Below are 55,688 nucleotides of genomic sequence, written 5' to 3'. Positions count from 1 at the left end.
TGCTCAACGAGGACGAGGACAAGGCCCGCGACGAGCCGCCACCCCCGCCCTGGATGCAGAGTTGACACTGCGGCATCGGCTCGCTTGACCGGGGCCGATCCGCGCAGGACCATTGCGCCCTCGGATCACCGCGTTTGCAGGGGAGAACACGCATGCAAGGGCAACTCGAAGTCGTCGAATACCTGAAGGATCTGCTGCGCGGCGAGCTGGCCGCTCGCGACCAGTACTTCCTGCATTCGCGGATGTACGCGGACTGGGGCTTCACCAAGCTCTTCGAGCGCATCAACCACGAGATGGAGGAGGAGACCGAGCACGCCGATGCCCTGCTCAAGCGCATCCTCTTCCTCGAAAGCACCCCGGACATGACGCCCAAGGCCATCCACCCCGGTGCCACCGTGCCGGAGATGCTGCGCTCGGACCTCAATCTCGAATACGAAGTACGTGCCGCGCTGAGCAAGGGCATCACCCTGTGCGAGAAGCACAAGGACTATGTCAGCCGCGACATCCTCGCCCTGCAGTTGCAGGACACCGAGGAAGACCACGCCTACTGGCTGGAACAGCAACTGGGCCTGATCGACCGCGTGGGCCTGGAGAACTACCTGCAATCCCAGGCCTGATCGCGCCCGCACCGGCTCACGCCGAGCCCCCGGAGGGGTGCCTACCCAGGTAGGCGCGCCTCCGGGGGCTTTTTCATGGGCGCATCCCTGTACTCCGCCATTTGCGGGCATCTGTATCCATACAGGTGTCCGATGACCTGCTAGCGTTGCCTGCTCGCCCTACGAGTGCACGCCATGCCCTTGCCACACATCCTCCTCGCCCTGCTGGTCACCCTGGTCTGGGGCGTCAACTTCGTCGTCATCAAGCTCGGCCTCGCGGAATTCCCGCCGCTGCTGTTCTGCGCCCTGCGCTTCGCCCTGGCGGCGACGCCGCTGCTGTTCCTGCGCGGGCCGATGCCGGCGCCGCTGTGGCGGATCGTGCAGATCGGCCTGCTGCTGGGGGTGTTCAAGTTCGGCGTGCTGTTCATCGGCATGAAGATCGGCATGCCGGCGGGGCTGACCTCGCTCGTGCTGCAGAGCCAGGTGTTCTTCACCATCCTCATCGCCGCCCTGCTGCTGGGCGAGCGCCCCAGCCGGCGCGGCGTGCTGGGCCTGGCGCTGGCGGCGTCCGGCCTGGTGCTGATCGGCCTGGAGCGGCCCATGGGTGACAGCCTGCTGGCCTTCGCGCTGGTGCTGGTGGCGGCCCTCGCCTGGGCCTTCGCCAACATCGCCACCAAGCGCGCGGGCGCCAGCGACATGCTGCGGCTGATCTGCTGGGTGAGCCTGGTGCCGCCCTTGCCGCTGCTGGCGCTGTCCTGGGTGTTCGAGGGGCCGCAGGCGATGGCCGCGGCGTTCGAGCACGCGACCCTGGTGGGCTACGGTTCGCTGCTGTTCGTGGCCTTCGGCGCCACCACCCTGGGCTTCGCCATCTGGAGCTTCCTCCTCAGTCGTCACCCGGCGAGCCTGGTCACCCCCTTCGCCCTGGCGGTGCCGATCTCCGGGCTGCTGTCCGGCTGGTTGCTGCTGGACGAGGCGCTGAGCCCGGCGGGCTGGCTGGCTTGCGTCATCGTCTTCGTCGGCCTGGCGATCACCGTGCTGCCCAAGGGGCTGTTCGGCCGCCTGCTCAGTGGCAGCAGCCACCCGACTCCAGGTCCTTGAGGATCGGGCAGTCGGGGCGGTGATCGCCCTGGCAGTGATCCACCAGTTCCTGCAGGGTGTCGCGCAGCCCCGCCAGCTCGGCGATCTTGCGGTTAAGTTCTTCGATATGGTCGCGGGCCAGTGCCTTGACGTCGGCGCTGGCGCGGCCCCGGTCCTGCCATAGCTGCAGCAGCTTGCCGACCTCCTCCAGGGAGAAGCCCAGGTCCCGCGAGCGGCGGATGAACGCCAGGCTGTGCAGGTCCTGCTGGCTGTACTGGCGGTAGCCGCTGTCGCTGCGACCGGCCTCCGGCAGCAGGCCGATGGATTCGTAGTAGCGGATCATCTTCGCGGTGAGCCCGCTCTTCTTCGCGGCCTGGCCGATGTTCATGGGGTGCTCCTCGTGGTTGGGCCCGTGCAGCTGTTCAGTGGGTCCCCGCGTTCGCGGGGATGACGGGAGGCGGCGGGCTGTCCATCGGCACCGTCACCCTCGCGAACGCGGGGGGACCACTCGAAGACAGCCTCCCGTTTCAGTCTCGCCTGGTTTTCTCCCCGGCCGGTTTCCAGGTCTTCAGCAGCAGGGCGTTGCTCACCACGCTGACGCTGGAGAGCGCCATCGCCGCGCCGGCGACCACCGGGTTGAGCAGGCCGGCGGCGGCGAGCGGGATGCCCACCAGGTTGTAGATGAAGGCCCAGAACAGGTTCTGGCGGATCTTGCCATAGGTGCGCCGGGCGATCTCCAGGGCGGCGGGGACCAGGCGCGGGTCGCCGCGCATCAGGGTGATGCCGGCCGCGTGCATGGCCACGTCGGTCCCCCCGCCCATGGCGATGCCGACATCGGCGGCGGCCAGGGCGGGGGCGTCGTTGATGCCGTCGCCGACCATCGCCACCACCGCGCCGCCGGCCTTGAGCCGGGCCACCTCGGCGGCCTTGTCCGCCGGCAGCACTTCGGCGTGCACGTCGTCGATGCCCAGCGCCTCGGCCACCACCCGGGCGCTGCCACGGTTGTCGCCGGTGATCAGGTGGCTGGCGATGTGGCGCTCGCGCAGGGCCTGGAGGGCCTCGCGGGCACCGTCCTTGAGGCTGTCGCCGAAGGCGAAGAGCCCGAGCACCCGGGCCTGGGGTTGCAGCGCCAGCAGCCAGGACAGGGTACGGCCCTGGGCTTCCCAGGCCGTGGCCGATTCCAGCAGTGCGCCGCCATCGAGCCCCTGTTCGTCCAGCAGCCGACGGTTGCCCAGTGCCAGCAGGCGGTCCTCGACCACGCCCTGGATGCCGCGCCCGGTCAGGGACTGGCTGTCGTGCACCTCCGGCACCGTCAGCCCGCGCTCGTCGCAGGCATCGAGCACCGCCTTGGCCAGCGGGTGTTCGCTACCGCGTTGCAGGGCACCGGCCCATTGCAGCAGGGCGGCTTCGTCGCCATCGGCGGCGGCCAGGTTGGTGATGCGCGGGGTGCCGGAGGTGAGGGTGCCGGTCTTGTCGAAGGCCACGGCTGTGACCGCGTGGGCCACCTCCAGGGCCTCGGCGTCCTTGATCAGGATGCCGTGGCGGGCCGCCACGCCGGTGCCGGCCATGATCGCCGTCGGCGTGGCCAGGCCGAGGGCGCAGGGGCAGGCGATCACCAGCACGGCGACGGCGTTGATCAGCGCGGTTTCCAGAGGCGCGCCGGCCAGCAGCCAGCCGCCGAGGGTGGCCAGGGCGATCAGCAGCACTGCCGGGACGAACACCTGGCTGACCCGGTCCACCAGCTTCTGGATCGGCGCCTTGGCCGCCTGGGCGTCTTCCACCAGGCGAATGATGCGTGCCAGCACGGTTTCGCCGCCGATAGCGCTGGTGCGTACCCGCAGGCGGCCTTCGCCGTTGATGGCTCCGCCAGTGACGCTGTCGCCGGGGCGCTTGGGCACCGGCAGGCTCTCGCCGCTGATCAGCGCCTCGTCGGCGTGGCTCTGGCCTTCCAGCACCTCGCCGTCCACCGGGAAGCGCTCGCCCGGCTTCACCAGCACCTCGTCGCCCAGGCGCAGTTCGGCGATGGCCACTTCTTCCTCACGGCCGTCGCGCAGGCGGATGGCCCGTTCCGGGCGCAGCGCTTCGAGGGCGCGGATGGCGGCGCTGGTCTGGCGCTTGGCGCGGCTTTCCAGGTACTTGCCCAGCAGCACCAGGGCGATGACCACGGCAGAGGCTTCGAAGTACAGGTGCGGCATGTGGCCGGGGTGGGCGGTGGCCCACTGGTAGAGGCTCAGGCCGTAGCCGGCGCTGGTGCCGATGGCCACCAGCAGGTCCATGTTGCCGGCGCCGGCGCGCACGGCCTTCCAGGCGGCGCGGTAGAAGCGCGCGCCGAGGATGAATTGCACCGGCGTGGCCAGGGCGAACTGCGCCCAGGCCGGCAGCATCCAGTGCAGGCCGAAGGGTGCCACCAGCATCGGCAGCACCAGGGGCAGCGCCAGGGCGAGGGCGACGAGCAGCGCCCAGCGTTCGCGACGCAGGCGGCTGGCGTTGTCATCGCTGCGCGGCGCATCCGTATCCAGGGCGCGGGCGTGGTAGCCGGCGCGTTCGACGGCCTGCAGCAGCGTGCTGCGTTCCACCTCGCCGAGCAGCAGCAGGTGGGCGCGCTCGGTGGCGAGGTTCACCGCCACCTCGCCGACGCCCGGCACCTTGGCCAGGGCGCGCTCGACACGGCCCACGCAACTGGCGCAGGTCATGCCGTCGATGGCCAGTTCCAGGCGCTGGCCCGGCACGTCGTAGCCGGCGGCCTCCACCGCCGCGCGCAGGGCCGGCAGGCTGTCGCCCGGCGCTTGCACGCGGGCCCGCTCGGTGGCGAGGTTGACGCTGGCGCTCTCTACACCCGGCACCTTGGCCAGGGCGCGCTCCACACGCCCGGCGCAGCTGGCGCAGGTCATCCCGGCAATCGGCAGGTCGAACGAAACGGATGGGCTCATGGGGCAATTCCTCCTGGGTTGCCCACAGGATCGACCTTGACACGAGGGCAAGGTCAAGCGGCGAGTTGTCGCAGCGCTCCCTCTGTAGGGGCGAATTCATTGGCTCTGTCTGCGTTAGCTGTTGTGGTTTTAAAGCAAGCGCTCAAGCGCGGCCATTTCCGGGCGTCCAAGAGTTCGTACCACCTCCACCGCATGGGTTTCGCTTCGCTCTACACCATCCTACGAAAGCCCGTGCGCACCACATGGCGATGCGCTGGACGAAGAAAGTTGGAGCAGCCGCCAACGCCCCTCCAGGAGGCCGAACGCAGTCGTTGCGCCGGGGGACGAGCGGCATGGATGCCGCGAGAGGCGCGCCAGGCCATGGATGGCCCATCGCGCCGGCCCCCAGAGCAACGATGGAGTGAGGGAACCCCGGCGAAGCCGGGGCCGGATGATGGGGCAAGTTTTTTGGTTCCTTTTCAACGATTGGAAAAGGGACTCGCCCGGGGGGGCGAAACCAGAATCATCACCAGAGCTCGGCAATCAGCTGGGCTCAATTCTTCTAGCAACACTTAACGCAGACAGAGCCAATTCATTCGCCCGGCGATCTCCCCATGAGCACAGGCTTTTTGGTGGAAGCGGATTCACCCGCAATGGCCCGGCACCGCCGCATCAGGTAGCCCGGGCTTCAGCCCGGGACCGGGGCCTGGTTCAGGGATTGGCCAGCGCCGGGGTCAGGTACAGGCCGGCGGTGTTCATCGCCAGGCGGTATCTGCGCACTTCGCCGGCTTCCAGGCTGATGGACTGCAGGCGCTGCTGCTCGATGCCGGGCTTGCAGCGGCCGGGGCCGAGCAGGCCGAGGCGGATGGCGACCGGGCCTGGCGGCAGGTTGAAGGCGATGCTTTCGCCCTGCACCAGGCGCGCGGCGAGCTGGTCCTGCAGGTAGAGGCCGACGTCGCAGCTGGTGGGCAGTTCGACGCGTTCGCGGCTGACGATCAGCACGCCGTAGTCGATGGGGGATTGGGCCTGGGCAGAGCCGGTGAGGGCGAGCAGGGCGATCAGGCAGAGGCGGGTGGGGGACATGGCGGCGACTCCGGGACGGCATGCATCGAGTGTAGGGGATCGCCGCACGCTTGACCTTGCCACGGTGGCAAGCCCGAGACTGGTTCCAGTCCCATCGAGCAAGGAGTCGATCATGCAGATTCTCAAGGTAAGCGGCATGTCCTGCGGCCACTGCGTCCGCGCCATCACCCGGTCGGTGCAGAGCCGCGACCCGGCGGCCGAGGTCCAGGTCGACCTGGGCGCGGGCGAGGTGCGCGTGGCCAGCCGGCTGCCCCTGGACGAGGTGCTGGCGGCCATCCGCGAGGAAGGCTACGCGGCCGAAGCGGCCTGAGGACCGGTCAGGCGTCCTGGTCCCAGTCGCGGAACAACCCGCGGAACAGGGTGCCCACCAGCACGCCGGCCTCGCGCTGCGGGTCGAAAAGCTCGGGGTCGCGCGTCCAGTCGGTGAACAACCCGATCATCTGCGCGTGCAAGGCGCGCGATGCCAGGCGCGGGGTGAGCCCGTCCAGCAGGCGCTCGACGCAGCCCGGGCGGGCGAACAGCGCCTCGCACAGGTCGATGAACTGGTTGACGAAGGCGTTATGGCGATCCTCCGCCTCGCGCAGTTCCTCGGTGAACTCGCAGCGGTGCAGGAGGATGGTGAAGATGCGATGGCGCTGCTGGTCGAGCGCCAGGCTGGTGATGGCCTCGACGCACAGTTCCAGCAACGACTGCAGCAGGTCGCGACCTTCGGCGCCGTGCAGGCGCTGGGCCATCTGCTCCGGCGGCAGGCGCACCTGGTTGAGCATCTCGTGGAACAGGTGGGCCTTGTTCTGGAAGTGCCAGTAGACGGCGCCACGGGTGACGCCCGCCGCCCGGGCGATCTGCTCGAGGGACGTGTGGGCGACGCCGTTCTCGAGGAACAGGACCTCGGCGGCGGCCAGGATATCGGTGCGGGTCTTTTCCGCTTCTTCTTTGGTTCTGCGCATAGCAGTTGGACGAATACTGTCTAGGCTTCTTGCTCGGGGGCCAGAGTTTACCGATTTTGCAGTCGGATACTGCTTTTACCAACGTGAATGCATGTATCCAGCCTTGACCTGATTCCTGTTTTTGCCAACCAGGCGCTGTCATGGAATGGAGACGCACGATGCCGCTATTACCCTCTTTCGCCTTTTCCCTGCGGCTTTGCGCGTTCGCCCTGGCCTCGCTGAGCCTGGTCGCCAAGGCGGCCGAGGCTCCGGCCAAGGCGGCCCCGCCGCCCCCGGAAGTGCTGGTGGAAACGGTGAAGGCGGCGCCCCTGCCGATGACCCTGGAATACGCCGGGCGTACCGCCGGCTACCGCGAGGTGGAGGTCCGTGCCCAGGTCAGCGGCATCCTCCAGGAACGCACCTACCAGGAAGGCAGCAAGGTGCAGAAGGGCCAGGTGCTGTTCCGCATCGACCCGCGCACCTACCAGGCCGCCCTGGCCAGCGCCAAGGGCGCGCTGGCCCAGGAGCAGGCGCGCTACCGCCAGACCGAGCGTGACCTCAAGCGCATCCGCGAGCTGCAGAAGAAGGGCTTCGCCAGCGAGAGCGAGCTGGACAACGCCGTCTCCAACTTCGAGCAGAGCAAGGCCAACGTGCAGGCCGCCGAGGCCAACGTACAGGCCAAGCAGATCGACCTCGACTACACCACGGTGGAGGCGCCCATCACCGGCATGACCAGCAAGGAGACCCGCTCCGAAGGCAGCCTGGTGGTGGCCGGCGACCCCAATTCCAGCCTGCTGACCCAGCTCACCCAGCTCGACCCCATCTACGTCAACTTCGGCTACCCGGACACCGAGGCCGAGCGCATCCGCGAGGACGTGCAGACCGGCAAGCTGACCCTGCCCGAGGGCGGCAAGATGGCCGCCGTGCTCAAGTTCGGCGACGGCTCCACCTACCCGCTGGAGGGGCGCGTCGATTTCACCGACAGCTTCGTCAACACCGGCACCGGCACCGTCAGCGCCCGCGCCGTGGTGCCCAACCCCGAGCAGAAGCTGTTGCCGGGGCAGTTCGTGCGGGTGCTGGTCAAGGGCCTGAGCCGGCCCAGGGCGATCACCGTGCCCGAGCGAGCCCTGGCCCAGGGGCCGCGCGGCACCTTCGTCTACGTGGTGGACAAGGACGGTGTCGCACGGGTGCGCGAGGTGAAGACCGGCGACACCTCCGAGGGGCGTTGGGTCATAGAGTCCGGCGTCGCCGAAGGCGACCGGGTCATCGTCGAGGGCTTGCCGAAGGTGCGGCCCGACTCGCCCGTCAAGGCCGTCGAAGCGCAGGACAAGCCCGCCGACCAGCCGAAACAGTCCTGAGGAGCGTCCGCCGTGATCTCACGCTTCTTCATCGACCGCCCGGTGTTCGCCGCAGTCATCTCCATCGTCATCATCCTGGGCGGCCTCGCGGCCATGCGTGCGCTGCCCATCGCCCAGTACCCGGAGATCCTGCCGCCCCAGGTGTCGGTCTCCGCCAGCTACCCGGGCGCCAGCTCCCAGGTCATCGCCGAGACCGTGGCGGCGCCGCTGGAGCAGGAGATCAACGGGGTCCAGGGCATGATCTACCAGCTGTCCAACTCCGACAGCAACGGCGCCATGAGCCTGACCGTGTACTTCCAGGTGGGCACCGATCCGGACCAGGCCACCATCGACGTCAACAACAAGGTGCAGGCCGCGCTTGCCAAGCTGCCCGAGGAAGTACGCCGGCAGGGCGTGAAGGTGGAGAAGAAATCCTCCGACATCCTCCAGGTGGTGACGCTGTTCTCCCCGGACGACTCCCGCGACCCGATCTACATCAGCAACTACGCGCTGATCAACGTGATCGACGAGCTCAAGCGCATCCCCGGCGTGGGCGATGCCAGCCAGTTCGGCTCCAAGGACTACTCCATGCGTATCTGGCTGCGGCCGGACAAGCTGGCGCAGTACGACCTGACCCCCACCGACGTGGTCAAGGCCATTCAGGAGCAGAACTCCCAGTTCGCCGCCGGCAGCTTCGGCAAGCAGCCCCTGAACCAGCCCCAGGACTTCACCTACACCGTCACCACCAAGGGCCGCTTCACCGAGCCGAAGGAGTTCGAGAGCGTCATCCTGCGTACCGACTCCACCGGTGCCAGCCTGCTGCTCAAGGACGTGGCGCGGGTGGAACTGGGCGCCCAGGACTATTCGCTGATGACCTCGCTGAATGGCCAGCAGAACGCCGCCTTCGGCATCTACCTGCAACCCGGTGCCAACGCCCTGGACACCGCCGAGGCGGTGGAGAACACCATGAAGCGCCTGGAGAAGCGCTTCCCCGACGGCATCGCCTACAAGATCCCCTACGACACCACCAAGTTCGTCAAGGTCTCCATCGAGGAGGTGATCCATACCTTCGTCGAGGCCCTGGTGCTGGTGATGCTGGTGGTCTTCATCTTCCTGCAGAACTGGCGTGCCACGCTGATTCCGGTGCTGGCCATCCCGGTGTCGCTGATCGGCACCTTCGCCGGCATGTACATGCTCGGGTTCTCGATCAACCTGCTGACCCTGTTCGGCATGGTGCTGGCCATCGGCATCGTGGTGGACGATGCCATCGTGGTGCTGGAGAACGTCGAGCGGGTGATGCGCACCGAGAAGCTCGGCCCGCGCGAGGCCTCGATCAAGGCCATGGAGGAGGTCACCGGTCCCATCGTCGCCATCGTGCTGGTGCTGTGCGCGGTGTTCATCCCGGTGGGTTTCCTCGGCGGCCTGGCGGGGCAGATGTACAAGCAGTTCGCGATCACCATCGCGGTGTCGGTGGTGATCTCCGGCATCGTCGCGCTGACCCTGTCGCCGGCGCTCTGCGCCCTGCTGCTCAAGCCCACCCACGAGGAGCCGGCGGCGCCGTTCCGCTGGTTCAACCGCTTCTTCGATCGCGCCACCGACGGCTACACCGCCGGCGTGCGCTTCTTCCTCAAGCGCAGCGTCATCGGCCTGCTGCTGTTCGGCGGGATGATCGCGCTGATGGTCATGCTGTTCGGCCGGGTGCCCGGCTCGCTGGTGCCGGATGAGGACCAGGGTTACGTGATCAACGCCTACTTCCTGCCGCCGGCCGCCTCCCTGACCCGCACCGAGGAGGTCACCAGCGCGGTGACCCAGCAGTTGATGAAGCACCCGGCGGTGCAGGACGTGGTCACCTTCGCCGGCTTCGACGTGCTCACCTTCGGCACCCGCAGCAACGCCGGGGTGTCCTTCGTGCCATTGAAGGACTGGAAGGAGCGCACCACCGACGAGCTGGATGCGCGCAACCTGCCGCCGGCCTTCATGGCCATGGGCGCCGGGCAGAAAGACGGCGTGGTGATGACCTTCAACCCGCCGCCGATCACCGGCATGAGCACCACCGGCGGCTTCGAGGCGTACATCCAGGACCGCTCCGGCGGCAGCGTCGCGCAGCTGGAGGAGACGGTCACCAAGTTCATCGGCGCCATCTCCAAGCGCCCGGAGCTGGTGGGGGTCAACACCACCTTCAACGCCAACGTGCCGCAGTACTACGTCGACCTGGACCGCACCAAGGCCCGCGCGCTGGGGGTGGCGGTGAACGATGTGTTCACCGCCATGCAGTCCACCTTCGGCAGCTACTACGTCAACGACTTCACCCTCTACGGGCGCACCTGGCAGGTGAGCCTGCAGGCCGAATCCGAGTTCCGCCGCAAGCCCGAGGACCTGAGCCAGGTGTACGTGCGCTCGGCCTCCGGCGACCTGGTGCCGCTGTCGTCCCTGGTGCGTGTGCAGCGCATCCTCGGGCCGGACTCCTATGCACGCTTCAACGTCTACCCGGCGGCCAAGATCCTCGGCGGCCCGGCGCCGGGCTACAGCTCCGGCCAGGCCCTGGCGGCGATGCAGGAGGTGGCGGACGAGGTGCTGGGCGAGGACTACAGCATCGGCTGGATCGGCTCGGCCTACCAGGAACTGGCCACCCAGGGCTCGGGCAGCAAGGCCTTCATCTTCGGCCTGGTGCTGGTGTTCCTCATCCTCGCCGCCCAGTACGAGCGCTGGACCCTGCCCATCGCCGTGGTCACCGCCGTGCCTTTCGCGGTGTTCGGCGCCATCCTCGCGGTGTGGCTGCGCGGTCTGTCCAACGACGTGTACTTCCAGGTCGGGCTGGTGACCCTGATCGGCCTGGCGGCGAAGAACGCCATCCTCATCATCGAGTTCGCGGTGCTCTGCCGCGAAGAGGGCATGGGCATCTTCGAGTCGGCGCTGGAGGCGGCCAAGCTGCGCTTCCGACCCATCGTCATGACCTCGCTGGCCTTCATCCTCGGGTGCGTGCCGCTGGCCATCAGCAGCGGCGCCGGCTCGGCGAGCCGACATTCGATCGGTACCGGCGTGATTGGCGGTATGCTTGCCGCCACGTTGCTGGCAACCTTCCTCATCCCGATGTTCTATCTGCTGGTGGAATCCGCCGCCGACAGGTTGGGGCGCAAGAAGAAGGCACCGGTCGCCGAGTGACGCCCGGCGCCATTCCCGCCAGCGCGGGACGCCCTTGAACATCGAACCGCATGCCCGCTTCACGGTCTTTTTTGCAGTCCACGGCGCCGCCTTCGGGGCGGCGCCCTGTTTTCAGGTGAACCATGAATTTCCGCATCCTGCTGATCCTCGGGTCGCTCAGTGCCTTCGGCCCGATGGCCATCGATTTCTACCTGCCGAGCTTCCCGGCGCTGGCCCTGGCCTTCTCCACCGACGTGGAGCACGTGCAGCTGAGCCTGGCGTCCTACTTCATCGGCCTGGCCATCGGGCAGTTGCTCTACGGCCCCATCGCCGACCGCTTCGGCCGGCGCCTGCCGCTGCTGGTGGGGGTGAGCCTGTTCACCCTGGCGTCGGTGGCCTGCGCGATGGCGCCGAGCCTGGAGTGGCTGATCGGCGCGCGCTTCGTCCAGGCCCTGGGCGGTTGCGCGGGCATGGTGGTCTCAAGGGCGGTGGTGCGCGATCTCTGCGACCCCATCGCCTCGGCCAAGGTGTTCTCGCAGCTGATGCTGGTGATGGGCCTGGCGCCCATCCTCGCGCCCCTGGGCGGCGGGTTGCTGCTGGACCTGTTCGGCTGGCCGTCGATCTTCTTCGGGCTGACCCTGTTCAGCGCCCTGGTGCTCACCGGCGTCTACCTGTGGCTGCCGGAGACCCTGACCACTGGCGACGAGCGCCCGCCGCTACGCGGTGCCCTGGGCCAGTACAAGCGGTTGCTGGGGGACGGGGTGTTCATCGGCTATGCCCTGACCGGCGGCCTGTCGATGGCCGGGATGTTCGCCTACATCGCCGGCTCGCCCTTCGTCTTCATCGAACTCTACGGCGTGCCGGCGGAGCACTACGGCTGGCTGTTCGGCGGCAACGCCCTGGGCTTCATCCTGGTGGCCCAGGTCAACGCCTGGCTGATGCGCTTCGGCGGGCCGGCCTACTGGATGCGGCGGGTGGTGTGGTTCTACCTGGGGTGCGCACTGGCGCTGCTGGCGGTGGCCAACGCGCATACCGAGGCGCTGTGGCCATTGCTGGTGCCGCTGTTCGGCTGCATCGCCAGCCTGGGCATCATCATTCCCAACGCCTCGGCCAGCGCCATGGCCGGCCAGGGCCGCCATGCCGGCAGTGCGTCGGCGCTGATGGGCAGCCTGCAGTTCAGCGTGGCGGCGGGCGCCGCCGCGCTGGTCGGGGTGTTGCACGATGGCTCGGCGATGCCGATGGCGATGGTGATCTGCCTGTGCGGCGCCGGAGCCGTGTGTGCGTCGCTGGTCACCTGGCGGCTGACCCGGGGCCAGCCGTCGGTGCTCGGCTAGCTCGCGGCCCGTCGTGCCGGTTCCGGCAGGACATGAGGCGCCTTGAGCCGCGCCTCCAGGGTGGCGACGAAGCGCCGGGCCTCGGCCTCGCTGCGGAAACTCACCGCGTGCTGGTCCATGCAGACCTGCCAGCTGTTGCCCTGGGTGGTACGGAGCGGTCGGACGATGATTTTCATGGTGCCCTCTCCCTGAGAAAGTGAGCCCCCAGTGTAGACCCGGTTAGATGACAGAAAATGATCCGGGTCAAGTGGCCGACTGGTGGTGCCTTGCCCGTCGACGGAGGGCGCTGGGCCCACAAAGTGCACCCTGCCAGCACGGGGTTCGCCTCGCTCTCTCCCACGTGGGCTCGGCGTATTCGTAGGATGGGTAGAGCCCGGCGAAACCCATCGGTGCAGAGCTTCAGGCAAAACGATATGCCATTCCCGGCCTCGCTTGGTGGAGGTAAAAAGCGACCTCCACCCTACGCAGTGGTCATGTCCGCGCATGGGGTCGCCGTCGTGGGAATTCATTCGCGCTGGGGCGCCCGGGAGGACACCCCAGCGACGGACGAATCTCAGAACCCTTCGAGCACGATCTTGCCCTTGGCCTTGCCGCTTTCCAGCAGCGCATGGGCGCGCTTGAGGTTGGCGGCGTCGATGCGGCCGAAGTGTTCGCCGACGGTGGTCTTCAGCACGCCGGCGTCGATCAGTTCGCTGACGCGGTCCAGCAGCTTGTGCTGCTCGATCATGTCGCAGGTCTCGAACATCGAGCGGGTGTACATGAACTCCCAGTGCAGCGAGATGCTCTTGCGCTTGAGCTTGAGCACGTCGAGGCCGGCCGGGTCGTCGATCAGGGCGAGCTTGCCCTGGGGCGCGAGGGCTTCCACCAGTTGCTCCAGGTGCTGGTCGGTCTGGGTCAGGCTGGCGACGTGGGTGACGCTGTCGATGCCGATGCGCTTGAGTTCGGCCGCCAGCGGCTGGCTGTGGTCGATGACGTGGTGGGCGCCCAGCTCGCGGACCCAGGCCTGGGTTTCCGGGCGCGAGGCGGTGCCGATCACGGTCAGGCCGGTGAGCTGGCGGGCCAGTTGCACGAGGATGGAGCCCACGCCGCCGGCCGCGCCGACGATGAGCAGGCTCTGGCCCTGGTCGGCCTTGCCTTCGGCGATGCCCAGGCGGTCGAACAGCAGCTCCCAGGCGGTGATGGCGGTCAGCGGCAGGGCGGCGGACTGGGCGAAGTCCAGGCTCTGCGGGCGCTTGCCGACGATGCGCTCGTCAACGAGGTGCAGCTCGGCGTTGCCGCCCGGGCGGGTCAGGGCGCCGGCGTAGAACACCTCGTCGCCCGGCTGGAACAGGGTCACGTCGCTGCCCACGGCCTTGACCACGCCGGCCACGTCCCAGCCCAGCACCTTGGCCTGGCCGTTCTCCGGCTGCACGTTGCGGCGGATCTTGGTGTCCACCGGGTTCACCGAGATGGCGCGGACTTCCACCAGCAGGTCACGGGGCCCCGGGGTGGGGGCGGGCAGTTCGACGTCCTGCAGCGAGTCGGCGTGGTCGATGGGCAGGGACTGGTAATAGGCGATGGCTTTCATCGGGGGCTCCTGGGCTCAGGCGAGGCGATCGAGAAGGGTGAGGGTGACGCCGTTGAGGCGGCTGCCATGGGCGTCGCCGAAGTGGCGGTAGTGGGCGGTGGCCTTGTGCGCCTCGAGGGCGGCTGCGTCGCGCCAGGTCTCCAGCATGACGAAGCGCAGGGTGTCGGCGCGGTCGCGGTGCAGGTCGTATTGCAGGCAGCCGGGTTCGCTGCGGCTGGCGGCGACCAGCTCGCGCAGGGCGGCTTCCACCGCCTCGGCCTGGCCGGGCTGGGCGTCGATGTGGGCGATCAGGTGCAGCGGCGTGGTCATGGTGGTTCTCCGGGAAAGATGGCGCATAGGTTGGGCTATTTCGCGGCGCAGAAAAATCAGCTAGAAGGCGACAGTCTTTCAAAGGAATTTTGAAAATGCTGCGCCTCGACGACCTCACCGTCTTCGTCCGTACCGCCGACCGTGGCAGCCTCTCGGCCGCCGCGCGCGAGCTGGAGATCTCCCCGGCGGTGGCCAGCGCGGCGCTCAAGCGCCTGGAGCAGCGTCTCGATGCGCGGCTGTTCGCGCGCTCCACTCGCAGCCTGCGCCTGACCGCCGAGGGCGAGCAGTACCTGGCGCATGCCCGTGCCGCGTTGCAGAGCCTGGACGAAGGCCGCCGGCAGCTGGCCGGCGGCAAGAGCGATATCGGCGGCCTGCTGCAGCTGTCGGCACCCTCGGACTTCGGCCGCAACGTGTTGCTGCCCTGGCTGGACGAGTTCCAGGCCGAGCACCCGCGCCTCGCCGTCCGTCTGTTCCTCAGTGACCAGGTGGCCGACCTGTTCCGCCAGCCGGTGGACATCGCCATCCGCTCCGGCGAGCCGGAGGACTCGAGCCTGGTGGCGCTGCCCCTGGCTCCCGGCAACCGACGCGTGCTCTGCGGCGCACCGAGCTACTTCGCCCGGCATGGCCAACCGCGCACGCCGGAGGAGCTGCACCGGCACAACTGCCTGCTCTATGTGCTGGGTGGCCGCGTGCACGACCAGTGGACATTCCACGAGGGCCGGCGCAGCCAGACCGTCACCGTGGCCGGCGACCGGGTCTGCGATGACGCCGACGTGGTGCGCCGCTGGGCGGTGGCCGGGCAGGGGCTGGTGTACAAGTCCTGGCTGGACGTCGCCGCCGATGTACGGGCCGGGCGCCTGCAGCTGGCGCTGGAGGATCACCTGGGCGAGCCCACGCCGCTGAACCTGATCTGCCCCCATCGCGCCCAGTTGAGCAAGCCGGTGAACCTGCTGCGCGAGTTCCTTCGCCAGCGTTGCGGCGAGCTGCTGGTCGGCGCGCCCTGGGAGGGCGTGGCCCGGCTAGTGCGCTGAGCGTCACAGCCAGCTGTTGTGCGGGCCGCGTCATTCGCTATTGTTGCTAGGGCGAGCCCACCTATCCGCCGTCCAGCCCTGGAGATGAGCCGTGATCCCCAGTCGTCCAGCCCCTTGCCCGTGTCGACGCGCATGGTCGTGAACGCCCTGCCGCCCGCTCCGGCGCGCCTCGGCCCGACCCTGGCGCTGGTCTTCTTCGGCTACCTGGTGCTCGCCCTGGGCGCCGTCTGGCTGGCGCGCCAGCCGGGCACCATCGCCACCCTCTGGTACGCCAACGCCTTCGGCATCACCTTCCTCTGGAACCAGCCGCTGCGTCGCTGGCCGGCGCTGCTCGGCGTGATGCTGGTGGCCAACATGTTGGCCGGGCAGGTGATGGGCGACACCCTCGCGATGTCCGCCAGCTTCCTGCCGGCCAACATGCTGGAGATGACCCTCGCCGCCTTCCTGCTGCGCCGCACCGGCGTGGCGCTGAACATGAGCCGCAGCCCGTCGGCCTTTCTCCGCTTCATCCTGCTTGGGGCCATGGTGCCGCCGCTGGTCAGCTCCACCCTGGGTGCGCTGATCGTGCAGAGCATCGGTTACGCCGGCTTCGGCCGGGTCTGGCTGTCCTGGTACGAAGGCGCGGTGCTCGGCACCCTGTCGATCCTGCCGCTGACGGTGCAGTTGCAGCAGCATGGCCTGCAGTCCCTGCGCTCGCCGAAGCGCCCCCACGAACTGCTCTTCTATGTGCCGCTGGTGCTGCTGGTGACCCTTGTGGCCTTGCGCCTGCTGCCTTCGCCCTTCGTCTACCTGTCGTTGCCGCTGCTGCTGGCGGCGGTGCGGCTGCCCTTCGCCGGCACCGCCCTGCTGGTGACCCTGACGTCCTTCAGCGGCGGCCTGATGGTCGCCATGGGCGGGCTGCAGCTGCCGCCGGTAACGCCGTTGTGGCAGGAAATCACGCTCTACCTGCCGCTGCTGCTGTCGTTGCTGCCACCGTTGCTGCTGGCCGCCGCCGTGGAGCAGGGCCGGCGACGCCAGCGCGAACTGGCCGCCAGCGAAGCGCGCTTTCGCGACGCCATGGAGCACTCGGCCATCGGCATGGCCCTGGTAGGGCTGGATGGTCGCTTGCAGCGCGTCAACCGCGCCCTGTGCGAGATGCTCGGCTACTCGCCGGACGAGCTGAGCGCGAAGAGCTTCCAGGGCATCACCCATGCCGAGGACCTCTCCGGCGACCTGGAGCTGGTACAGGACGCACTCGCCGGCCGTCGCGACAACTATCGGCTGGAGAAGCGCTACCTGCGCCGCGACGGCTCCGCGGTCTGGGCGCTGCTGGCGGTGTCGCTGGTGCGCGATGCGGAAGGGCGGCCGCTGTACTTCATCGCGCAGATCGAGGACATCGACCGGCGCAAGCGCGCCGAAGCCGAGCTGGCCGAGCTGGCCGAGCGTTACTCCCTCGCCACCGGCGCCAGCGGCGTGGGCGTCTGGGAGTGGGACCTGGTCAGCGACGACATGATCTGGGACGACAGCCTGTTCCGCCTCTACGGCATGCAGCCCCTGGGGCGCCCGGTGAGCTACGCGGAGTGGTCGCGCTTCGTCCACCCGGCCGACGCCGAAGCCCTGCACCGCGAACTGCAGCGGGTGCGCGAAGGCCTGGCGCGGCTGGATGTCGAGTTCCGCATCTTCCTGCCCAACGGTGAGGCGCGTGCCTTGCGCGGGCACGGTAGCCTGGCCCTCGACGCCGAGGGCAAGCCGACCCGGATGATCGGCACCAACTGGGACGTGACCCAGCTGCGCGAGCTCACCGAGCGGCTGAACGATGAGCGCGAGCGCCTGCAGGTGACCCTCAACTGCATCGGCGACGGGGTGATCACCACGGACCTGGATGGCCGCGTGCGCTTCCTCAACCCGGTGGCCGAGCGCCTCAGTGGCTGGAGCACGGCCGCGGCGCGCAACCAGGAGATCGAACGGGTGCTGCCGCTGGAGAGCGAGGACGGCCGGCCAGTGCCGAGCCCGGTGCGCCTGTGCCTGGAGCGCGGCACGGAGGAAAGCATCCCCGGGCTCTCGTCCCTGCGGCATGCCGCCGGCGGCCTGATCGCCCTGCGGGGCCAGGCGGCGCCGGTACGCAGCGCCGAGGGCGAGCTGCTCGGCAGCGTGCTGGTGTTCACCGACGTCAGCGAGGCGCGGGCGATGCAGAAGCACCTGCGCTACGCCGCCAGCCACGACGCCCTGACCGGGCTGCTCAATCGCTCGGCCTTCGAGGACGCGCTGGCGGAAAGCTGCCGCGAGGTGGAGCAGAACGCCGGGCACAGCGTGCTGTTCTTCATTGACCTGGACCTCTTCAAGCAGGTCAACGACAGCGCGGGCCATGCCGCCGGCGACGAACTGCTGCGGCGCATCTCGCGGCTGATGCAGGAGCAGGTGCGCAGCGGCGATCGGGTGGCGCGCCTGGGTGGCGACGAGTTCGCCATGATCCTGCGCAGCTGCCCCCTGGCCCAGGCGGAAATCCTCGCCGATCGGCTGATCGAGCAGGTACGCGGCCTGCGCTTCGAGTGGGAAGGCCGCACCTTCCAGGTCGGCGCCAGCATCGGCCTGGCCCCCTTGCATGCTGGCAACAGCGAGCCGGCCGAGCTGCTGCGCCAGGCCGACATCGCCTGCTACCGGGCCAAGCATGGCGGGCGCGGGCGCATGGCGGTGTATGTCGAGGCACTGGAGCACGGCTGAGAAAGCCGCCGACGAAACCACCGCGCGGATGCTTTTTTTGACGTGCGGGTCAAGTTAGAATGCGCGCCGTCGTGGCCATGGGGCTGCGACATGGGTTCCCTCACCCCATCGGCAAAAAGGACGTGAACCACCATGCCCGCAGCTCTTCCCAAGGTCTGGCGCCCCGCGCTGACCGGTCTCATCGCGTTCCACATCCTGATCATCATCGCCAGCAACTACCTGGTGCAGTTGCCCATGACCCTGTTCGGCTGGCAGACCACCTGGGGCGCCTTCAGCTTCCCTTTCATCTTCCTCGCCACCGACCTGACCGTGCGCCTGCTCGGCAAGCAGGCGGCGCGCCAGGTGATCGCCCGGGTCATGCTGCCGGCGCTGGCGGCTTCCTACGTCGTCTCGGTGCTGTTCCAGGACGCGGCGTTCCAAGGCTTCGCCGCCCTTGGCGAGTTCAACCTGTTCGTCGCGCGCATCTCCCTGGCCAGTTTCCTCGCCTATGTGCTGGGGCAGATCCTCGACATCCAGGTCTTCGATCGCCTGCGCAAGATGCGCCAGTGGTGGATCGCCCCGGTGGTCTCCACCATCGCCGGCAACCTGCTGGACACCTTCACCTTCTTCTCGGTGGCCTTCTGGCGAAGCGACAACCCCTTCATGGCCGAGCACTGGGTGGAGATCGCCACGGTGGACTACGGCGTGAAACTCGGCGTGAGCCTGGTGCTGTTCGTGCCGTTGTACGGCGTGCTGCTCAACGGCATCCTCCGTGCCATCACGCCGCGCAGCGAACGCGCCGCCTGACCCCCGGCATCAAGGCCTCGACGCCCCGTAGCCCCGTAGGATGGGTAGAGCGAAGCGAAACCCATCGATGCCCGGTCCATACAGGCAAGGCTTCGGTGTCCACCCGCAAAAAGGGCCGCTTAGCGGCCCTTTCCGGTTACTTCACCAGGCGTGCATCCAGGCTGTTCTGCGCCAGGCGCCGGGCCTGTTCCTCGCTCATGCCCAGGTGTTCGTGCAGGGCGAAGAAGTTCTCGGTGACGTAGCCGCCGAAGTAGGCCGGGTCGTCGGAGTTCACCGTCACCTTCACGCCACGTTCGAGCATGTCGAGGATGTTGTGCTGGCTCATGTGGTCGAACACGCACAGCTTGGTGTTGGACAGCGGGCAGACGGTCAGCGGGATCTGCTCGTCGATGATGCGCTGCATCAGGCGCTCGTCCTCGATGGCGCGCACGCCGTGGTCGATGCGCTCGATCTTCAGCAGGTCCAGGGCCTCCCAGATGTATTCCGGCGGGCCTTCCTCGCCGGCGTGGGCGACGGTGAGGAAGCCTTCGGCGCGGGCGCGGTCGAACACGCGCTGGAACTTGCTCGGCGGGTGGCCCATCTCGGAGCTGTCCAGGCCCACGGCGACGAAGGCGTCGCGGAAGGGCAGCGCCTGGTCGAGGGTCTTCTGCGCCTCGTCCTCGGAGAGGTGACGCAGGAAGCTGAGGATCAGCCCGGAGCTGATGCCGAGCTGCTTGCGGCCATCGTCCAGGGCGTGGCGGATGCCATCGAGCACCACCTCGAAGGGAATGCCGCGATCGGTGTGGGTCTGCGGGTCGAAGAAGGGCTCGGTGTGGATCACGTTCTGCGCCTTGCAGCGCTGCAGGTAGGCCCAGGTCAGGTCGTAGAAGTCCTGCTCGGTGCGCAGCACGTCGGCACCGGCGTAGTAGAGGTCGAGGAATTCCTGCAGGTTGCCGAAGTCGTAGGCGCGGCGCAGGGTTTCGACGTCGTGCCAGGGCAGGGTGACCTTGTTGCGTTCGGCCAGCGCGAACAGCAACTCGGGCTCGAGCGAACCTTCCAGGTGCAGGTGCAGTTCGGCTTTGGGCAAGGCATTGAGCCAGTCGTACATGGTGGTTTCTCGTTATCAGGCAAGGTCGACGGCAAGTTTAACTTCCCGGACAGGATTTCGCCGAGCGAGCGCCTGTACGGCAGGGGCGCTCGTGTTCATCGGGCGTCGCTCAGGCCGTCTCCTCCCGCCGGTAGGCGTAGGTGTCGGCGAAGCGCGAGAGCAGGTACTCGGCGCTGCTCACCGGCGGGTATTTCGGCGGGTTGTCGGCGCTGGAGCAGTTGGGCAGGCAGCTGATCTCCGTATCCGGGTGCGGTTCGGCGAAGAAGGGCATGGAGTAGCGGTGCACGCCCAGGGGGCTGATGACCCGGTGCGGCGTGGATTTGTACCGGTCGTTGCTCCAGCGCGCCATCATGTCGCCGATGTTGACCACGAAGCTGCCGGCGATGGGCGGTGCGTCGATCCACTGGCCGCGCACGTCCTGCACCTGCAGGCCGCCGGCGTCGTCCTGGTAGAGCAGGGTGACGCAGCCGTAGTCGGTGTGCGCACCGGCGCCCTGTTGCTCGGCGGAGCTGGCGGTGTGGCGCGGCGGGTAGTGGATCATGCGGAACACGCTAATGGGGTCGGCGAAGCGCGCATCGAAGAAGTCGCGCTCGATGCCCAGGGCCAGGGCGATGGCCCGCAGCAGGGTCTGCGCCAGCGCCTGCATGTCGGCGTAGTGCTGTTCCATCAGTTCCACCCAGCCGGGCAGCCCCGGGTGGCGGTTGGGCCCGCGCAGGGGCTTGCCGGCCAGCACCTCGGGGTGGTCGGCGGCCATGTGGAAGCCCATGTCGAAGGTTTCCTTCAGGTCGCTCGGCTTGCTCGGGTCGAGCTGCTCGGTGGCGATGGCGCCGTAGCCGCGATGGTGCGCGGTGCGGGTGATGTCGATCTGCAGCTTCTCGGCATCGGGCAGGGCGAAGAAGGTCTTGGCCGCGCGGGTCAACGCCTCGATGCGCTCGGGCGCGATGCCGTGCCCGGTGATGTAGAAGAAGCCCCAGTCGCGGCAGGCGGCGTCGATCTGCGCCGCGACCTGCTGCCAGGCCTGTTGGTCGTCGCCGTAGAGCGCGGCGATGTCGATGAGGGGAAGCTGGTTCATCGGGTGATCCTTGGAGCACAGGGTTCAATACCCTCTCCCCTGGCGCCAGGGGAGAGGGCGTCGCTTACTTCGGCAGTTCCGCCTTGATGCCTTCGACGTAGTAGTTCATGCCCGCCAGGTCGGCGTTGGTGGCGACCACGCCGTCGGCCAGCTTGAGGGCGCCGCCCTGGTCCTTGATCGGGCCGGTGAAGGGGTGGAACTCGCCGCTCTTGATGCTGGCGATGATTTTCTCTGCCTCGGCCTTCACGTCGGCCGGCACCAGGTCGCTGATGGGCAGCTGGATGGTGTCTTCGGCCAGGCCGCCCCAGTAGTCCTGGGATTTCCAGGTGCCGGCCATCACGCCTTCGGCGGCCTGGATGTAGTGCGGGCCCCAGTTGTTGACGATGGAGGTGAGCACGGCCTTGGGCCCGAAGTGCGCCATGTCCGAGGCGTAGCCAACGGAGTACACGCCACGGCGTTCGGCGGCCTGGATCGGCGCCGGGCTGTCGGTGTGCTGGAAGACCACGTCGACACCCTGGTCGATCAGCGCGTTGGCGGCGTCGGCTTCCTTGCCCGGGTCGAACCAGGAGTTGACCCAGACCACCTTGATCTCGGCCTGCGGGTCGTACTTGTTCAGCGCCAGCTGGATGGCGTTGATGTCGCGGATCACCTCGGGAATGGGGAAGGAGGCGATGTAGCCGATCTTGTGGCTCTTGGTCATCTTCGCCGCCAGGTAGCCGCCGACGTAGCGGCCTTCATAGGAGCGCGACAGGTAGGTGCCGAGGTTCTTGTCCTGCTTGTAGCCGGTGGCGTGCTCGAAGGTGACCTTGGGGAACTGCTTGGCCACCTTGGCGGTGGGGTTCATGTAGCCGAAGGAGGTGGTGAAGATCAGGTCGTAGCCGCCCTTGGCCATGTTGCGGATGACCCGCTCGGCGTCGGCGCCTTCGGCGACGTTCTCGACGAAGCTGGTCTCGACCTTGTCGCCCAGCTTGGCCACCAGCGCCTTGCGGCCCTCCTCGTGCTGGTAGGTCCAGCCGTGGTCGCCGATGGGGCCGACGTAGACGAAGCCGACCTTCAGCGGGTCGGCGGCGGAGGCGCCGAGGGTGGCGCTGAAGCCGATGGCGGCGACGAGCGTGCGCAGCAGGTTCTTCTTGGAATCGAACATGGGGGATGGGGCTCCTGGTCTGTTGTTCTGTGCTGTGCCCTGTGGGCTGACCAGGCGATTGCAAAAAATTGACCAACTGGACAGGCGGCGCGCAAAGCCGCGTGCCAGGCCCATCGAGGCAGGCGATGTGCACCGCCCGCGAGCGCGGATGGTGCACGAGGGGCGGTCCCCGCCGCCTGCTGGTGCGTCACCAGGGAATGGTCTGGCCCTGGTAGTCAATGTAGTGGTGGCCGCCGCGTCCGGCGTACGCCTCGACCTGCCGCACCAGGCCCTGGACGCTGGTGGCGACGTCGATCTCGGCGGACTCCCCGCCCATGTCGGTCTTCACCCAGCCCGGGTGCAGGCTCAGCACCGTGGGCGACGCGTCGCCCCATTCGGCCACCAGGCTGCGGGTCAGGGTGTTCAGCGCCGCCTTGCTGGCGCGGTACAGCGCCAGGCCGCCGGCATCGTTGCCGGCCACGCTGCCCAGTATCGAACTCATGAAGGCCAGGGTGCCGCCGGGCAGCAGGTTGCTCTTCAGGCGCTGGGCCAGGCGGATGGGGGCCACGGCGTTGGTGAGGAACAGCTGGGCGATCTCGGCCTCGGTGGCCTGCACCGCAGACTGGTGCGCCGGGCCGTAGACCCCGGCGTTGACCAGGATGAGGTCGAAGGCGCGGCCGTCCAGCTCACCGGCCAGGGTCTCCAGGCCGGCGACGCTGTCCAGGTCCAGGGTTTTCACCTCGACGCCCTCCAGCGCGGCCAGGTCGCCGGCGCCCTGCGGGTTGCGCACCGTGGCGGTGACCTGCCAGCCGGCGGCCTGCAGTTGCTTGACCAGGCCCAGGCCGATGCCCCGGGAGGCGCCGATGATCAATGCGGTTTGTGTGCTGCTCATGTGCGGTCCTCTGCATGTGAAGACCGGCAAGAGTAGCCGTTTATTGAATGCGTGTGCCTGGGCTTCCCGGACTGAAGTCCGGGCTACGCTTCGCACGGCCCAACCCTGTAGCCCGGGCTTCAGCCCGGGAGTGATGTCAGGTCAGTGCCCACCCTTCCACGGCTGGCCCAGGGACACGGGGGCGAACAGGCGGGTGCGCACGGCATCGCGGGAGAGCAGCACCAGCACCAGGATGGTCGCCACGTAGGGCAGCATCGCCAGCAGGTTGGCCGGGATGGCCAGGCCGACGCCCTGGGCCACCAGGTGGAGGATGCTGGCCAGGCCGAAGAGGTAGGCGCCCAGCAGCACGCGGAACACCCGCCAGCTGGCGAACACCACCAGGGCGAGGGCGATCCAGCCGCGCCCGGCGGTCATGTTCTCCGCCCACATCGGCGTGTACGCCAGGGACAGGTAGGCCCCCGCCATGCCCGCCATCGCCCCGCCGAAGAGCACCGCCAGGGTGCGCACGCGCAGCACCGGCAGGCCCATGGCGCTGGCCGCGTCGGGATTCTCGCCCACGGCCTGGAGCACCAGGCCGATGCGGCTCCTGAGCAGCGCCCAGGCGATCAGCACGAACAGCGCGAAGGACAGGTAGACCATCAGGTCCTGGCTGAACAGCATCTTGCCCAGCAGCGGAATGCCGCTGAGCAGCGGGATGGCAACCGGCTCGAAACCGTGCAGCGGCTTGCCCACCCAGGCGGCGCCGACGAAGGACGAGAGGCCGATGCCGAAGATGGTCAGCGCCAGCCCCGTGGCCACCTGGTTGGCGTTGCAGCCCAGGGCCACGAGGGCGAACAGGGCGGACAGCAGCATGCCGGCGGCCATGGCCAGCAGCACGCCGAGCCACAGGTTGCCGGTGCTGATGGCGGCGATGAAGCCCACCACCGCACCGAACAGCATCATCCCTTCCTGGCCGAGGTTGAGCACGCCGCTCTTCTCGCACACCAGCTCGCCCAGGGCGACCAGCAGCAGCGGCGTGCCGCAGCGGACCATGGCGTAGAGGATGTTTGTGATTAGATCGATGTCCATTGGGAAACCTCGGTTTTGTAGCGGGAAGCTGGAAGCTCGAAGCTGGAAGAAAAAGCGTCGTTCATGTCTGTTGCACGCCGTTCATGTCTGTTGCACCGTCTTCAAGCTTCCGGCTTTCGGCTTCCAGCTCCACGCCAAGCGTGGCCGATAAAGAATCAACACATCGCAGGCGAGCAGGAAGAACAGCATCATTCCCTGGAACAGCTGGGTGATCGATTGCGGCAGGTTCAGCGCCATCTGTGCGTTCTCGCCGCCGAGGAACAGCAGCGCCATCAGCAGCCCGGCGACGAGGATGCCGAAGGGGTTGAGGCGACCGAGGAAGGCCACGGTGATGGCCGCGTAGCCGTAGCCCGGCGACACCTGCGGCACCAGCTGGCCGATGGGGCCGGTGACTTCGCCGACGCCGGCCAGGCCCGCCAGGCCGCCGCTGACCAGCAGCGCCAGCCAGACCAGGCGCTTTTCGCGGAAGCCGACGAAGCCGGCGGCGCGCTTGTCCAGGCCCAGCACCTTGATCTGGAAGCCGAGGAAGCTCTTGTGCAGCAGCACCCACACCGCCACCAGGGCGAGGAGGGCGAAGTACAGGCCGATGTGCAGGCGCAGGTCCTCGACCACCGGAGGCAGGCGCGAGGCGTCGCCGAACATGGCCGACTCGGGGAAGTTGAAGCCGGCCGGGTCCTTCAGCGGGCCGTGCACGGCGAACAGCAGCAGGTTCAGCGCCACGTAGTTGAGCATGATGGTGGTGAGGATCTCGTTGGCGTTGAAGCGCGTGCGCAACCAGGCCGCCAGGCCGCCCCAGGCGGCACCGGCGAGGATGCCGGCAGCCAGCACCAGGGCCAGGGCCCAGCGGCTTTCCCAGTCGATGATGTGCACCGCCACGGCGCTGCCGGCCAGGGCGCCCATGAGCAGCTGGCCCTCGGCGCCGATGTTCCAGATGCGCGCCTGGTAGGCCACCGCCAGGCCCAGGGCGCAGAGCAGGATCGGCAGCGCCTTCACCAGCAGCTCGGAGAGGCCGTAGAGGTCGCTGATGGGCGCCACCAGCAGCGCGTGCAGGGTTTCCAGCGGGTCATGGCCGAGGGCCACGAACAGCGCCGAGCCGCAGGCCAGGGTCAGCAGGCCGGCCAGTACCGGGGACAGCAGGAGCATCGCGCGCGACTGCTGCGTGCGGGGTTCCAGGGATAGCAACATGAAAGGCTCCGGGCGCTCAGGCGGCTTGGGTCGAGTCGAACTGGCCGGCCATCCAGCGGCCGACCTCCTGCGGGCTGGTGTCCGCCACCGGTTTCTGCGCCGACAGCTCGCCGCTGCACAGGGCGCCGATGCGGTCGCTGATCTGGAACAGCTCGTCGAGGTCTTCGGAGATCACCAGGATCGCCGCGCCGGCATCGCGCAGGGCGATCAGCGCGCGGTGGATGGCGGCAGCGGCGCCGACGTCCACGCCCCAGGTGGGGTGGGCGGCCACCAGCAGCTTGGGTTGCTGGAGGATTTCGCGGCCGAGGATGAACTTCTGCAGGTTGCCGCCGGAGAGGCTGCGGGCGGCGGTATGGGCGTCCGGGGTCTTCACCGCGAAGCGCTGGATGATCTCGTTGGCGAAGGCCAGCACCTGGCCGCGGCGGATCATCCCGCGGCTCAGCAGCCCACGCTGGAAGCCGGTGAGCAGGGCGTTGTCGGCCAGGCTCAGGTCCGGCACCGCGCCGTGGCCCAGGCGTTCGGCGGGGACGAAGGCCAGGCCCCGGGCGCGGCGCGCATCCGGTGGCAACTGGCCCACCGGCTGGCCGGCGAAACGGATGGCGCCGGCGTTGCCGGCGGGCAGGCGACGCTCGCCGGAAAGCAGGGCGAGCAGCTCGTCCTGGCCATTGCCGGCGACCCCGGCGATGCCGAGGATCTCGCCGCTGCGCACATCCAGGCCGAGGTTCTTCAGCGACATGCCGAACGGGTCGGGATTGCGCCAGTCGAGGCCCTGCAGACTGAGGAAGGGCGCGCCGCCGCTGACCTTGGGGTAGCTGGCGACCAGGCCTTCTGCGTCGCCCACCATCAGCCGTGCCAGCTCCAGGTCACTGCACCGGGCCGGCACGCAGTGGCCGGACACGCGACCGCCGCGCAGTACCGTGGCGCTATGACAGAGGGCTCGCACCTCGCCCAGCTTGTGGCTGATGAAGAGGATGCTGCAGCCCTCGGCCGCCAGGCGGCGCAGGGTGACGAACAGTTCGTCGGCCTCCTGTGGGGTGAGCACCGAGGTGGGCTCGTCGAGGATCAGCAGGCGGATGTCCTGCATCAGGCAGCGGACGATCTCCACCCGCTGGCGCTCGCCGATGGACAGCGCATGCACCAGGCGCCCGGGCTCCAGGGCCATGCCGTAGCGCTGCGACACCTCGCGGATGCGCGGCTCCAGCTGCCGGGGCGTGCCGGCCTCGCGGCCGAGGGCCAGGGCGATGTTCTCGGCCACGGTGAGGGTTTCGAACAGGGAGAAGTGCTGGAAGACCATGCCGATGCCCAGCGCCCGGGCCTGCGCCGGGTCGCGCACGCGCAGCGCCTCGCCCTGCCAGCGGATCTCGCCGGCATCGGGCTGCACCACGCCGTAGATGATCTTCATCAGCGTGCTCTTGCCGGCACCGTTCTCGCCCAGCAGGGCGTGGATCTCGCCGGGCTCGATGCGCAGGTCGACGCGGTCGTTGGCCAGGCAGCCGGGGTAGCGCTTGGTGATGCCGAGCATCTCCAGGCGCGGTGGGGGAGTGGGGCTGTTCATCGTGGTCTTTCCCGGAAAGAGTGCTGGCCAGACAAAGCAAAAAGCTGGCCACCGGGTCAGGAAGGTCCGCGCGGGCTCGCGTGCGTAAGCGCCTGCGGGAAATCCATGGGTGGAATGGGCATTGCGAGGGCATTTTCCTGCACGCTTTCGGGGCGGCGTGGTTCCCAATGGCGCAGCGATGCCTGATCGAAATTCGACCAGCCCGGCGCAGCGCCCATGGGCACTGGCCTGGAGAAGTTGTTCCCAAGGTTATCCACAGGACTGTCCACGGTCCGTGTGGACAATGGCGGTGCGTCGCGCCGGTATTCCGGCGTCAAGCTCCACAAGTGGGAAAAATAAAGCTAGACCCTTCAGGTGCTTACGCGGTAGACACGGGGCCCCACGGGGGCTGGTCACGAAACGAACAGTTCCGGGCAAGCGGCGGCCGGCGGCGCCCCGGGCGATTGCTCAAAAGGTTATCCACAGGCTTGTCCACGCTTTGTGTGGGTGGTTCAGGCAGCGGATTCAGCCTCCATCGGCCGGCTCCCGGTAGGGTGGACATCGCTCTTTCTGTCCACCGGCGGAGTCGATCCTGTGCTGCGGTGCTGAGCCTCGTGCTGGAGAACACTATTCGTGCACATTCAGCCCCGCTTGGTGGACCGGTGAAGCGGGGTCCACCCTACGAAGCCTCCAGCTTGGGAGGAGGTTGTCGCCATGTAGGGTGGACATCGCTTTTCATGTCCACCAGGGGAGCCGTAGCCCGGGCTTCAGCCCGGGAGCGGTGGCCCGAGCTGACTTGGGACCTTAGAGGTGCTGGTGGCCCGGGGAGCGCTTAGAAACTGAATTCCATGTTCAGGGTCGGGGTGGAGGTGCGGCTGCCACGGCCGCCGTCGACGCCGAACTTGTTGTGCCAGTACTCGTAGCCGACTCCGAACCAGAGGTTGGGCTTGATGTTCTTGCCTGGGCGCGCGGCGACCATCAGCGAGGTGCGCATCAGGGTTTCGGCGGCGGTGTCCCTGTCGTTGTAGTCCTCGCCCTTTTCACCCACGTGGTTGATGTAGCCCTGGAACTTGGCGGCGTGGTCGCCGACCTGGAAGGGGCGCAGCCAGGTGAGGTTGAGGTTGTAGGTGCCGTCGAAGGTCATCTCCTCGTGGCGCGCGCCGGGGATGCCGGTCTGGTTGCGCTCGCGGTAGTAGAGCAGGCTCAGGTCGAGCACGCCGACGGTGTTGAACTTGAGGGTGGGGCCGAACACGATGGCGCGCTTGTTGGAGGAGGCGCGGTTGTTGTTGCGGTTGACGTCGAAGCCGGCCGTGAAGGCGTAGTCCTTGATCAGGCCGTCGCCCTGCTTCTGGTCGAACACCCGCGAGGCGAACAGCTGGTGGCGGTACACCGCGTAGACCTCGCTGCCGCCGTGGTCGGTGCCCTTGCGCGGGTCGCGGTTGTCGGAGAGGAACACATCCAGGTTGAAGAAGTTGCTGCCGTACTGGTAGCCGCTGGCGTGGGTGAGGCTGTAGATGCGCTTGGCGAACTTGTTCGGGTTGTTCGGGTTGGTGAACTGTTGTCCGTAGCGGAACCCGATGCTGTTGTTCATCCACTCCAGTGCGGAGGCTTCCCCGACCGTGAATAGGGCGAGAGCGACCGTGGCTCCCTGCAGTGCTTTTTTCATTGTTATGGCTCCTGTTCCTGGGATCTCGATGCCGTGGCTCGTGCACCGAGGGCGCAAGTATCAGCACATCCGGATTGATCACCAAAGAACAGAATGTAGAGCATCCCGATGCCGATACGGCATCACTTGATTGACCTGAAAGTCAGTATTTTCAGGGCTTTATCGGGATTGTGTACAAAGCGCGAACGTAGATGGCTCTAGCGCGCGGGCTGCAGCCGTACACCCTTCGAGAGCCCGTGGCGGGCCGGGGGCATGAAAAAATGGGCGGGACCTGTCCTACGGGCGGTTGCCCGAGGTGCTCCGAGGCTGTGGCCGCTCTTCGCGCTCACGCAGGGTGATTTCCTCGGTCAATTGTCGAGCCAGCGCATCCACCGCGACGGGCAGGTAGCGGCCGCCCCGCACATAAAGGCCGAGGTCGTTGAAGATGCCGCCATTGTCGGTCAGCGGCAGGTGCACCAGGTCGCCGGCCTCGAGATCGGCCTCGATACCGATGCGGGTCTGGAATGCCACGCCCATGCCGCGCTTGACCAGCTGTCGGGCCAACTCCACCGAGCTGCTTTCCAGCACGGGCCTGTCGGCCAGGCTCATGCGCTTCTGCAGCGGGCCGAGCAGGTGGTGGATGGATAGCTCGCGCTTGGCCAGGATCAGGCCGTGCTCGACGCAGGCGGCGAAGCTCACCTCGTGCAGCGAGGCCAGCGGATGCCCGCGCGGGACGATGGCGCCGAGGCGGAAGTGGCCGACGCTGAGCTGTTGCAACTCGGCGCTGCGGGGCAGGAAGAAGGCCAGGCCGAGGTCGGCGGCGCCGCTCAGTACCGCCTCGGGGATGGCTTGCGAACCCATGGCGGTGACACCGATGGTCACCCGTGGATAGCGCTCGTGCATGGCCTTGAGCACCCGGGGCAGCAGGTCGATGGTCACGCCTTCGACGGTGGCGATCTCCACGTGGCCGGTGCGCAGCCCCTGCATGGCGTCCAGTTCCGAGCGCACGCGCTCGACGTCCTGCAGCACCACGGTGATGTGGCGGGTGAGGATCTCCCCGGCCGGTGTCAGGCGCAGGCCGGCGGGCAGGCGGTCGAACAAGGGTGCGCCGATCTCGTCTTCCAGCTTGAGGATCTGCCGGTTCACCGCCGAGGAGGCGACGTTGAGCCGGCGCGCCGCCTCGCGGATGGAGTTGCAGCGGCGCACCATGTCGAAATAGTGGATCGCGGGCGAGTGGATGCGCAGCTTGCCGGTCATGGCGCCGGGGCCTCGATGGCGGCGAGCTGGCTGCGGCCGCGGCTGATGTCGCCGAGCAGGCGCTGCAGCGGTTCGCGCTGGGCTTCCGGAAGGGCCAGCTGCAGCCAGGCGCCTTCGGCGTCGTAGTCCTCGCTTTCGAGCTGGGCCTGGAGGTCGGCCAGGCGCGCCTTGAACAGCGCCAGCTCGGCGAAGGCCAGGTGGCAGCGGAAGTGCGACAGGCGCAGCAGCGGCAGGCGCTCGCCCCCTTGCAGGCACTTGGCGGCGCTGCCGCCGTAGGCACGGGCGAGGCCGCCGGTGCCGAGCTGGATACCGCCGTACCAGCGGATCACCAGCACCGCGACCCGGTCCATGTCCTGGCCCTCGATGGCCGCCAGTATGGGGCGCCCGGCGGTGCCGCCGGGTTCGCCGTCGTCGCTGAAGCGGTACTGCGCGCCCACCTTCCAGGCCCAGCAGTTGTGCGAGGCGGCGGGGTCGCTGGCGGCGGCGATGAAGGCCTGGGCCTCGGCCGCGCTGGTGACCGGCGCGGCGAGGGCGATGAAGCGGCTTTTGCGGATTTCCTCGCGGTATTCGCAGGGCGCGGCAAGGGTGAAGGGCATCAGCTGGCGGGTGTCGGCGGGGTGAGGCCGCAGCCCTTGAGGATGATGTGGGTGAGGCTCTGCGCGGCGATTTCGAAGTCGTCCTTGGTCAGGCGCTTGCGCCCGCTGACGCGGCAGATCTGCGAGCCGAAGTCGGCGTAGTGCTGGGTGCTGCCCCAGAGCAGGAAGATCAGGTGCGTGGGGTCGACGGCGTCCATCTTGCCGGCGGCGATCCAGGCTTCGAACACGGCGGCGCGGCCCCTGAACCAGTCGCGGTAGTCCTGATCGAAATGCTTCTCCAGGCAGGCACCACCGCTGATCACCTCCATGGCGAAGATCTTCGAGGCCAGCGGGAAGCGTCGCGAGAACTCCAGCTTGGCGCGGATGTAGCGGGCCAGTGCCTCGGCCGGGTCGTCATCGACCGTCAGGGTGTTGAAGGTGCTGTCCCAGAGTTCGAGGATGTTGCTCAGCACCGCCACGTAGAGGCCCAGTTTGTTGCTGAAGTAGTAGTGCAGGTTGGCCTTGGGCAGGCCGGCACGCAGCGCGATGGTGTTCATGCTGGTGCCTTTGAAACCGTGCTTGGCGAATTCCTCCTCGGCGGCGGCGAGGATGGTCTCTTCGTTCTTCTGGCGGATGCGGCCGGCGGGCTTGCCGGTGGAGCTGGGGCTGTGGGCGGGGACCAGGACAGTCATAGGTCATCCAGAGGTATCAGGAAGCGGGCGAATGCACTGATAACCCAAGCGTGGGGCCGCCGACAAGACAAAACTGTTGCGGCGGTCAGGTTATCCACAGGTTTTGTCGGGCCTGCACCATGATGGGTCGGTTTTTCCCCGTTGCGCACCGCGCCAGACCCCGTCCGGGGCCTGGTGCGGCGGCCCTCAGGCTCGCTCGGCGGCACCGTCCGTCCGGGCGGCGTGCTGCTCTTCCGGCAGCACCAGGCTGAGCAGGATGGCGGTGATGCCGCCGCAGGTGATGGCCGAGTCGAACAGGTTCTGCACGATAGGCGGCAGCTGGTGCAGCAGGGTCGGTTGCGCGGCGATGCCCAGGCCGACGCCGAAGGAGCCGGCGATCACCAGCAGGCTGCGGCGGTCCAGGTGCGCCTGGGCGAGGATGCGGATGCCCGCCGCCGCCACGCTGCCGAACATCACCAGGGTGGCGCCGCCGAGCACCGGCTTGGGAATCTGTTGCAGCACGGCGCCGATCAGCGGGAACAGGCCGAGGATGAACAGCAGGGCACCGATGTACAGGCCGACATGGCGGCTGGCGACGCCGGTCAGCTGGATCACCCCGTTGTTCTGCGCGAAGGTGGTGTTGGGGAAGGCGCTGAAGGTGGCCGCCAGCAGGCAGCTGATGCCATCGCCGAGCACGCCGCCCTTGAGTCGCGCCTCGTACTCCGGCCCCTTGAAGGGCTTGCGCGAGATCATGCAATTGGCGGTCAGGTCGCCCACGGTCTCGATGGTGCTGATGAGGTAGATCAGCGCCACGGGGACGAAGGCCGTCCAGTCGAAGGCGAAGCCGTACTTGAAGGGCACCGGCACGCTCACCAGCGGCAGGTCGGGCAGCGCCTGGGGCACCAGCTTGCCGCTGAAGAAGGCCACGACGCTGCCCACCGCCAGGCCGATGAGGATCGACGACAGGCGCACCCAGGGATTGCGCGAGCGGTTGAGCAGGATGATGGTCGCCAGCACCAGGCCGCCCAGGGCCAGGTTGCCCGGCGCGCCGAAGTCCGGCGCCTTGAAGCCGCCGCCGATGTCGGTGATGCCGACCTTGATCAGGCTGACGCCGATCAGGGTGATGACGATGCCGGTCACCAGCGGGGTGATCACCCGGCGCAGGTGGCCGATGAAGCGGCTCAGAACGACCTGCACGAAGGCGCCGAAGAAGCACACGCCGAAGATCATCGCCAGGATGTCCTCCGGGCTGCCGCCGCGGCTCTTCACCAGGAAGCCCGCCGACAGCACCGCACCGAGGAAGGCGAAGCTGGTGCCCTGCAGGCAGATCATCCCCGCGCCGATGCCCAGCGGGCGCCGCGCCTGGAGGAAGGTGCCGACGCCGGAAACCATCAGCGCCATGCTGATCAGGTAGGGCAGGTGCTCGCCCAGGCCCAGCGCCGCGCCGATCACCAGCGGCGGCGTGATGATGCCGACGAAGCTGGCCAGCACATGCTGCAACGCGGCGCAGAACGCCAGCAGCGGTTTCGGCTTGTCGTCCAGGCCGTAGATGAGTTCGGAATTGCTGGGTTCTTCAGCGTGCATGCTGGCCTCGGCAGGTGGGAGCGACGGACCGGGGCGGTTCGCCGGAGCAGATGCCGGCTCATTGCAAAAAATTGACCAGGTGCGCAGGTTTTTTGCTTTCCACCCTGCAAGGCCCAGGGGTGGCGGGCGCTACGGGATAGGCGTGTGAGCTGCGCTGGGTATGACCGAAGGGGGTCTCCTGCACCAAATCGGGGTCGCCCGCTTCATTGCTGGGCGTTCGGTGACGCTCATTCTCTCCGTAGGATGGGTAGAGCCCCGCGAAACCCATCGCTCCGATGATGGGTTTCGCTCCGCTCTACCCATCCTACGATTCAGTTCAGAGTGCGGCTTCGTAGGGTGGACCACGCTTCACCGGTCCACCAGGCGGAGTGGAAGGGGAACTCAAGCGCTCCGCCAGCCCGCTATTCCCCGCGAACACACCTCAGCCCGTCGCTGCCAGCGCCTCCAGGAAGCTCTCCAGCACCAGGTGCGGGCGGCGGCCCTTGCGGGTGACGGTGGCGAGGCTGAGGTCGTAGAAGCGGCTCGCCGGCTTGAGGGCGCGCAGCCGGCCCTGCTGCACCCAGAAGGTGGCGTAGTGGTCCGGCAGGTAGCCGATGTAGCGCCCGGTGAGGATGAGGAAGGCCATCCCCTCGCGGTCGGAGGCGCTGGCGGTGCAATGCAGCGCCTGGTAGTGGGCCTGGATATCGGCCGGCAGGCGGAAGGTGGGGGCGATGGCCTCCTGCTCGTTGAGGCGCGCGTCGCTGAGCTGGGCGTCGTCGGCGTAGAACAGCGGGTGGCCCACGGCGCAATACAGCAGCGAGCGCTCGTCGTACAGCGGCTGGTATTCCAGCCCCGAGAGCGCCACGGTCTGCGGCACCACGCCGACGTGCACGCGGCCGTCGAGCACGCCTTGCTCCACCTCGCTGGGCGGGGTCATGCGGATGTTGATCACCACGTCCGGCCCGCGCTCCTTGAGGCGCGACAGGGCGTGGGTGATGCGCATGTGGGGGAGAGTGACGAGGTTGTCGGTGAGGCCGATGTTCAACTCGCCGCGCAGGTGCTGGTGCAGGCCGTTGACCTCGGTGCGGAAGCTCTCCAGGGCGCTGAGCAACTGCAGCGACGACTGGTACACCTCGCGCCCCTCCTCGGTCAGGGCGAAGCCGGCGCGGCCGCGCTGGCACAGGCGCAGGCCGAGGCGCTGCTCCAGGTCGCTCATCTGCTGGCTGATGGCCGAGCGGCTGATCCCCAGCACGCTCTCGGCGGCCGAGAAGCCACCGCACTCGACGACGCTGCGGAAGATGCGCAGCAGGCGGATATCGAAGTCGCTGACCTGGGCCAGCGCTTCCGGGCGACGGGTGCTCATCAGTTTAGTGGTCCGTGATCTGAAGATATGAAAAGTTGAATTTTCATGACTTTATGCCCGTGGCAATGTCGACTGCAAGAACCACCGGGTTCTCCCCCACAACCCACGCCCCATCGCGAGGCAGACAAGAATGAACATGCCGCAGACCGCCACCCCCTCCCTGGCCAGCCAGTTGAAGCTGGACGCCCACTGGATGCCGTTCTCCGCCAACCGCAACTTCCAGCGTGACCCGCGCCTGATCGTGGCCGCCGAAGGCAGCTGGCTGATCGATGACCAGGGCCGTCGCATCTACGACAGCCTGTCGGGCCTGTGGACCTGTGGCGCCGGCCACTCGCGCAAGGAAATCCAGGAGGCCGTGGCCAAGCAGCTCGGCACCCTCGACTACTCCCCGGGCTTCCAGTACGGCCACCCGCTGTCGTTCAAGCTGGCCGAGAAGATCGCCGACATGACCCCGGGCGAGCTGAACCACGTGTTCTTCACCGGCTCGGGCTCCGAGTGCGCCGACACCGCGGTGAAGATGGCCCGCGCCTACTGGCGCCTGAAAGGCCAGGCCACCAAGACCAAGCTGATCGGCCGCGCCCGTGGCTACCACGGCGTGAACGTCGCCGGCACCAGCCTTGGCGGCATCAACGGCAACCGCAAGATGTACGGCCAGCTGATGGACGTCGACCACCTCCCGCACACCCTGCAACCGGGCCTGGCCTTCACCAGGGGCATGGCCGAGACCGGCGGCGTGGAGCTGGCCAACGAGCTGCTGAAGCTGATCGAACTGCACGACGCCTCGAACATCGCCGCCGTGATCGTCGAGCCCATGGCCGGCTCCGCCGGTGCGCTGGTGCCGCCGGTGGGCTACCTGCAACGCCTGCGCGAAATCTGCGACGCCAACAACATCCTGCTGATCTTCGACGAGGTCATCACCGCCTTCGGCCGCATGGGCAAGGCCACCGGTGCCGAGTTCTTCGGCGTGACCCCGGACATCATGAACGTGGCCAAGCAGATCACCAACGGCGCCATCCCCATGGGGGCGGTGATCGCCAGCCGCGAGATCTACCAGACCTTCATGAACCAGGCGACGCCCGAATACGCCGTCGAGTTCACCCACGGCTACACCTACTCCGCCCACCCGGTCGCCTGCGCCGCCGGCCTCGCCGCCCTGGAGCTGCTGGAGAAGGAAAACCTCATCCAGCAGGCCGCCGAGCTGGCCCCGCACTTCGAGAAGGCCATCCACGGCCTGAAGGGCGCCAAGCATGTGGTCGACATCCGCAACTGCGGCCTGGCCGGCGCCCTGCAACTGGCCCCGCGTGACGGCGACGCCATCGTCCGCCCGTTCGAGGCCGGCATGGCCCTGTGGAAGGCCGGCTTCTACGTCCGCTTCGGCGGCGACACCCTGCAGTTCGGGCCGACCTTCAACGCCAAGCCGGAAGAGCTCGACCGCGTGTTCGACGCCGTCGGCCAGGCCCTGCAAGGCGTCAACTGATGAGCGCACGGCCCCAGGCTGTGCCCACCGTGCAGGTGGACACCGACGAGGTCATCGTCACCGAGTGGCGTTTCGCCCCCGGTGCCGAGACCGGTCGCCACCTGCATGGCCATGACTACGTGGTGGTGCCGATGACCGATGGCACCCTGCTGCTGGAAACCCCGGAGGGCGACAGGCACGCCCCCCTGGTGGCCGGCCGGAGCTACTTCCGCAAGGCCGGCGTCGAGCACAACGTGATCAACGCCAGCGACCACGAGATCGTCTTCATCGAAACCGAAATCAAGTGACGTCCCACCCTCTCCCCGTGAGGAGAGGCCTGGCGCGAGCCGATGCCCGCGCCCCAGGGACCACCCCGACAAAGCCCTACAAGAGAGATGACCATGAGCACCATCCAGCACCTGATCCACGGTGAGCTCGTTACCGGCGAAGGCCGCACTGCCGACGTGTTCAACCCGTCCACCGGCGAATCCACCCGCAAGGTCGCCCTGGCCAGCCGCGCCACCGTGCAACAGGCCATCGACTCGGCCAAGGCCGCCTTCCCGGCCTGGCGCAACACCCCGCCGGCCAAGCGCGCCCAGGTGATGTTCCGCTTCAAGCAACTGCTGGAGCAGAACGAAGCGGAAATCTCCCGCCTGATCAGCGAAGAACATGGCAAGACCCTCGAGGACGCCGCCGGCGAACTCAAGCGCGGCATCGAGAACGTCGAGTACGCCTGTGCCGCCCCGGAAATCCTCAAGGGCGAATACACCCGCAACGTCGGCCCCAACATCGACGCCTGGAGCGACTTCCAGCCGCTGGGCGTGGTCGCCGGCATCACCCCGTTCAACTTCCCCGCCATGGTGCCGCTGTGGATGTACCCGCTGGCCATCGCCTGCGGCAACTGCTTCATCCTCAAGCCCTCCGAGCGCGACCCCAGCTCCACCTTGCTGATCGCCCAGCTGCTGCACGACGCCGGCCTGCCCAAGGGCGTGCTCAACGTGGTGCACGGCGACAAGGAGGCCGTGGACGCCCTGATCGAAGCGCCGGAAGTGAAGGCCATCAGCTTCGTCGGCTCGACCCCCATCGCCGAATACATCTACGCCGAAGGCACCAAGCGCGGCAAACGCGTCCAGGCCCTGGGCGGCGCCAAGAACCACGCCGTGCTGATGCCCGACGCCGACCTCGACAACGCCGTCAGCGCGCTGATGGGCGCTGCCTATGGCTCCTGCGGCGAGCGCTGCATGGCCATCTCCGTGGCCGTGTGCGTGGGCGACCAGATCGCCGACGCGCTTGTGCAGAAGATCGTCCCGCAGATCAAGGGCTTGAAGATCGGCGCCGGCACCAACTGCGGCCTCGACATGGGCCCGCTGGTCACCGCCGCCGCCCGCGACAAGGTGGTCGGCTACATCGACGACGGCGTCGCTGCCGGCGCCAAGCTGGTGGTGGACGGCCGCGGCTACCGCGTTGCCGGCCATGAAGACGGCTACTTCGTCGGCGGCACCCTGTTCGACAACGTCACCGCCGACATGCGCATCTACCAGGAAGAGATCTTCGGCCCGGTGCTGTGCATCGTCCGCGTCGGCAGCCTGGAAGAAGCCATGCAGCTGATCAACGACCACGAGTACGGCAACGGCACCTGCATCTTCACCCGCGACGGCGAATCCGCCCGCCTGTTCTGCGACGAGATCGAAGTGGGCATGGTCGGCGTCAACGTGCCGCTGCCGGTGCCGGTCAGCTACCACAGCTTCGGCGGCTGGAAGCGCTCCCTGTTCGGCGACCTGCACGCCTACGGCCCGGACGGCGTGCGCTTCTACACCCGCCGCAAGGCCATCACCCAACGCTGGCCGCAACGCGCCAGCCACGAGGCCGCGCAGTTCGCGTTCCCGAGCAACAACGCCTGAGTGATCGGGTGAGGTGAGAGAAAGGCCAGTCGAGAGACTGGCCTTTTTTGTTTCCTCTCCAATGCGGCATTTGCCTGCTCATTGAGTGATGGGTAGAGCACCGCGAAACCCATGCTGCCGGCCCGGCACTGGAGCCAGGTCTGTGCCCGGAATTGATGGGTTTCGCTTCGCTCTACACCATCCTACGAAGGTGCATTGATGGCCGATGCCCGTCCTTTCAACGCTCCCCGACGCCGCCTTCCATCCCCTCTCCGTCTCCCGCCCAATCCTGTGGCAGCAGGCCTTCCTTCACGTAGCGATGGAAGGACGACCAGGGCCAGTCGGCCACCCGCTCGACGTGGCCGTGTTTGCGTGGGTTGTGGTGGATGTAATCCACGTGGCGGGCGAAGTCTGTGTCGTCACGGATGCGGTGCTCCCAGAACCGCCGTTGCCAGATGCCGCGCTCGCCCTTGTTCTTGCGGCTGTCGGAGCGCGGCTCGCCATAGGGCAGTGCCCGAGAGAAGCCGCCCTTGATCAGGCGCCAGCGCAGGGCGTAGTTGGCATCACCCGGCGGCAGTGTGCACAGCGCATGCAGGTGGTCCGCGAGGATGACGATGGCGTCGATGCGCCACGGGTGGCGCTTCATGCCGGCGCGGAAGCTGGCCCGCAGCAGGTCGATGTGATCGGTCAGCAGGGTGCTGCTGCGGTCGGCCAGGTTGAGGGTGAAGAACCAGGTGGCGCCTGGTGTGTGGTCGCGACGGTAGTTGGTCATCGGCCAGCGTCCTTGCCTGAGGATGGAAGTGTCCATCCTAAGAACGCCTAGTTCTCTCAGGGGCCGGTGGGCGTGACCGATTCGTCCTGAAACCTTGTGGCTGATGGGTTTCGCTTCGCTCTACGCCATCCTACGGAGGTGTCTCGGTGCCTCGATGTCTTCGTAGGATGGGTAGAGCCCCGCTAAACCCATGCTGCCCGGTCTGGCACCGGAGTCAGGTCTGTGCCCGGCATTGATGGGTTTCGCTTCGCTCTACGCCATCCTACGAAGGTGCCTCAACGCTGCCGAGGAATGGCCTGGTACTCGCTAGAGCCCCAGGTAACGCGGCACCTTCTCCCACTGCATCCACAACTCGCCCTGCCATTCCAGCAACAGCAGCCGCTCGTTCTGCCAGCCGATCAGCACGCGGCGGGGCGTGTGGGCGCGGGTGTCCTGCTGGTCGCGCAGGGTGGGGATCACCTCGCGGGTCAGCCATTCATCGAGTTGCTGGCATTCGGGATGGCCGAAGCGGATCAGCGCCTTGTAGAGGCCGGCTTCGCTCATCGCGTCGATCGTCTCTTCGGCGCCGCTGCGGCGGTGGTACAGGCGGATGCGGCGGGTCTCGTGGGGCTTGAGGCGGCGGTGCAGGGCCTGTGGATGGTGCAGGCCGAGCAGGCGGGCGAAGTCGTAGGTGGAGAACCAGGGCTGGTTGTCGATCATCACGCCGCGCAGGGGGCGGTTGTGGCGGAGGAAGGTGGTGGGGATGTATGCGTCAGTCATGGTTTTCACCCGTAGCCATCAATAAGTTCGCCGTTCACACGACGGGTCCTTACGCACGTGCATGGAGCACATGCATTTGTGGTTACGGGTCGCCAAACCCGGTCACGGTATACCGCGACCGGGCGAACTTAGGGAGCCGCTCGGGGGCAAACAAGGGGTTGCGGAGGGTTTGGGAAAATTCCTCGGCGAGTTTGCTCGTGAAGCCGCAAAGGCTGACTCGATTCGGCTTGTAGGGGCATCCAGAGCCTGTTCCCGGCTTCGATCAAAGGAGGCCACACGATGCTATACCCGATCGCAATTCTTCCTGGTGATAACGCACACGCCTGGGGCGTTGAGGTGCCGGACCTGCCCGGCTGCTTCTCGGCGGGGGATGACCTGGACGAGGCGATGGCCATGGCGCGCGAGGCCATCGAGGGGCATCTGGAGTTGTTGGCGGAGGAGGGCGCGCCGATCCCGATGGCGCGCAAGGTGACCTTCCATGCGGAGGATCCCCGCTATGCCGGATGCACCTGGGCGCTGGTGGATATCGACGTGACCCGCTACATGGGCAAGGCCGAGAAGCTCAACATCACGCTGCCCGGTCATCTGCTCAATCGCATCGACGAGTACGTGCGCACCCACCCGGAGCAGAAGAGCCGTTCAGGCTTTCTGGCGGCTGCTGCGTTGCGGGTGTTGCAGGAGCATTGAGGGCTCCGCCTGCCACTGCGTACTGCCCACAATTTCTGTGGACCAGCCTGTGGATATCTTCTGGGCTGATTCCTGCGAGCCAGGCCCTGTGGTGGCTGCGCCCGGCCGCTCGGTTTTTCGCCAATCGCTCTGCGGAGGCTGCCGGGCGAAGTCGATTATCGCCTGGATGGCCGCTCGCGCTTGCGGGCTGTTGTGCCAACAGGTGGAGCCCATCATCTGGGCAATCTGCCGGGTGAGATCGGCGGCTTCGCAACCGGCCAGTTGTTCCAGGGTGCGGAAGCCGATCTGTTCCAGGCGGTTGACCACGGTCGGGCCGACGCCTTTGAGGGCTACCAGTCGGGCGCGGGTATTAGGGGAGAAGCCTTGGTCGGCGGTCATGTCGCTTGCGTTCCGGCTCGAAGTTGGAGAGAGCAGGTTAAGGCATGCGTGGCGCGATCGGCTCCGATTGCGTCCGATGCCTTCCCCGGGCTACGGGTGTGGAACCCCGATGGGCTGCCCACAATTTCTGTGGGGCAAGCTGTGGATAAGTTCTGAATGGTTGGCTGTGGAGCAGGCCGCCCGTGGTGTTCAGGCGGCTGGTCGTTTTTCCGCCATCACGTGTATTTACGGCACCAGGTTTCGCCGTACTCGGCGAGCAGGGCCTGTTCCAGCACCTTGGCCTTGGCGGCTTCGGCGAAGCGGAACAGCACCCAGGCGAGCGAGCGCACGAGTTGCTCGCGGGTCTTGTAGTTGGGGATGTCGTGGATGGCGTCGGTGGCCTGTTTGAACCAGGCGAAGAGTTCGCGCTGGTCGGCTTCGTCGGCGCCGAGCAGGTAGATGAAGAGCAGGCCGACCAGGGGCAGGCTGAGGTCGAAGTTGTCGCGGTCGAAGGTCAGGCGGGCGAAGGGCACGGTGCGCAGTACGCGGGCGATCTCGCCGTGCAGCCAGGCGTCGCCGGCGAATTCGTCCTTGAGCTTCTGCTTCTTGGCCAGCATGCCGGGCTGGTGGGCGAAGCGGCTGACCTGGGCCAGCAGCGCGAGGCGGCGGGCATGGGCGTCGAGGCTCATCTCGCCGTCGAACAGCAGGACCATCTCCCAGCGATTGAGGCGGCAGCGGGGGTAGCCGTGCTCGGCCAGCACCCCGGCGGCGTCCTTCGCCGCACGCAAGAGCAGCTGCAGGTGGTGTTCGCTGGCGGCGGGTGGCGTGCCGCCGTTGAGCAGCAGGTGGTAGTAGAAGGCTTGCAGGGTGGCGTCATCGAGCTCCTTCGGCGGCTTCTTCACCAGCGGGGTGATGCTGGGGTGGTGGCTGCAGTAGTAGGCATTGGAGCTGTTGGCCTCGGCGAAGTCGGCTTCGCCGGAAGCGATGAACTGCTGGATGATTTCCGTCTTGCTGGACATGGGCGTTCCCCGGTTGGCGGCGCCAGGGAGCATAGAAGGGCGGGGGGGATTTTTCCGTGCGGCGGGTGGCGTTCCAAGGGGCAAGGCATCGCCCCGCAGCCCGCCGATGGGCGCGGCCGACAAGCGCGACGCCCCGCTGATCGGTTGCCCGCTCAGCCGTACCGACGCTCAGGTATATGCCCACCCGGGGCAGAACTGCCGTTCGGCCTTCCTGGATGCTGGGGGACGGCGCTGCTGGACAGGGGCGACCCTGCTGTCGGGCTTCGCCGAGCCCCGTCCAACCTACGCTTGATTGGCCAGCTGGCGCTGTGCCTTCTCCAGTGCATCGAGAAAGCCTGCCAGGGCGGCCTTGGGGGCCTGGCCCTGGCGGGTGATGCAGTGGAAGGCCGAGCGATAGGCCAGTTGCCCGGGCAGCAGCGCACGCAGTTGGTTTCGGTCCACCCAGTGAGCGGCGTAGTGCGTGGGCAGGTAGCCCAGGTAGGTGCCGGAGAAAATCAGGGTGGCGATGGCTTCCATTGCGTAGGCGCTGACCGTTTGGGTGAAGTGCAGGCCGTGGGGCCGCTGGTTTTCCGTCAGGTAGCCACGGCCCACGTACTCCGCCGCGCAAATGTCCGCCAGGCTCAGGTCCGCTTCGGCGCGGTGGAACAGGGGGTGGCCGGCGGAGCAGTAGAGATTCTGCTCTTCCTCGAACAGTGGCTGGTAGTTGAGGCCTGACAACTGGTGATGGAACGCGCCGATGGCCAGGTGCAGGCGTTCTTCCAGGACCGCGCGTTCCAGTTCATCGGGGCGCAGCATGTGCAGGTTCAGGCGTACCTAGGGCAGGCGCTGGCGGAACAGCCTTATGGCCAGCGGCAGGGGGGCGCGCTCGAAGCTGATGAGGCTGTCCACCGTGCCGATCTGCAGGCTTTCCCTGGCCATCCCCCCGAGGCGGTTGGCCTGGGTGCGGAAGCGTTCGATATCGCCGAACAGCAGTTGTGCCAGGTCGAACAGTTCCTGGCCTTCCTCGGTCAGCTGGAAGCCGCTGTTGCCGCGCCGGCACAGGGAGCATCCGAGGCGTTCTTCCAGATCGCGGACCACCACGCTCAGGCGCGACAGGCTGGTGTTGAGGCTGGCCTGGGCTGCGGTGAAGCCTCCCGCGTCGACGATGGCGCAGAAGACCCGCAGCATGCGCAGGTCGATATCGGAAATGTTGCCCAGCATGCCCACCTCCAGGCCGGTTGCCGGGGCCGTCTGTGGCGCGGTCCCGGCATGAGCCTACCAACTCGTGGCGGTGGGGTCAGCGGGTGGCGATGGCGTCGGCGAGGATGCACATCAGTTCGAACATCATGGTGGCGCCCACCAGGGCTGTCGCCCCGCCCTGGTCGAACGGCGGGGAGACTTCCACGACGTCGGCACCGATCAGGTTCAGGCCACGCAGGCCACGGATCATCTGTTGGGCCTGGAGGGTGGTCATGCCGCCGATTTCCGGGGTTCCGGTGCCGGGCGCGAAGGCCGGGTCGAGGACGTCGACGTCGAAGCTGATGTAGGTGGGGCCGTCACCCACGACCCGGCGTGCCTCCGCCAGGGTGGCTTGGACGCCGAGTTCGGCGAACTCCTCCATGTGGATCACGCGGATGCCGCATTCCTCGGCGAAGGCTTCGTCCTCGGCGGAGTAGATGGAGCCGCGAATACCGATCTGCACGGTGCGCTTGGGGTCCAGCAGGCCCTCCTCCACGGCGCGGCGGAAGGGGGTGCCATGGGTGTAGGGGTTGTCGCCGAAGTAGCGGTCGTTGGTGTCGGAGTGCGCGTCGAAGTGGATCATGCCGATGGGGCGATGGTGGGCCAGGGCGCGGAAGATCGGCAGGGTCACCAGGTGGTCTCCGCCCACCGACAGGGGCACGGTCCCCGCCTGGTGGATTTCTCGGAAGAAGCCCTCGATGCGCTTGAGCGAATCGAGCAGGTCGATGGGGTTGACGGGGCTATCGCCGAGGTCGCCGATGCGCACCAGGTCATAGGGTGCGATGCGGCTGACGTGGTGCACCTTGCGCATCAGGCTGGACATGTTGCGCACTTCGCGCGGCCCGTGACGGGCGCCGGCGCGGTTGGTGGTGCCGCCGTCCCAGGGGACACCCACCAGGGCGAGTTGCAGGTCGGCCGGGTTATCGAAGATCGGCAGGCGCATGAAGCTCGGGATGCCGGCGAAGCGTGGTATGAGCGCGGCATCGAGCGGCTGCGGGAAGTCATGGGTCATGGGCTCTATCTCACGGGTAGAGGGCGCCACGTGGGCGCCCTGGATGGTTTCAATCGGTTGCGGTGCGCAGGGCAGGAGCGGGTTGGGTCAGCAGGCTGGTGGCCACGAAGGTCAGCAGGCTGACGAGGAGGCCGTAGTAGATGGGGGTGTTGGCCAGGATGCCGTCACGGACCATGAAGGCGATGACGGTGAGGCTGCCGGTGACCATGCAGGCCATGGCGCCCACGGCGGATGCGCGGCGCCACATCAGGGCGCCCATGATCGGTACGAGCAGGCCGCCCACCAGCAGGTTGTAGGCGATGGAGAGGCCGGCGATGACGTCGTTGACCAGGCAGGCCATGGCCAGCATCGCCGCGCCGAGGGTGAAGGTTATCCACCGGCTGCTGGCCAGGTGGTCTTCGCCGTTGCGATTGAGAAAGCGGCTGTATATGTCTTCCTTGAGTACGGTCGCTGCGGCCAGCAGGCAGGCGCTGGCGGTGGACATGATGGCGGCCAGGGCGGCAGCCACCACGAGGCCGCGCAGGCCTGCTGGGAGTAGGTTGCGGGTGATCTCGGCGAAGGCGTTCTCGGCCACCGACAGGTCCGGCAGCAGCAGCCGGGTGGCGGCACCGATGAGCGCGCAGGCGCCGCCATAGAGCATGCAGTAGACCCCTGCGCCGAGGCCGGCGTAGCGCACCACGCCCTCGCTGCGGGCGGTGAACAGGCGCTGCCAGATGTCCTGGCCGATCAGCGCGCCGAAGAAGTAGAGCAGGAAGTAGGCGGCGATGGTGTCCAGGCCGATGTTGCCCAGCTCGAAGAAGCCCGCCGGCAGGTTGGCCTGCATCGCCGCCAGGCCACCGGCCTCGCCCACGCTGATGGGCAGCAGGACGAAGAAGATGCCCAGCGTCATGATCACGAACTGGATGATGTCGGTGAGCGTCAGCGACCACATGCCGCCGATCACGGAGTAGAAGATCACCAGTCCGCCGCCGCAGAGGATGGCGAGGATGCGCGGGATGTCGAATACCACCTCGGTGACCGAGCCGATGGCGATGGTGGCGGTTACGGCCACCATCAGGTCGTAGGCCACCATGACGATGCCGCCGATCAGGCGCGAGGAGGCCTGGTATCGCTGTTCGAGGATCTGGGTGACGGTGAAGACCCTCAGCTGGGCTATCTGCCGCGAGAACACCAGGCTGAGTACGATGATGCCCAGCCCCAGCATGAAGACCAGCCAGAGACCGGATACCCCGTACTGGTAGCCCAGGCGCACCGAGCCGATGGTGGACGCCCCGCCCAGCATCACCGCCGAGAGCGTGCCGAGGTAGAGGACTGGCCCGAGGCGTCGCCCGGCCAGGAGAAAATCATCACGGGTCCTGGCCTTGCGCATGCCCCACCAGCCGAGGCCCGCCATCACCAGCACGTAAATCAACATCGTCACGTAGTCGACCGCCATGGTGCTGCTCCTTTGTTGTTTTTCTAGTTCGGGTCCGCCCTGACGGCGGGTCTGGCGAGGATAGGAGGGGTGGCGTGCGGGACAACATCACCGCGATGGCAAGCTGGGTTGCGCCAGGCGGCAAGTAGGGCAGGTGGTGAGTGGAAGAGGCGGGATTCAGCCGAGGCCAGGCTCCTACGAGCGCAGCGCGCGGGTGTTCCCGTTCGGGTCGTGCAGTGGGCCCGCGCGTTCGCGAGGCTGACGCCGTGAAGGTGCCGGGGCGCGGAGCGGCTCGGCGGCGCTGGTTTTTCCCCGGGCGCTATGCGCAAATGCCTGCCGACTTCCCACACCATACGGCTCCTTTCCATGCGCAAGGCCGATCGTCTGTTCCAGGTCGTCAACCTGATCCGCACCCACCAGCCCATCACCGCGCAGCGCCTGGCGGAGCGGCTGGGGGTGTCCACGCGGACCATCTATCGCTATGTCGATGACCTGTCCCTGAGCGGCATCCCGATCTACGGCGAGGCGGGCGTGGGCTATGCGCTTGACGAGCATTTCGAGCTACCGCCGCTGGCGCTCAACCGCGACGAGCTGGACGCCCTGCTGCTGGGCGTGGAGCTGATCTCGCGCACCGTGGGCGACGAGATGGCCGATGCCGCGCGTTCGCTGCTGAGCAAGATCCAGGCGGCGGTGCCGGAACATGCCCTCGACCCGCAGAGCGCACCGGTGCGGGCCTTCGTCAGCCCCTTCACCCCGGAGCAGTTGCGTCACTGGGACAGCCTGCGTCGCGCCATCGGCGAGCAGGCGGCGGTGCGCATCGATTACCTGAGCCTGGATGAACGCGCCTCGCAGCGGGTGATCTTCCCCCTCGGCCTGTTCTACTGGGTGGGCAAGTGGACGGTGGGCGCCTGGTGCGAGCTGCGCGGCGAGTACCGCGATTTCCGGGTCGACCGCATCCGCAATCTGGCGCGCCTGGCCGACGCGCCGCCGCTGCCGGAGGGCCTCAGCCTGGCCAGCTACATGCGCCACCGCAGTTGCGAGGCGCAGGTGCAAGAGGCGCAGGCCACTGACAGAACGTTGTCAGCAGAGGAGGCATAGGCTGGGCCGTCTCAACCAACGGAAGGGCGATCGCCATGCAAGATTCTTCGGTATTGGAACTGGTGCTGTTCAAGACTAAACCCGGCCGCGAAGAGCGCATCGCCGAGATCCGTGCCGGTGTGCGCGAGGCGCTGAAGACCTGCGACGGCTTCCTGGGCTTTCGCAGCTTCATCTCGGTGGAAGGCAGCCATGTGTTCGCCGACCTCGCCGAGTGGTCGTCCCACGAGAACGCGCTCAGCGCGGCACGCGCCTTCATCGGAGCCGATCCGCGCTTCCAGCCCTACATGCGCGAGATCAAGGAAGTGATCTTCATGGGGCACTTCAGCCCGGGCGAGTAGCCCGGCGTCCCGGCGGCGGTTTCTGCAGGCATGAAAAAGCCCGGCATGTGCCGGGCTTTCTCGTCTGCGGAAGGCTCAGACCTTGCGCACGAATTCCGACTTCAGCTTCATCGCGCCGATGCCGTCGATCTTGCAGTCGATGTCGTGGTCGCCGTCCACCAGGCGGATGCCCTTGACCTTGGTGCCGACCTTCACCACCAGGGACGAGCCCTTGACCTTGAGGTCCTTGATCACGGTGATGGTGTCGCCGTCCTGCAGCACGTTGCCGACGGAATCCTTGATCACCTTGCCTTCATCGGCCGGGGCTTCGGCGGCGTTGGCGGACCATTCGTGGGCGCACTCCGGGCAGACCAGGTTCTGGCCGTCTTCATAGGTGTATTCGGAGTTGCATTGGGGGCAGGGAGGCAGGGTGCTCACGGCATATCTCGCAATCGGGTGAAGAAAAAGACCGCAGATTGTATAGGGTTTTCCCTCGCTTTGCCGGGCTGGCGCAAGGGGGCCTGTGTATGGGGCCGCTTGCCGACCTGTCGCGGGCCTGTTTCCCGACGCGCTGACGCGGCCACCGTGAACACCCGGCGCGCGATTTTACGGCGCCCCGCGAGCTGCTAGGCTGCCAGCGGCTCTGCCCCTCGCCGTGGCGCGAGGCGTTGCCGGTGAAAGACATCCGCCCGGTATGCACGCGGGAGAGCGTGCGCCGGGCCTACCCACGTGACTGCGAGTTGCTCGGCTATGCAAAAGCACAATCCCACTGCCTCGTCGCCCGAGGCCCCCGCTCCTGGCCAGGCCCTGACGCGCCAGGCGCGGGCGGCGATCAAGCACCAGCGCCCCTGCTGCATCTGGCTGACCGGGCTCTCCGGTGCCGGCAAGTCGACCCTGGCCAACGCCCTGGAAGTGGAGCTGAACGCGCGCAACGTGCACACCTTCGTGCTCGATGGCGACAACGTGCGCAAGGGCCTGTGCCGCGACCTGGGCATGGACGATGCGTCACGCCGCGAGAACATCCGGCGCATCGCCGAGGTGGCGCGCCTGATGGTGGACGCGGGGCTGGTGGTGATCGTCGCCGCCATCTCGCCCTTCCGCGCCGATCGCGAGGCGGCGCGGGCGCTGTTCGGCGCCGACGAGTTCCACAGCGTTTACGTCAGCACGAGCTTCGAAACCTGTGCCCGTCGCGATCCCAAGGGCCTCTACGAGGCGGCGCTGCAGGGGCGCATCCGGAACTTCACCGGCCTCGACAGCCCCTACGAAGCGCCCACCGACGCCGATTGCGAGATCGACACCGACGAGGTGGACGTGATCGAGGCGACCTCGTGGCTGGTGGCGCTGGTGGTGGGGGAGTAGGCACCGCAGGCGATGCCATGCCCATTACCGCGGCCGTAGGTTGGGCTGAGGTACGAAGCCCAACAGGGTGATTCCGAGCCGCGCTCGGAGTCCCGGAGTCGTGGATGCGTTGCTTCCCGGGCTGATGAAGCCTGGGCTACGGCGTGAGCGGTCTGCTTGGGCGAATGAGTTGGCTCTGTCTGCGTTAGCTGTTGTGGATTCAACGAAAAGGCTCAAGAACGGTTCTTCGAGGACGATTCTGGATTCCTGACACACCCACCGCATGGGTTTCGCTTCGCTCTACACCCTCCTACGAAAGCCGCCAGCCACGGCGTCCACCCCAGAAACCATCAGCAAGGCTCGGCAATCAACCGGGCTCCAAATCCTCTAGCAACACTTGACGCAGACAGAGCCAATAAATTCGCCCCTGCAAACGCATGCTGTCAGCGGCCGGCATGGGGGCGTGGAGCAGTGTGGGAGCGAATTCACTCGCGATGGGGGTGATCAATACACCGTCGCCGGCTCCGGCAGGCTGAGCAGCCCGGCCTCGTTGAAGCGCACGGTATTCCAGAAGCCGCCGCCGAGTTTGCCGCGCACGGTATAGGGGACGCCGGGCTGGCGGCCGGTGCTGTGGCTGTTGGCCAGGCCCCAGGCCTGGCGCATGGCGGAGAAGGCGGAGATGGTCACGGGCACGCTGACCAGCGCTTCGCTGAAGCGCGGGATTTCGCCGGCCTGGTCGCTGACGCCGCTGGCCAGGGGCTGGTCGTTGATGTCCAGGTCGAGGGCGATGCCGTTGTAGCGGATGGCGGTGTCGTTGGGGTTCTGCACCCGCAGCTTGACCATGAAGCGCATTTCCAGGCTCTGGCCGGGCACCGGCTCCATGCCCACCAGGTCGATCCGCACCGGGTCGCGAGGCGCGAGCGTGCTGCAGCCGGACAGGCCGAGGACGATGAGCAGGCCGCCGAGGCGCAGGATGGAGCGGATGAGTGGCTTCATGTCGTGCTTCCGATGTGTACGGGTGGTGCACCGCTAGAGACAGGCAACAGGGCCGTTCATTCCGACCTCTCCGACGAAAGTAGCCCGGCGGCGAGCCGCGCGACGGCCCGTTTCGCCCTGTATTTCCCGCCGCCGAGCGCAGCGGCGGCGTCTATCGCGAGGGGCGCTGCCGTCCGTCGGAACGGCCGTGGCGGTGCATAGCCTGAACTCAACCGGCGCGATGCCGTCCATTGCCTGTGTATGGGCATGAAAGCGAGCGAGCAGGCACATGATCGGTTCCCTGGGGCTGCGTGATGTGGGGTGGCGGACCATCGTGGTGCGCACCGTGACCGAATTCATCGAGGACGAGTTGCCGACCTATGCTTCGGCGCTGGCCTTCCAGATGTTCTTTTCGCTGTTCCCCTTCCTGCTGCTGCTGATCGCGGTGATCGGCTTTCTCGAACTGCCGGAGTTCTTCGATTGGCTGCAGGCCCAGGCGGCACTGGTGCTGCCGAGCGCGGCGATGGATCTGGTGCTGCCGGCGATCGAGCAGTTGCAGACGCAGAAACCGGGGCTGTTCTCCATTGGTGCGGTGGTGGCGCTGTGGTCGTCGTCCTCGGCGATCCGCTCGAGCATGGACGCGATGAACCGCGCCTATGACGTGCAGGAGGGCCGGCCGACCTGGAAGCGCATCCCGCTCTCGGTGCTCTACACGGTGGGCGTGGCGGCCTTCCTGCTGGCGGCGGCGGGGCTGATGGTCACCGGCCCGCAGGTGATGAACTGGCTGGCAGGCCAGCTGGGCATCGAGGACGCGGTGGTGGTGCTGTGGAACTGGCTGCGCATCCCGGCGGCGGTGCTGCTGCTGATGATGGTGGTCGCCGCCGTCTACTACCTGTTGCCGGACGTGGAGCAGGAGTTCCGCTTCATCACCCCCGGCTCGGTGCTGGCGGTGCTGGTGTGGCTGGTGGCGTCCCTGGGCTTCAGTTACTACGCGAAGAACTTCGCCAACTACAACGCCATGTACGGCAGCATCGGCGCCATCATCATCCTGCTGCTGTACCTGTACATCTCCGCCGCCGTGTTGCTGTTCGGCGCCGAGCTCAACGCGGTGATCGAGCACCATTCGCGCGAGGGCAAGAACCCGGGCGAGAAGAAGGCCGAGGAGGGCGATGCGCCGCACCTGCCAGGGTAGGCGCGCCGCGTCGTCAGCCGCGCAGCAGGCCTTCCAGGCGCTCACGCAGGCGAGGCACTTCCTGCTCGGTGATGCCGAGCAGGAAGTGCTCGCGCAGCACGGCGATGATTTCATCCGCATCCGTCAGCAGGCGCTGGGTCACCTGGCCATCGGCCCCCCGGCGGTTGAAGGTGCCATTGCGCAGGGTCAGGCGTTCGGCGCCTTCGGTGCGCGCGGCCACCAGCATCTGGCGGAAGATGCTGTCCGGGTGGGTGGAGGTGTACCAGTTGCGCGGCACGTAATCGACCCAGTGCTGGGGCTGCAGGTCGAAGTGGTAGACCGGCACCCAGGCGTCGTTGAGGAAGGTCTCCAGGCGATGGTCATCGTGCGTGGCATCCGGCGCCAGCAGGCGGAAGGGCAGCTCGCCCGGCCGGTCGCCGCCTTGCAGCGGCAGGGCGCGGGTGGGGTTGGCGGAACCGAAGCCGACATCGGCGATCACCGCCTCGTCGGCGAAATCCACCCGCAGCAGCAGGTGCGAGGTGATGGTCAGCGGCGCGTCCGCCGCCAGTCCCCAGCGCACCCGCGCGGCCAGCGGGGTGACGCGAAAGCCCAGGGCCAGCAGCAGGCGCCCGAACAGGCCGTTGATCTCGAAGCAGTAGCCGCCGCGATTGCGCTCCACCACCTTGGAGAACACGGCGTCCGTGTCGATGTGGATGGCGCGGTCGAGCAGCACGTCGACGTTCTCGAAGGCGACCCGGTCGAGGTGGGCCTTGATCAGTCGGTCGAGGGCGGTGCGGTCGCTGAGGGTGGGAGGGGGCTGGTCGATGTGGGCAAGGTAGGCGCGGGTCTGCTCAGGGCTGAGGGCGTGCATGAAGCGGCTCCATGGGGGACGGGAGGAGGCTAGCAGAGCTTTTGCAGGCTGGCTGCTGTTCTGCTTTTGCAACGCCTCCTGTAAAAAATAAGGAACTGGCCAATGAGCGTTGGTGAAGAATTGATCAGTAGATCAATGGCTTGTCCGACAATTTCGTGGTGCGTCTGTCGTTTTTTGTCATCATCTGCCTTGTAACTGTTTGACATATTTGACGGCTTTGGCAGACTGCTCGCCCGTTGCGGCAGGTTGTCGCGGTAGCCGTACAGGGCCCCTTGAGCCATGACGGTCGATCCCGCCCGGTTGTGACGCGCCTAAAACAAAAATTCTGTCAGTCGCGGCGCCCCAGCCTGGACCCAGGTCCGGCAAGCCAGACGACGGGCGAGCCACTGGAACTCACAAATGCTGATCTGGTTTGTTGCGGTCTACCTGCTGATCACCGTCGGTGTCGGCTTCTACGCTTCCACTCGCGTCAAGAACTCCAAGGATTTCGCGGCAGGCGGCCGCAGCATGTCCTTCCCGCTGGTAGCGGCCATGGTGTTCGCCACCTGGTTCGGCTCCGAGGCGGTGCTGGGCATTCCCGCCACCTTCATCGAGGAAGGCTTCGCCGGGATCATCGAGGACCCGTTCGGCTCCTTCGGCTGCCTGATGCTGGTGGGCCTGGTGTTCGCCCGCCCGCTGTACCGCATGAACCTGCTGACCATCGGCGACTTCTTCAAGAAGCGCTTCGGGCCGAACGTGGAGCTGATCACCAGCCTGGTGATCATCGGTTCCTACCTGGGCTGGGTGGCGGCGCAGCTCACCGCGCTGGGCGTGGTGTTCAACGTGCTCTCCGACGGCTCCATCACCACCACCGAGGGCATGCTCATCGGCACCGGCATCGTGCTGCTGTACACCCTGTTCGGCGGCATGTGGTCGGTGGCGCTGACCGACTTCATGCAGATGATCATCATCGTCGCCGGCCTGCTGTACCTGACCTGGCTGATCGGCGACATGGCCGGCGGCCCGCAGGTGGTGATCAGCCACGCCGCCAGCGAGGGCAGGTTCGCCTTCATGCATGGCTTCGAGCCCCGCGACATCGTCGCCTTCCTCGGCGCGGCGGTGACCATGATGTTCGGCTCCATCCCGCAGCAGGACGTGTATGCCCGGGTGATGTCGGCCAAGACCGAGAACATCGCCGCGCGCGCCTCCATGGCCGGCGCCTGCTTCTACCTGGGTTTCTGCATGCTGCCGATCTTCCTCACCTACGCGGCCTCGATGATCGACCCGGCGATGGTGCAGAAGTGGCTGGCGGAGGACGCGCAGATGATCCTCCCGCACCTGATCATGGAGCGCACCCCGCTGTTCGCCCAGGTGATGTTCTTCGGTGCGCTGCTCTCGGCCATCATGTCCACCGCTTCCGGCACCCTGCTGGCGCCTTCGGTGACCTTCACCGAGAACGTGCTCAAGCGCTTCCTGCCGGACATGAACGATCGCCAGTTCCTCCTCGCCATGCGCCTGAGCGTGCTGGGCATGACGGTGGCCACCTCGCTGTTCGCCCTGTACTCGGACGCGAGCATCTACGAGATGGTCGGCAACGCCTACAAGGTGACCCTGGTCGCCGCCGTGGTGCCGCTGTTCGCCGGGCTGTTCTGGAAGCGCGCCACCACCCAGGGCGCACTGGTCGCCATAGGTTTCGGCCTGGCGTCCTGGGTCTTCCTGGAGATGAACTACCAGGAGACCGACTTCTGGCCGCCGCAGCTGGCGGGCCTGCTGTTCAGCGTGCTGGGCATGCTGCTGGGCTCCCTGCTGCCGCAGCTGAGTCGCCCGCGCGGTGAAAGCGCCGACGCCATGATGGCGCCCGCAGGCCACTGATCCAGCGGGCCCTCCGTCCTGGGGGGGCCCGCCTCCTTCCCCATCCCCTTGCGTCGCGGCTCTGTGATCCAGTCGTGGTTTCTGACCGATCGCGCAGGTTCCGAACTGGTGCAGCGCCCCTGTCGCGCTCCCTCGGCCACCCCTTTCTCGCGCAGCCAAGTGCCTGAGAGGCAAGGTCCATTCCCTGTTTCTTCTAGTAAATTGACCTTTGCGTCAATTTGGTTCGATGCTCACCAATTTGGTGAGAAAAATAAAATGTCATTGATATTCAATGGTTTGAATCGAATAAAGGCGCACTTGCCGGTTTCCGCCCTCATGCTCTAGGTTTCACGAACCTGTCATTGACGACAGGTTATCGTCCGCTCCGGTGGCTGCCTGGCCCGGCGGCGCGCCCCTGTGCCGCCGGGTCGCAGTCCACCACCGTGCAGCCCATCGCACGGTGCGCCCGCCCTGGGCGCCCAGCAGTAGATCAACCGCAACAGACATCGCCTGGTTTCGTTTTTTCCACCCGAGCGCTTCCCGCCGTGGGAGGCCCGCACCTGCAAGGAAGAAAAAGCAATGAAACGTATCGCCCTCCTGCTGTCGCTTTGCTGCGTTCCCTTCACCTCGGCCTTCGCCGCCACCGTCACCCTGAGCAAGGGCGGCTACAACCTGACCTACGATTGCGACAACCACACCGCCGTGCGCTACGAGTACGTGCTGACCACCGACACCGGTTCGGCGGCGCGACCGTCGTCCTTCTACCTGGACCCGGACCTGCCCAGCGGCTGCGGCGGGCAGACCAGCGCCTCGTCCTATGCCAGCGTGGTGTCGGGCTGGGACCGTGGCCACCTGGTGACCTCCAACCACATGGACTACAACGCCACCTACATCAAGCGCGCCAACTACATGAGCAACATCGTGCCGCAGGTGGCGAGCTTCAATCAGGGCATCTGGGTGGCCGCCGAGAACGTCGCCGAGTGCTACCGCGACCTGGCCACCGTCTACGTCTATGGCGGGGTGGTCTACAACGACACCTCCAACGACTACTTCCTCTCGTCCCACGGCATCCGCACGCCGGATTACTTCTGGAAGACCATCGTCACCACCGATACGGCGACCGGGCAGACCAAGGCCATCAGCTGGTACATCCCCAACCAGGCCGGCCTGGGCAGCCTGAACAGCTACATCAAGAGCATCTCCGAGCTGGAAAGCCTGATCGGCACCAGCGCCGTGGGCATCAGCGTGCCGGCCAGCGTCAAGGCGCAGAAACCCACCAGCACCTGGGCGACGCCGAGTGGCTGTGATTTGAGCTGATTATCGATTGGGTATTAGGTAGGGGGCGGGGAGGCTGGGCTCTTCTTCCAGCTTCCAGCTTCCGGCTTCCAGCTATCCAAGCCCCTCAAATGCATAGGCTGGGCACCCACTCCCAGCCACTCAGAGTAATTCGTAGGGTGGGCTTCAGCCCACCGCTCTTCGCTGCGCAGCCATGGGTGGCTCACTGTGGATTTTGGTTGCGCGGGGCGTTCTCGGTGCGCGCGGCACACCCTACGCGGGGTTGTGGCTGCTGCTGCATCCTGGGGGGCGAAACCTATCGATGCGGTGCTTGGGCGCTACGACGTGACCATCCTGGCTCTTGCCCGACTCCGCCTTCAACCCACCGGTAACGTCGCTGGTGGACTGAAGCGGAGCGCCGCCCGGCCCACCCTACGGGGGTCACCCACTCCCAGCCACGCTTGGGCTCTTCTTCCAGCTTTACGCTTCCAGCTTCCAGCTATCCAAGCCCCTCACATGCATAGGCTGGGCACCCACTCCCAGCCACTCAGGACCCTTTCTTGCCGCTTGCAACGTGAAGCTTGCCGCTGCTTCTAAGTCGCCAGACCAATGCCCCGCAGGATGACGGCGGTGACGGTCTGCACGGCGCGTTCGAACTGCTGGTCGTTCAATGGCTGGTGGTTGTTGAGCACCGTCACCTGGTGGCTGAAGTCGGCGTAGTGCTGGGTCGAGGCCCAGATCATGTAGAGGAGGCTGGAGGGCTCGACCGGGAGGATGCGCTTGCTCTCGACCCACTGGCGGATCTTCTCTTCCTTCAGTTTGGCCCATTCGTAGAGCGGGCCGTCGAGGGCTTCCTTGAGCTGGGGGGCGCCGTGGATGATCTCCGCTGCCCAGACCTTGGAGCCGTGGGGGCGGGTGCGCGAACGGTTCATCTTGGCGCGGATGTAGCTGGTCAGCGCGACGCTGGGGTCGTCGAACATCTCGAAGCAGGTGCCGTCCTGCTCCCACTCTTCCAGCAGGCTCTGCAGCACGGCGCGGTAGAGGTCTTCCTTGGTGGCGAAGTAGTAGTGCAGGTTGGATTTGGGGAGGCCGACTTCCTGGGCGATGTCTTGCATGGAGGTGGCGGCGAAGCCCCGCTCGGCGAAGACTTTCTCGGCGGCCAGGAGGATCTTCTCGGTGTTCTTGATGCGGATGCCGATCTTGCGGTTGCTGCTCATCGATCCCTCGGGCTGCACGGACTGAAGCCGGGCAAACATATCACCGAACCCGGCGCCGGCACGAGCCCGGCGCGCGAGGTTCCCCGCCGCCCGGATGGCGACGGGGCGGGGTGCGATCAGAAGTGCACTTTGACCAGCAGGCTGGCGGTGTTCTGGTCGGTGCCGCCGAGGATCTCGTCACCGAGGAAGCTGTTGTCGTCGATGGCGTACTTGTTGCTCCAGTAGTCGTACTCGACACCGACGTAGAGCTGCTTGGCGCCCAGGTCCAGGGCCTTGCCCAGGTCGTACTTGATCTGCGGGTTGAAGTGCAGGTTGGCGTGCAGGTCGTTCGGGCGGCTGCTGGTGGCGTCCTTGTTGTTCCACACCCAGTCCATGAAGCCGTCGATGAGGATGTCGGAGTTGCCCACGGGGAGGGTGTACGACCACACCGGGGTGACCTGCCACTGGCCGGCGGGGTTGTTGGTGATGCCGTCGGGCTTGCGGTAGTAGACGTTCAGCTGGAAGTAGTCGAAGCCGGGGATGGCCAGGTCGAAGCCCGGGCCGAGCAGGTAGTTCTGGGTGCGGTTCTCGCCACGCTCGTAGGTGGCGGCCAGCAGCACGTCGGTCACCGGGCCGAAGGCGATCTTCTGGTCGAACAGCTTGCCGAACGACAGGCGCGGGGAGATTTCACCGTAGTAGGTGTTGTTGCCGGCGTTGGCGTCGGCCTTGCCGTTGTAGTTGATCTGGTCGGCGAAGATGAACAGGTCGCCCCAGGTCCAGCCGCTGGCGTGCTCGAAAGTGAAGGTCTGCTGGATTTCCGGGTTGACCTTGAAATCCTTGCCGTACAGGTAGGTGACGCTGTTGTTCTGCCACAGCAGCGGGCCGTCGGCCAGGGCTTGGCCGCAGGCCAGCAGGCCACCGGCGAGCGCGAGAGCGGAGAGGGTACGGTTCATTCGGGTTGGGCTCCTGGTGCTTGGTTATCTTTCTATCTGCGTAGAAGTTGTCTGATTGGTCAGGCTTGGCTGCCAGAGCAAGAAAGGAGCCAGTTTTCTCCGACACCTTCCCCGGGCGCGGGATTATCTGGATAAACCCCGATGTTTCAAGCGGTTGTTTCGTGACCAATGGGTTTTTCCGACTTGCGGGAGGCTTGCCCGTGCACGGTTATGGGCGCGCTTACCTGACCGATCGAACAGTGCTGCATCAACTTGGGGC

The 55,688-nt window shown here is 67.1% G+C and carries 51 protein-coding genes and 1 pseudogene (1 of these 52 running past the window's edge); 20 read left to right on the top strand and 32 right to left on the bottom strand.

Going from position 1 to position 55,688, the window contains the following annotated elements; translation table 11 throughout:
• The 3 genes from DMX10_RS16210 to DMX10_RS16200 form a co-directional block, all read left to right on the top strand.
• A protein-coding gene (locus DMX10_RS16210) for a PA4780 family RIO1-like protein kinase (protein ID WP_111262020.1) crosses the window boundary here: on the top strand, positions 1-65 show its end. The gene continues 829 nt to the left of window position 1, outside the view; only the last 65 of its 894 coding nucleotides appear in the window; its start codon lies off the left edge, out of view; it ends in the stop codon at positions 63-65.
• 87 nt (positions 66-152) lie between these two features.
• The gene (gene bfr, locus DMX10_RS16205; protein ID WP_111262019.1) at positions 153-617 is read left to right on the top strand and encodes a bacterioferritin; all 465 of its coding nucleotides are present in this window, start codon (positions 153-155) and stop codon (positions 615-617) included.
• Positions 618-791: 174 nt separating this feature from the next.
• Positions 792-1,694, top strand: a complete 903-nt coding sequence (locus DMX10_RS16200) for an EamA family transporter (protein ID WP_111262018.1) — start codon at positions 792-794, stop codon at positions 1,692-1,694.
• Here the strand turns inward: DMX10_RS16200 and cueR are convergent.
• From cueR to DMX10_RS16180, 3 genes are all read right to left on the bottom strand, one after another.
• Positions 1,660-2,061: a Cu(I)-responsive transcriptional regulator gene (cueR, locus tag DMX10_RS16195; protein WP_021219733.1), complete on the bottom strand. Its 402-nt coding sequence runs from the start codon at positions 2,059-2,061 to the stop codon at positions 1,660-1,662. The genes DMX10_RS16200 and cueR overlap by 35 nt on opposite strands.
• A 139-nt stretch (positions 2,062-2,200) precedes the next feature.
• A complete protein-coding gene (locus DMX10_RS16190) occupies positions 2,201-4,603 on the bottom strand; it encodes a heavy metal translocating P-type ATPase (RefSeq protein WP_111262017.1) in 2,403 nt (800 codons plus the stop codon).
• A gap of 690 nt (positions 4,604-5,293) precedes the next feature.
• Positions 5,294-5,665, bottom strand: coding sequence for a hypothetical protein (locus DMX10_RS16180; RefSeq protein WP_111262015.1), 372 nt, complete (start codon positions 5,663-5,665; stop codon positions 5,294-5,296).
• A gap of 112 nt (positions 5,666-5,777) precedes the next feature.
• Between DMX10_RS16180 and DMX10_RS16175 the strand changes: the two genes are divergently transcribed.
• Complete coding sequence (locus DMX10_RS16175) at positions 5,778-5,975, top strand: heavy-metal-associated domain-containing protein (protein WP_111262014.1); 198 nt, start codon at positions 5,778-5,780, stop codon at positions 5,973-5,975.
• A 7-nt stretch (positions 5,976-5,982) separates the two neighbouring features.
• Here the strand turns inward: DMX10_RS16175 and DMX10_RS16170 are convergent, their stop codons facing one another.
• Positions 5,983-6,612, bottom strand: a complete 630-nt coding sequence (locus DMX10_RS16170) for a TetR family transcriptional regulator (RefSeq protein WP_111262013.1) — start codon at positions 6,610-6,612, stop codon at positions 5,983-5,985.
• A gap of 158 nt (positions 6,613-6,770) precedes the next feature.
• On the opposite strand from DMX10_RS16170, the gene DMX10_RS16165 reads away from it, so the two are divergent.
• The 3 genes from DMX10_RS16165 (at position 6,771) to DMX10_RS16155 (ending at position 12,403) form a co-directional block, all read left to right on the top strand.
• Complete coding sequence (locus DMX10_RS16165) at positions 6,771-7,949, top strand: efflux RND transporter periplasmic adaptor subunit (protein ID WP_111262012.1); 1,179 nt, start codon at positions 6,771-6,773, stop codon at positions 7,947-7,949.
• A 12-nt stretch (positions 7,950-7,961) separates the two neighbouring features.
• Positions 7,962-11,090: an efflux RND transporter permease subunit gene (locus DMX10_RS16160; RefSeq protein WP_111262011.1), complete on the top strand. Its 3,129-nt coding sequence runs from the start codon at positions 7,962-7,964 to the stop codon at positions 11,088-11,090.
• A 122-nt stretch (positions 11,091-11,212) separates the two neighbouring features.
• Positions 11,213-12,403, top strand: a complete 1,191-nt coding sequence (locus DMX10_RS16155) for a multidrug effflux MFS transporter (protein ID WP_111262010.1) — start codon at positions 11,213-11,215, stop codon at positions 12,401-12,403.
• Here DMX10_RS16155 and DMX10_RS16150 read toward each other — a convergent pair.
• The 3 genes from DMX10_RS16150 to DMX10_RS16140 all read right to left on the bottom strand — a co-directional run bounded on the left by DMX10_RS16150 (position 12,400) and on the right by DMX10_RS16140 (position 14,279).
• Positions 12,400-12,579 carry a hypothetical protein gene (locus tag DMX10_RS16150; RefSeq protein WP_111262009.1) on the bottom strand — a complete coding sequence of 60 codons (180 nt, stop codon included), beginning with the start codon at positions 12,577-12,579 and terminating at the stop codon, positions 12,400-12,402. The genes DMX10_RS16155 and DMX10_RS16150 overlap by 4 nt on opposite strands.
• A 377-nt stretch (positions 12,580-12,956) precedes the next feature.
• On the bottom strand, positions 12,957-13,970 hold the full coding sequence (locus DMX10_RS16145) for a zinc-binding alcohol dehydrogenase family protein (protein ID WP_111262008.1): 1,014 nt from the start codon (positions 13,968-13,970) through the stop codon (positions 12,957-12,959).
• Positions 13,971-13,985: 15 nt separating this feature from the next.
• Positions 13,986-14,279 carry a putative quinol monooxygenase gene (locus DMX10_RS16140; protein ID WP_111262007.1) on the bottom strand — a complete coding sequence of 98 codons (294 nt, stop codon included), beginning with the start codon at positions 14,277-14,279 and terminating at the stop codon, positions 13,986-13,988.
• Between the two features lie 95 nt (positions 14,280-14,374).
• Between DMX10_RS16140 and DMX10_RS16135 the strand changes: the two genes are divergently transcribed.
• The 3 genes from DMX10_RS16135 to DMX10_RS16125 all read left to right on the top strand — a co-directional run bounded on the left by DMX10_RS16135 (position 14,375) and on the right by DMX10_RS16125 (position 18,796).
• Positions 14,375-15,310 (top strand): LysR family transcriptional regulator, encoded by a 936-nt coding sequence (locus DMX10_RS16135; RefSeq protein WP_111262006.1) that lies wholly within the window; start codon positions 14,375-14,377, stop codon positions 15,308-15,310.
• An 84-nt stretch (positions 15,311-15,394) separates the two neighbouring features.
• Positions 15,395-18,010, top strand: a complete 2,616-nt coding sequence (locus tag DMX10_RS16130; RefSeq protein ID WP_111262005.1) for a PAS domain S-box protein — start codon at positions 15,395-15,397, stop codon at positions 18,008-18,010.
• 132 nt (positions 18,011-18,142) lie between these two features.
• On the top strand, positions 18,143-18,796 hold the full coding sequence (locus DMX10_RS16125; protein ID WP_111262004.1) for a 7-cyano-7-deazaguanine/7-aminomethyl-7-deazaguanine transporter: 654 nt from the start codon (positions 18,143-18,145) through the stop codon (positions 18,794-18,796).
• A gap of 136 nt (positions 18,797-18,932) precedes the next feature.
• Here DMX10_RS16125 and DMX10_RS16120 read toward each other — a convergent pair whose 3' ends face one another.
• The 13 genes from DMX10_RS16120 to DMX10_RS16060 form a co-directional block, all read right to left on the bottom strand.
• Positions 18,933-19,883: an adenosine deaminase gene (locus DMX10_RS16120; protein WP_111262003.1), complete on the bottom strand. Its 951-nt coding sequence runs from the start codon at positions 19,881-19,883 to the stop codon at positions 18,933-18,935.
• A gap of 109 nt (positions 19,884-19,992) precedes the next feature.
• The gene (locus DMX10_RS16115; protein ID WP_111262002.1) at positions 19,993-20,955 is read right to left on the bottom strand and encodes a 2-oxoglutarate and iron-dependent oxygenase domain-containing protein; all 963 of its coding nucleotides are present in this window, start codon (positions 20,953-20,955) and stop codon (positions 19,993-19,995) included.
• A 64-nt stretch (positions 20,956-21,019) separates the two neighbouring features.
• Positions 21,020-22,099 carry a BMP family ABC transporter substrate-binding protein gene (locus DMX10_RS16110; RefSeq protein ID WP_111262001.1) on the bottom strand — a complete coding sequence of 360 codons (1,080 nt, stop codon included), beginning with the start codon at positions 22,097-22,099 and terminating at the stop codon, positions 21,020-21,022.
• Positions 22,100-22,286: 187 nt separating this feature from the next.
• Positions 22,287-22,970 carry an SDR family oxidoreductase gene (locus tag DMX10_RS16105; RefSeq protein WP_111262000.1) on the bottom strand — a complete coding sequence of 228 codons (684 nt, stop codon included), beginning with the start codon at positions 22,968-22,970 and terminating at the stop codon, positions 22,287-22,289.
• Between the two features lie 141 nt (positions 22,971-23,111).
• Positions 23,112-24,038, bottom strand: coding sequence for an ABC transporter permease (locus DMX10_RS16100; RefSeq protein ID WP_111261999.1), 927 nt, complete (start codon positions 24,036-24,038; stop codon positions 23,112-23,114).
• Positions 24,039-24,119: 81 nt separating this feature from the next.
• Entirely contained in the window at positions 24,120-25,223 is a 1,104-nt protein-coding gene (locus DMX10_RS16095; RefSeq protein ID WP_111261998.1) for an ABC transporter permease, read from the bottom strand.
• A 16-nt stretch (positions 25,224-25,239) separates the two neighbouring features.
• Complete coding sequence (locus DMX10_RS16090; protein WP_111261997.1) at positions 25,240-26,778, bottom strand: ABC transporter ATP-binding protein; 1,539 nt, start codon at positions 26,776-26,778, stop codon at positions 25,240-25,242.
• Positions 26,779-27,589: 811 nt separating this feature from the next.
• Positions 27,590-28,423 (bottom strand): nucleoside-binding protein, encoded by an 834-nt coding sequence (locus DMX10_RS16085; protein WP_111261996.1) that lies wholly within the window; start codon positions 28,421-28,423, stop codon positions 27,590-27,592.
• A gap of 276 nt (positions 28,424-28,699) precedes the next feature.
• On the bottom strand, positions 28,700-29,659 hold the full coding sequence (locus tag DMX10_RS16080; RefSeq protein ID WP_111261995.1) for a LysR family transcriptional regulator: 960 nt from the start codon (positions 29,657-29,659) through the stop codon (positions 28,700-28,702).
• Positions 29,656-30,255, bottom strand: a complete 600-nt coding sequence (locus DMX10_RS16075) for a YigZ family protein (RefSeq protein WP_111261994.1) — start codon at positions 30,253-30,255, stop codon at positions 29,656-29,658. The genes DMX10_RS16080 and DMX10_RS16075 overlap by 4 nt, the downstream gene beginning before the upstream one ends.
• Entirely contained in the window at positions 30,255-30,926 is a 672-nt protein-coding gene (locus DMX10_RS16070; protein WP_111261993.1) for a TetR/AcrR family transcriptional regulator, read from the bottom strand. Before DMX10_RS16070 ends, DMX10_RS16075 begins: the two co-directional genes overlap by 1 nt.
• Before the next feature lie 186 nt (positions 30,927-31,112).
• Positions 31,113-32,489 (bottom strand): uracil-xanthine permease family protein, encoded by a 1,377-nt coding sequence (locus tag DMX10_RS16065; protein ID WP_111261992.1) that lies wholly within the window; start codon positions 32,487-32,489, stop codon positions 31,113-31,115.
• 421 nt (positions 32,490-32,910) lie between these two features.
• Positions 32,911-33,831, bottom strand: a complete 921-nt coding sequence (locus tag DMX10_RS16060) for a LysR family transcriptional regulator (protein WP_111261991.1) — start codon at positions 33,829-33,831, stop codon at positions 32,911-32,913.
• Between the two features lie 130 nt (positions 33,832-33,961).
• Between DMX10_RS16060 and DMX10_RS16055 the strand changes: the two genes are divergently transcribed.
• The 3 genes from DMX10_RS16055 to DMX10_RS16045 all read left to right on the top strand — a co-directional run bounded on the left by DMX10_RS16055 (position 33,962) and on the right by DMX10_RS16045 (position 37,188).
• Positions 33,962-35,308 (top strand): aspartate aminotransferase family protein, encoded by a 1,347-nt coding sequence (locus tag DMX10_RS16055; protein ID WP_111261990.1) that lies wholly within the window; start codon positions 33,962-33,964, stop codon positions 35,306-35,308.
• The gene (locus DMX10_RS16050) at positions 35,308-35,595 is read left to right on the top strand and encodes a cupin domain-containing protein (RefSeq protein ID WP_111261989.1); all 288 of its coding nucleotides are present in this window, start codon (positions 35,308-35,310) and stop codon (positions 35,593-35,595) included. The genes DMX10_RS16055 and DMX10_RS16050 overlap by 1 nt, the downstream gene beginning before the upstream one ends.
• Positions 35,596-35,688: 93 nt before the next feature.
• Positions 35,689-37,188: a CoA-acylating methylmalonate-semialdehyde dehydrogenase gene (locus DMX10_RS16045; RefSeq protein WP_111261988.1), complete on the top strand. Its 1,500-nt coding sequence runs from the start codon at positions 35,689-35,691 to the stop codon at positions 37,186-37,188.
• A gap of 217 nt (positions 37,189-37,405) precedes the next feature.
• Here DMX10_RS16045 and DMX10_RS16040 read toward each other — a convergent pair whose 3' ends face one another.
• Both DMX10_RS16040 and DMX10_RS16035 read right to left on the bottom strand, forming a co-directional pair.
• A complete protein-coding gene (locus tag DMX10_RS16040) occupies positions 37,406-37,939 on the bottom strand; it encodes a transposase (protein WP_111261987.1) in 534 nt (177 codons plus the stop codon).
• Positions 37,940-38,245: 306 nt separating this feature from the next.
• On the bottom strand, positions 38,246-38,698 hold the full coding sequence (locus DMX10_RS16035) for a Bro-N domain-containing protein (RefSeq protein WP_111262035.1): 453 nt from the start codon (positions 38,696-38,698) through the stop codon (positions 38,246-38,248).
• 279 nt (positions 38,699-38,977) lie between these two features.
• On the opposite strand from DMX10_RS16035, the gene DMX10_RS16030 reads away from it, so the two are divergent.
• Positions 38,978-39,385, top strand: coding sequence for a type II toxin-antitoxin system HicB family antitoxin (locus DMX10_RS16030; protein WP_111261986.1), 408 nt, complete (start codon positions 38,978-38,980; stop codon positions 39,383-39,385).
• On the opposite strand, the gene DMX10_RS33630 is transcribed toward DMX10_RS16030, so the two are convergent.
• From DMX10_RS33630 to DMX10_RS16005, 5 genes and pseudogenes are all read right to left on the bottom strand, one after another.
• A complete protein-coding gene (locus tag DMX10_RS33630) occupies positions 39,338-39,763 on the bottom strand; it encodes a DUF4332 domain-containing protein (protein ID WP_111261985.1) in 426 nt (141 codons plus the stop codon). The two genes, DMX10_RS16030 and DMX10_RS33630, sit on opposite strands and share 48 nt — an antisense overlap.
• 215 nt (positions 39,764-39,978) lie before the next feature.
• A complete protein-coding gene (locus DMX10_RS16020) occupies positions 39,979-40,761 on the bottom strand; it encodes a hypothetical protein (RefSeq protein WP_111261984.1) in 783 nt (260 codons plus the stop codon).
• 282 nt (positions 40,762-41,043) lie between these two features.
• Positions 41,044-41,961: pseudogene (locus DMX10_RS16015) on the bottom strand (LysR family transcriptional regulator).
• A 76-nt stretch (positions 41,962-42,037) separates the two neighbouring features.
• Positions 42,038-42,991, bottom strand: a complete 954-nt coding sequence (gene speB, locus DMX10_RS16010) for an agmatinase (protein WP_111261983.1) — start codon at positions 42,989-42,991, stop codon at positions 42,038-42,040.
• A gap of 49 nt (positions 42,992-43,040) precedes the next feature.
• The gene (locus tag DMX10_RS16005) at positions 43,041-44,426 is read right to left on the bottom strand and encodes a sodium:solute symporter (protein ID WP_111261982.1); all 1,386 of its coding nucleotides are present in this window, start codon (positions 44,424-44,426) and stop codon (positions 43,041-43,043) included.
• Between the two features lie 345 nt (positions 44,427-44,771).
• Here DMX10_RS16005 and DMX10_RS16000 point away from each other — a divergent pair, with 345 nt between their 5' ends.
• Together DMX10_RS16000 and DMX10_RS15995 are read left to right on the top strand one after the other, a co-directional pair.
• Positions 44,772-45,503, top strand: coding sequence for a YafY family protein (locus DMX10_RS16000; protein WP_111261981.1), 732 nt, complete (start codon positions 44,772-44,774; stop codon positions 45,501-45,503).
• 35 nt (positions 45,504-45,538) lie between these two features.
• Complete coding sequence (locus DMX10_RS15995) at positions 45,539-45,841, top strand: antibiotic biosynthesis monooxygenase (RefSeq protein WP_111261980.1); 303 nt, start codon at positions 45,539-45,541, stop codon at positions 45,839-45,841.
• A 75-nt stretch (positions 45,842-45,916) separates the two neighbouring features.
• Here the strand turns inward: DMX10_RS15995 and DMX10_RS15990 are convergent, their stop codons facing one another.
• The gene (locus DMX10_RS15990) at positions 45,917-46,258 is read right to left on the bottom strand and encodes a zinc ribbon domain-containing protein YjdM (RefSeq protein WP_111261979.1); all 342 of its coding nucleotides are present in this window, start codon (positions 46,256-46,258) and stop codon (positions 45,917-45,919) included.
• A gap of 312 nt (positions 46,259-46,570) precedes the next feature.
• Here DMX10_RS15990 and cysC point away from each other — a divergent pair, with 312 nt between their 5' ends.
• Positions 46,571-47,179: an adenylyl-sulfate kinase gene (gene cysC / locus DMX10_RS15985; RefSeq protein ID WP_111261978.1), complete on the top strand. Its 609-nt coding sequence runs from the start codon at positions 46,571-46,573 to the stop codon at positions 47,177-47,179.
• 483 nt (positions 47,180-47,662) lie between these two features.
• On the opposite strand, the gene DMX10_RS15980 is transcribed toward cysC, so the two are convergent.
• Positions 47,663-48,142 (bottom strand): LEA type 2 family protein, encoded by a 480-nt coding sequence (locus DMX10_RS15980; RefSeq protein WP_371921699.1) that lies wholly within the window; start codon positions 48,140-48,142, stop codon positions 47,663-47,665.
• Between the two features lie 280 nt (positions 48,143-48,422).
• Between DMX10_RS15980 and DMX10_RS15975 the strand changes: the two genes are divergently transcribed.
• A complete protein-coding gene (locus DMX10_RS15975) occupies positions 48,423-49,325 on the top strand; it encodes a YihY/virulence factor BrkB family protein (RefSeq protein WP_111261976.1) in 903 nt (300 codons plus the stop codon).
• Between the two features lie 13 nt (positions 49,326-49,338).
• Here the strand turns inward: DMX10_RS15975 and DMX10_RS15970 are convergent, their stop codons facing one another.
• Positions 49,339-50,175, bottom strand: coding sequence for an arylamine N-acetyltransferase (locus tag DMX10_RS15970; RefSeq protein WP_111261975.1), 837 nt, complete (start codon positions 50,173-50,175; stop codon positions 49,339-49,341).
• 399 nt (positions 50,176-50,574) lie between these two features.
• Here DMX10_RS15970 and DMX10_RS15965 point away from each other — a divergent pair, with 399 nt between their 5' ends.
• Positions 50,575-52,026 (top strand): sodium:solute symporter family protein, encoded by a 1,452-nt coding sequence (locus DMX10_RS15965; protein ID WP_111261974.1) that lies wholly within the window; start codon positions 50,575-50,577, stop codon positions 52,024-52,026.
• A 558-nt stretch (positions 52,027-52,584) separates the two neighbouring features.
• Complete coding sequence (locus DMX10_RS15960; RefSeq protein ID WP_111261973.1) at positions 52,585-53,322, top strand: DNA/RNA non-specific endonuclease; 738 nt, start codon at positions 52,585-52,587, stop codon at positions 53,320-53,322.
• A 551-nt stretch (positions 53,323-53,873) separates the two neighbouring features.
• Here DMX10_RS15960 and DMX10_RS15955 read toward each other — a convergent pair.
• Positions 53,874-54,497 carry a TetR/AcrR family transcriptional regulator gene (locus tag DMX10_RS15955; RefSeq protein WP_111261972.1) on the bottom strand — a complete coding sequence of 208 codons (624 nt, stop codon included), beginning with the start codon at positions 54,495-54,497 and terminating at the stop codon, positions 53,874-53,876.
• Positions 54,498-54,613: 116 nt separating this feature from the next.
• On the bottom strand, positions 54,614-55,429 hold the full coding sequence (locus DMX10_RS15950; protein ID WP_111261971.1) for an outer membrane protein OmpK: 816 nt from the start codon (positions 55,427-55,429) through the stop codon (positions 54,614-54,616).
• Positions 55,430-55,688 lie beyond the last annotated feature (259 nt).

Origin of the sequence: Pseudomonas sp. 57B-090624, assembly GCF_003234055.1 — a bacterium.
In the GTDB taxonomy this organism is placed as follows: domain Bacteria; phylum Pseudomonadota; class Gammaproteobacteria; order Pseudomonadales; family Pseudomonadaceae; genus Metapseudomonas; species Metapseudomonas tohonis.
This window is presented reverse-complemented; position numbering and strand designations above follow the sequence as displayed.

Coding starts and splice junctions, on each gene's coding strand:
- bfr (WP_111262019.1), top strand. CDS start 153: ATGCAAGGGCAACTCGAAGTCGTCGAATACCTGAAGGATCTGCTGCGC.
- DMX10_RS16200 (WP_111262018.1), top strand. CDS start 792: ATGCCCTTGCCACACATCCTCCTCGCCCTGCTGGTCACCCTGGTCTGG.
- cueR (WP_021219733.1), bottom strand. CDS start 2,061: ATGAACATCGGCCAGGCCGCGAAGAAGAGCGGGCTCACCGCGAAGATG.
- DMX10_RS16190 (WP_111262017.1), bottom strand. CDS start 4,603: ATGAGCCCATCCGTTTCGTTCGACCTGCCGATTGCCGGGATGACCTGC.
- DMX10_RS16180 (WP_111262015.1), bottom strand. CDS start 5,665: ATGTCCCCCACCCGCCTCTGCCTGATCGCCCTGCTCGCCCTCACCGGC.
- DMX10_RS16175 (WP_111262014.1), top strand. CDS start 5,778: ATGCAGATTCTCAAGGTAAGCGGCATGTCCTGCGGCCACTGCGTCCGC.
- DMX10_RS16170 (WP_111262013.1), bottom strand. CDS start 6,612: ATGCGCAGAACCAAAGAAGAAGCGGAAAAGACCCGCACCGATATCCTG.
- DMX10_RS16165 (WP_111262012.1), top strand. CDS start 6,771: ATGCCGCTATTACCCTCTTTCGCCTTTTCCCTGCGGCTTTGCGCGTTC.
- DMX10_RS16155 (WP_111262010.1), top strand. CDS start 11,213: ATGAATTTCCGCATCCTGCTGATCCTCGGGTCGCTCAGTGCCTTCGGC.
- DMX10_RS16150 (WP_111262009.1), bottom strand. CDS start 12,579: ATGAAAATCATCGTCCGACCGCTCCGTACCACCCAGGGCAACAGCTGG.
- DMX10_RS16145 (WP_111262008.1), bottom strand. CDS start 13,970: ATGAAAGCCATCGCCTATTACCAGTCCCTGCCCATCGACCACGCCGAC.
- DMX10_RS16140 (WP_111262007.1), bottom strand. CDS start 14,279: ATGACCACGCCGCTGCACCTGATCGCCCACATCGACGCCCAGCCCGGC.
- DMX10_RS16135 (WP_111262006.1), top strand. CDS start 14,375: ATGCTGCGCCTCGACGACCTCACCGTCTTCGTCCGTACCGCCGACCGT.
- DMX10_RS16130 (WP_111262005.1), top strand. CDS start 15,395: ATGAGCCGTGATCCCCAGTCGTCCAGCCCCTTGCCCGTGTCGACGCGC.
- DMX10_RS16125 (WP_111262004.1), top strand. CDS start 18,143: ATGCCCGCAGCTCTTCCCAAGGTCTGGCGCCCCGCGCTGACCGGTCTC.
- DMX10_RS16120 (WP_111262003.1), bottom strand. CDS start 19,883: ATGTACGACTGGCTCAATGCCTTGCCCAAAGCCGAACTGCACCTGCAC.
- DMX10_RS16115 (WP_111262002.1), bottom strand. CDS start 20,955: ATGAACCAGCTTCCCCTCATCGACATCGCCGCGCTCTACGGCGACGAC.
- DMX10_RS16110 (WP_111262001.1), bottom strand. CDS start 22,099: ATGTTCGATTCCAAGAAGAACCTGCTGCGCACGCTCGTCGCCGCCATC.
- DMX10_RS16105 (WP_111262000.1), bottom strand. CDS start 22,970: ATGAGCAGCACACAAACCGCATTGATCATCGGCGCCTCCCGGGGCATC.
- DMX10_RS16100 (WP_111261999.1), bottom strand. CDS start 24,038: ATGGACATCGATCTAATCACAAACATCCTCTACGCCATGGTCCGCTGC.
- DMX10_RS16095 (WP_111261998.1), bottom strand. CDS start 25,223: ATGTTGCTATCCCTGGAACCCCGCACGCAGCAGTCGCGCGCGATGCTC.
- DMX10_RS16090 (WP_111261997.1), bottom strand. CDS start 26,778: ATGAACAGCCCCACTCCCCCACCGCGCCTGGAGATGCTCGGCATCACC.
- DMX10_RS16085 (WP_111261996.1), bottom strand. CDS start 28,423: ATGAAAAAAGCACTGCAGGGAGCCACGGTCGCTCTCGCCCTATTCACG.
- DMX10_RS16080 (WP_111261995.1), bottom strand. CDS start 29,659: ATGACCGGCAAGCTGCGCATCCACTCGCCCGCGATCCACTATTTCGAC.
- DMX10_RS16075 (WP_111261994.1), bottom strand. CDS start 30,255: ATGCCCTTCACCCTTGCCGCGCCCTGCGAATACCGCGAGGAAATCCGC.
- DMX10_RS16070 (WP_111261993.1), bottom strand. CDS start 30,926: ATGACTGTCCTGGTCCCCGCCCACAGCCCCAGCTCCACCGGCAAGCCC.
- DMX10_RS16065 (WP_111261992.1), bottom strand. CDS start 32,489: ATGCACGCTGAAGAACCCAGCAATTCCGAACTCATCTACGGCCTGGAC.
- DMX10_RS16060 (WP_111261991.1), bottom strand. CDS start 33,831: ATGAGCACCCGTCGCCCGGAAGCGCTGGCCCAGGTCAGCGACTTCGAT.
- DMX10_RS16055 (WP_111261990.1), top strand. CDS start 33,962: ATGAACATGCCGCAGACCGCCACCCCCTCCCTGGCCAGCCAGTTGAAG.
- DMX10_RS16050 (WP_111261989.1), top strand. CDS start 35,308: ATGAGCGCACGGCCCCAGGCTGTGCCCACCGTGCAGGTGGACACCGAC.
- DMX10_RS16045 (WP_111261988.1), top strand. CDS start 35,689: ATGAGCACCATCCAGCACCTGATCCACGGTGAGCTCGTTACCGGCGAA.
- DMX10_RS16040 (WP_111261987.1), bottom strand. CDS start 37,939: ATGACCAACTACCGTCGCGACCACACACCAGGCGCCACCTGGTTCTTC.
- DMX10_RS16035 (WP_111262035.1), bottom strand. CDS start 38,698: ATGACTGACGCATACATCCCCACCACCTTCCTCCGCCACAACCGCCCC.
- DMX10_RS16030 (WP_111261986.1), top strand. CDS start 38,978: ATGCTATACCCGATCGCAATTCTTCCTGGTGATAACGCACACGCCTGG.
- DMX10_RS33630 (WP_111261985.1), bottom strand. CDS start 39,763: ATGACCGCCGACCAAGGCTTCTCCCCTAATACCCGCGCCCGACTGGTA.
- DMX10_RS16020 (WP_111261984.1), bottom strand. CDS start 40,761: ATGTCCAGCAAGACGGAAATCATCCAGCAGTTCATCGCTTCCGGCGAA.
- speB (WP_111261983.1), bottom strand. CDS start 42,991: ATGACCCATGACTTCCCGCAGCCGCTCGATGCCGCGCTCATACCACGC.
- DMX10_RS16005 (WP_111261982.1), bottom strand. CDS start 44,426: ATGGCGGTCGACTACGTGACGATGTTGATTTACGTGCTGGTGATGGCG.
- DMX10_RS16000 (WP_111261981.1), top strand. CDS start 44,772: ATGCGCAAGGCCGATCGTCTGTTCCAGGTCGTCAACCTGATCCGCACC.
- DMX10_RS15995 (WP_111261980.1), top strand. CDS start 45,539: ATGCAAGATTCTTCGGTATTGGAACTGGTGCTGTTCAAGACTAAACCC.
- cysC (WP_111261978.1), top strand. CDS start 46,571: ATGCAAAAGCACAATCCCACTGCCTCGTCGCCCGAGGCCCCCGCTCCT.
- DMX10_RS15975 (WP_111261976.1), top strand. CDS start 48,423: ATGATCGGTTCCCTGGGGCTGCGTGATGTGGGGTGGCGGACCATCGTG.
- DMX10_RS15970 (WP_111261975.1), bottom strand. CDS start 50,175: ATGCACGCCCTCAGCCCTGAGCAGACCCGCGCCTACCTTGCCCACATC.
- DMX10_RS15965 (WP_111261974.1), top strand. CDS start 50,575: ATGCTGATCTGGTTTGTTGCGGTCTACCTGCTGATCACCGTCGGTGTC.
- DMX10_RS15960 (WP_111261973.1), top strand. CDS start 52,585: ATGAAACGTATCGCCCTCCTGCTGTCGCTTTGCTGCGTTCCCTTCACC.
- DMX10_RS15955 (WP_111261972.1), bottom strand. CDS start 54,497: ATGAGCAGCAACCGCAAGATCGGCATCCGCATCAAGAACACCGAGAAG.
- DMX10_RS15950 (WP_111261971.1), bottom strand. CDS start 55,429: ATGAACCGTACCCTCTCCGCTCTCGCGCTCGCCGGTGGCCTGCTGGCC.